General features: G+C 70.9%; 51 protein-coding genes (2 of these 51 only partly in view). 36 read left to right on the plus strand and 15 right to left on the minus strand.

Features of this window, described 5'->3' with window-relative positions; all coding sequences use genetic code 11:
- Positions 1-469 carry the 5' portion of a cysteine dioxygenase gene (locus ACFUPX_RS05810; RefSeq protein WP_383316591.1) on the minus strand. The gene continues 101 nt to the left of window position 1, outside the view, so the window shows 469 of its 570 coding nt (coding positions 1-469); the start codon lies at positions 467-469; its stop codon lies beyond the left edge, outside the window.
- Between the two features lie 103 nt (positions 470-572).
- Positions 573-1,478, minus strand: a complete 906-nt coding sequence (locus ACFUPX_RS05815; RefSeq protein WP_383316594.1) for a LysR family transcriptional regulator — start codon at positions 1,476-1,478, stop codon at positions 573-575.
- 131 nt (positions 1,479-1,609) lie between these two features.
- Between ACFUPX_RS05815 and ACFUPX_RS05820 the strand changes: the two genes are divergently transcribed.
- Entirely contained in the window at positions 1,610-2,599 is a 990-nt protein-coding gene (locus tag ACFUPX_RS05820; RefSeq protein WP_383316597.1) for a helix-turn-helix transcriptional regulator, read from the plus strand.
- On the opposite strand, the gene ACFUPX_RS05825 is transcribed toward ACFUPX_RS05820, so the two are convergent.
- Together ACFUPX_RS05825 and ACFUPX_RS05830 are read right to left on the minus strand one after the other, a co-directional pair.
- Positions 2,559-3,401 (minus strand): alpha/beta fold hydrolase, encoded by an 843-nt coding sequence (locus ACFUPX_RS05825; RefSeq protein WP_383316599.1) that lies wholly within the window; start codon positions 3,399-3,401, stop codon positions 2,559-2,561. The two genes, ACFUPX_RS05820 and ACFUPX_RS05825, sit on opposite strands and share 41 nt — an antisense overlap.
- A 98-nt stretch (positions 3,402-3,499) precedes the next feature.
- Positions 3,500-4,123, minus strand: coding sequence for a TetR family transcriptional regulator (locus ACFUPX_RS05830; protein ID WP_383316602.1), 624 nt, complete (start codon positions 4,121-4,123; stop codon positions 3,500-3,502).
- A 117-nt stretch (positions 4,124-4,240) separates the two neighbouring features.
- Between ACFUPX_RS05830 and ACFUPX_RS05835 the strand changes: the two genes are divergently transcribed.
- The 4 genes from ACFUPX_RS05835 (at position 4,241) to ACFUPX_RS05850 (ending at position 7,507) form a co-directional block, all read left to right on the plus strand.
- Positions 4,241-4,396 (plus strand): hypothetical protein, encoded by a 156-nt coding sequence (locus ACFUPX_RS05835; protein WP_383316605.1) that lies wholly within the window; start codon positions 4,241-4,243, stop codon positions 4,394-4,396.
- Positions 4,397-4,457: 61 nt separating this feature from the next.
- Positions 4,458-4,799 (plus strand): DUF4190 domain-containing protein, encoded by a 342-nt coding sequence (locus ACFUPX_RS05840; protein ID WP_383316608.1) that lies wholly within the window; start codon positions 4,458-4,460, stop codon positions 4,797-4,799.
- 48 nt (positions 4,800-4,847) lie between these two features.
- A complete protein-coding gene (locus ACFUPX_RS05845) occupies positions 4,848-6,011 on the plus strand; it encodes a cysteine desulfurase family protein (protein WP_383316611.1) in 1,164 nt (387 codons plus the stop codon).
- A gap of 206 nt (positions 6,012-6,217) precedes the next feature.
- A complete protein-coding gene (locus ACFUPX_RS05850; RefSeq protein WP_383316615.1) occupies positions 6,218-7,507 on the plus strand; it encodes a cytochrome P450 in 1,290 nt (429 codons plus the stop codon).
- A gap of 12 nt (positions 7,508-7,519) precedes the next feature.
- Here ACFUPX_RS05850 and ACFUPX_RS05855 read toward each other — a convergent pair whose 3' ends face one another.
- Positions 7,520-8,197, minus strand: a complete 678-nt coding sequence (locus tag ACFUPX_RS05855) for an N-acetylmuramoyl-L-alanine amidase (protein ID WP_383316618.1) — start codon at positions 8,195-8,197, stop codon at positions 7,520-7,522.
- A gap of 61 nt (positions 8,198-8,258) precedes the next feature.
- On the opposite strand from ACFUPX_RS05855, the gene mnmA reads away from it, so the two are divergent.
- A complete protein-coding gene (gene mnmA / locus ACFUPX_RS05860) occupies positions 8,259-9,395 on the plus strand; it encodes a tRNA 2-thiouridine(34) synthase MnmA (RefSeq protein WP_383316621.1) in 1,137 nt (378 codons plus the stop codon).
- A 16-nt stretch (positions 9,396-9,411) separates the two neighbouring features.
- Here the strand turns inward: mnmA and ACFUPX_RS05865 are convergent, their stop codons facing one another.
- On the minus strand, positions 9,412-9,744 hold the full coding sequence (locus ACFUPX_RS05865; RefSeq protein WP_383316624.1) for a DUF427 domain-containing protein: 333 nt from the start codon (positions 9,742-9,744) through the stop codon (positions 9,412-9,414).
- A 63-nt stretch (positions 9,745-9,807) separates the two neighbouring features.
- Between ACFUPX_RS05865 and ACFUPX_RS05870 the strand changes: the two genes are divergently transcribed.
- The 17 genes from ACFUPX_RS05870 (at position 9,808) to ACFUPX_RS05950 (ending at position 31,991) form a co-directional block, all read left to right on the plus strand.
- Positions 9,808-10,353: a TIGR00730 family Rossman fold protein gene (locus ACFUPX_RS05870; protein WP_383316627.1), complete on the plus strand. Its 546-nt coding sequence runs from the start codon at positions 9,808-9,810 to the stop codon at positions 10,351-10,353.
- A 31-nt stretch (positions 10,354-10,384) separates the two neighbouring features.
- A complete protein-coding gene (locus tag ACFUPX_RS05875) occupies positions 10,385-11,074 on the plus strand; it encodes an SDR family oxidoreductase (RefSeq protein WP_383316630.1) in 690 nt (229 codons plus the stop codon).
- The gene (locus ACFUPX_RS05880; RefSeq protein WP_383316633.1) at positions 11,071-12,066 is read left to right on the plus strand and encodes a methionine synthase; all 996 of its coding nucleotides are present in this window, start codon (positions 11,071-11,073) and stop codon (positions 12,064-12,066) included. The genes ACFUPX_RS05875 and ACFUPX_RS05880 overlap by 4 nt, the downstream gene beginning before the upstream one ends.
- 30 nt (positions 12,067-12,096) lie before the next feature.
- Positions 12,097-14,280: an NAD-dependent DNA ligase LigA gene (gene ligA, locus ACFUPX_RS05885; RefSeq protein WP_383316636.1), complete on the plus strand. Its 2,184-nt coding sequence runs from the start codon at positions 12,097-12,099 to the stop codon at positions 14,278-14,280.
- A gap of 249 nt (positions 14,281-14,529) precedes the next feature.
- Positions 14,530-16,926 carry a putative bifunctional diguanylate cyclase/phosphodiesterase gene (locus tag ACFUPX_RS05890; RefSeq protein ID WP_383316640.1) on the plus strand — a complete coding sequence of 799 codons (2,397 nt, stop codon included), beginning with the start codon at positions 14,530-14,532 and terminating at the stop codon, positions 16,924-16,926.
- Between the two features lie 120 nt (positions 16,927-17,046).
- Complete coding sequence (gene gatC, locus ACFUPX_RS05895; RefSeq protein ID WP_016642027.1) at positions 17,047-17,343, plus strand: Asp-tRNA(Asn)/Glu-tRNA(Gln) amidotransferase subunit GatC; 297 nt, start codon at positions 17,047-17,049, stop codon at positions 17,341-17,343.
- Between the two features lie 6 nt (positions 17,344-17,349).
- Positions 17,350-18,855, plus strand: coding sequence for an Asp-tRNA(Asn)/Glu-tRNA(Gln) amidotransferase subunit GatA (gene gatA / locus ACFUPX_RS05900; protein ID WP_383316644.1), 1,506 nt, complete (start codon positions 17,350-17,352; stop codon positions 18,853-18,855).
- Positions 18,856-18,860: 5 nt separating this feature from the next.
- The gene (locus tag ACFUPX_RS05905; protein ID WP_383316648.1) at positions 18,861-19,094 is read left to right on the plus strand and encodes a hypothetical protein; all 234 of its coding nucleotides are present in this window, start codon (positions 18,861-18,863) and stop codon (positions 19,092-19,094) included.
- 16 nt (positions 19,095-19,110) lie between these two features.
- The gene (gatB, locus tag ACFUPX_RS05910) at positions 19,111-20,622 is read left to right on the plus strand and encodes an Asp-tRNA(Asn)/Glu-tRNA(Gln) amidotransferase subunit GatB (RefSeq protein ID WP_383316651.1); all 1,512 of its coding nucleotides are present in this window, start codon (positions 19,111-19,113) and stop codon (positions 20,620-20,622) included.
- 243 nt (positions 20,623-20,865) lie between these two features.
- Complete coding sequence (locus ACFUPX_RS05915; protein WP_383317001.1) at positions 20,866-22,098, plus strand: SLC13 family permease; 1,233 nt, start codon at positions 20,866-20,868, stop codon at positions 22,096-22,098.
- Between the two features lie 156 nt (positions 22,099-22,254).
- Entirely contained in the window at positions 22,255-24,348 is a 2,094-nt protein-coding gene (locus ACFUPX_RS05920; RefSeq protein ID WP_383317004.1) for a phosphocholine-specific phospholipase C, read from the plus strand.
- 213 nt (positions 24,349-24,561) lie between these two features.
- Positions 24,562-26,817, plus strand: a complete 2,256-nt coding sequence (locus ACFUPX_RS05925; protein ID WP_383316654.1) for an MMPL family transporter — start codon at positions 24,562-24,564, stop codon at positions 26,815-26,817.
- Positions 26,786-27,367 carry a GNAT family N-acetyltransferase gene (locus ACFUPX_RS05930; protein WP_383316657.1) on the plus strand — a complete coding sequence of 194 codons (582 nt, stop codon included), beginning with the start codon at positions 26,786-26,788 and terminating at the stop codon, positions 27,365-27,367. The genes ACFUPX_RS05925 and ACFUPX_RS05930 overlap by 32 nt, the downstream gene beginning before the upstream one ends.
- A gap of 35 nt (positions 27,368-27,402) precedes the next feature.
- Complete coding sequence (locus ACFUPX_RS05935) at positions 27,403-28,023, plus strand: hypothetical protein (protein WP_383316660.1); 621 nt, start codon at positions 27,403-27,405, stop codon at positions 28,021-28,023.
- A 209-nt stretch (positions 28,024-28,232) separates the two neighbouring features.
- Positions 28,233-28,418, plus strand: coding sequence for a hypothetical protein (locus ACFUPX_RS05940; protein WP_383316663.1), 186 nt, complete (start codon positions 28,233-28,235; stop codon positions 28,416-28,418).
- Positions 28,419-28,519: 101 nt separating this feature from the next.
- On the plus strand, positions 28,520-31,645 hold the full coding sequence (locus ACFUPX_RS05945) for an AAA family ATPase (RefSeq protein ID WP_383316666.1): 3,126 nt from the start codon (positions 28,520-28,522) through the stop codon (positions 31,643-31,645).
- A gap of 79 nt (positions 31,646-31,724) precedes the next feature.
- The gene (locus tag ACFUPX_RS05950) at positions 31,725-31,991 is read left to right on the plus strand and encodes a DUF6191 domain-containing protein (protein ID WP_383316668.1); all 267 of its coding nucleotides are present in this window, start codon (positions 31,725-31,727) and stop codon (positions 31,989-31,991) included.
- 10 nt (positions 31,992-32,001) lie between these two features.
- Here ACFUPX_RS05950 and ACFUPX_RS05955 read toward each other — a convergent pair whose 3' ends face one another.
- The gene (locus ACFUPX_RS05955) at positions 32,002-33,171 is read right to left on the minus strand and encodes a PQQ-dependent sugar dehydrogenase (protein WP_383317007.1); all 1,170 of its coding nucleotides are present in this window, start codon (positions 33,169-33,171) and stop codon (positions 32,002-32,004) included.
- 84 nt (positions 33,172-33,255) lie between these two features.
- Positions 33,256-34,248: an aldo/keto reductase gene (locus ACFUPX_RS05960; protein ID WP_383316671.1), complete on the minus strand. Its 993-nt coding sequence runs from the start codon at positions 34,246-34,248 to the stop codon at positions 33,256-33,258.
- Between the two features lie 97 nt (positions 34,249-34,345).
- Between ACFUPX_RS05960 and ACFUPX_RS05965 the strand changes: the two genes are divergently transcribed.
- The 6 genes from ACFUPX_RS05965 (at position 34,346) to serA (ending at position 44,197) form a co-directional block, all read left to right on the plus strand.
- Positions 34,346-35,296 carry a 2-hydroxyacid dehydrogenase gene (locus tag ACFUPX_RS05965; protein ID WP_383316674.1) on the plus strand — a complete coding sequence of 317 codons (951 nt, stop codon included), beginning with the start codon at positions 34,346-34,348 and terminating at the stop codon, positions 35,294-35,296.
- 433 nt (positions 35,297-35,729) lie between these two features.
- Complete coding sequence (locus ACFUPX_RS05970) at positions 35,730-38,606, plus strand: putative bifunctional diguanylate cyclase/phosphodiesterase (protein ID WP_383317010.1); 2,877 nt, start codon at positions 35,730-35,732, stop codon at positions 38,604-38,606.
- A gap of 234 nt (positions 38,607-38,840) precedes the next feature.
- On the plus strand, positions 38,841-40,688 hold the full coding sequence (locus ACFUPX_RS05975; protein WP_383316677.1) for an acetolactate synthase large subunit: 1,848 nt from the start codon (positions 38,841-38,843) through the stop codon (positions 40,686-40,688).
- 29 nt (positions 40,689-40,717) lie between these two features.
- Positions 40,718-41,245 (plus strand): acetolactate synthase small subunit, encoded by a 528-nt coding sequence (ilvN, locus tag ACFUPX_RS05980; protein WP_383316680.1) that lies wholly within the window; start codon positions 40,718-40,720, stop codon positions 41,243-41,245.
- Between the two features lie 119 nt (positions 41,246-41,364).
- Complete coding sequence (gene ilvC / locus ACFUPX_RS05985) at positions 41,365-42,363, plus strand: ketol-acid reductoisomerase (protein WP_383316684.1); 999 nt, start codon at positions 41,365-41,367, stop codon at positions 42,361-42,363.
- Between the two features lie 229 nt (positions 42,364-42,592).
- Positions 42,593-44,197, plus strand: coding sequence for a phosphoglycerate dehydrogenase (serA, locus tag ACFUPX_RS05990; RefSeq protein ID WP_383316686.1), 1,605 nt, complete (start codon positions 42,593-42,595; stop codon positions 44,195-44,197).
- 102 nt (positions 44,198-44,299) lie between these two features.
- Here serA and ACFUPX_RS05995 read toward each other — a convergent pair whose 3' ends face one another.
- The gene (locus ACFUPX_RS05995; protein ID WP_383316689.1) at positions 44,300-45,856 is read right to left on the minus strand and encodes an MFS transporter; all 1,557 of its coding nucleotides are present in this window, start codon (positions 45,854-45,856) and stop codon (positions 44,300-44,302) included.
- A gap of 97 nt (positions 45,857-45,953) precedes the next feature.
- Here ACFUPX_RS05995 and ACFUPX_RS06000 point away from each other — a divergent pair, with 97 nt between their 5' ends.
- The gene (locus ACFUPX_RS06000) at positions 45,954-46,538 is read left to right on the plus strand and encodes a TetR/AcrR family transcriptional regulator (RefSeq protein WP_383316692.1); all 585 of its coding nucleotides are present in this window, start codon (positions 45,954-45,956) and stop codon (positions 46,536-46,538) included.
- A 72-nt stretch (positions 46,539-46,610) separates the two neighbouring features.
- Here ACFUPX_RS06000 and ACFUPX_RS06005 read toward each other — a convergent pair whose 3' ends face one another.
- Positions 46,611-46,979: a hypothetical protein gene (locus tag ACFUPX_RS06005; protein WP_383316695.1), complete on the minus strand. Its 369-nt coding sequence runs from the start codon at positions 46,977-46,979 to the stop codon at positions 46,611-46,613.
- A gap of 104 nt (positions 46,980-47,083) precedes the next feature.
- Positions 47,084-48,253 carry a PucR family transcriptional regulator gene (locus tag ACFUPX_RS06010; RefSeq protein ID WP_383316698.1) on the minus strand — a complete coding sequence of 390 codons (1,170 nt, stop codon included), beginning with the start codon at positions 48,251-48,253 and terminating at the stop codon, positions 47,084-47,086.
- 179 nt (positions 48,254-48,432) lie between these two features.
- On the opposite strand from ACFUPX_RS06010, the gene ACFUPX_RS06015 reads away from it, so the two are divergent.
- Complete coding sequence (locus ACFUPX_RS06015; RefSeq protein ID WP_383316701.1) at positions 48,433-49,359, plus strand: proline dehydrogenase family protein; 927 nt, start codon at positions 48,433-48,435, stop codon at positions 49,357-49,359.
- A gap of 41 nt (positions 49,360-49,400) precedes the next feature.
- Positions 49,401-51,032, plus strand: coding sequence for an L-glutamate gamma-semialdehyde dehydrogenase (pruA, locus tag ACFUPX_RS06020; protein ID WP_383316704.1), 1,632 nt, complete (start codon positions 49,401-49,403; stop codon positions 51,030-51,032).
- A 142-nt stretch (positions 51,033-51,174) separates the two neighbouring features.
- On the opposite strand, the gene ACFUPX_RS06025 is transcribed toward pruA, so the two are convergent.
- Positions 51,175-51,531, minus strand: coding sequence for a MerR family transcriptional regulator (locus tag ACFUPX_RS06025; protein ID WP_383316707.1), 357 nt, complete (start codon positions 51,529-51,531; stop codon positions 51,175-51,177).
- A gap of 57 nt (positions 51,532-51,588) precedes the next feature.
- Here ACFUPX_RS06025 and ACFUPX_RS06030 point away from each other — a divergent pair, with 57 nt between their 5' ends.
- Complete coding sequence (locus ACFUPX_RS06030) at positions 51,589-52,710, plus strand: alkene reductase (RefSeq protein WP_383316710.1); 1,122 nt, start codon at positions 51,589-51,591, stop codon at positions 52,708-52,710.
- Here the strand turns inward: ACFUPX_RS06030 and ACFUPX_RS06035 are convergent.
- Positions 52,689-53,396 carry a nitroreductase family protein gene (locus ACFUPX_RS06035; RefSeq protein ID WP_383316713.1) on the minus strand — a complete coding sequence of 236 codons (708 nt, stop codon included), beginning with the start codon at positions 53,394-53,396 and terminating at the stop codon, positions 52,689-52,691. The two genes, ACFUPX_RS06030 and ACFUPX_RS06035, sit on opposite strands and share 22 nt — an antisense overlap.
- 82 nt (positions 53,397-53,478) lie before the next feature.
- Between ACFUPX_RS06035 and ACFUPX_RS06040 the strand changes: the two genes are divergently transcribed.
- On the plus strand, positions 53,479-54,006 hold the full coding sequence (locus ACFUPX_RS06040; RefSeq protein ID WP_383316716.1) for a GNAT family N-acetyltransferase: 528 nt from the start codon (positions 53,479-53,481) through the stop codon (positions 54,004-54,006).
- On the opposite strand, the gene ACFUPX_RS06045 is transcribed toward ACFUPX_RS06040, so the two are convergent.
- Positions 54,003-55,019, minus strand: a complete 1,017-nt coding sequence (locus ACFUPX_RS06045; RefSeq protein WP_383316719.1) for an NADP-dependent oxidoreductase — start codon at positions 55,017-55,019, stop codon at positions 54,003-54,005. The two genes, ACFUPX_RS06040 and ACFUPX_RS06045, sit on opposite strands and share 4 nt — an antisense overlap.
- Positions 55,020-55,121: 102 nt before the next feature.
- On the opposite strand from ACFUPX_RS06045, the gene ACFUPX_RS06050 reads away from it, so the two are divergent.
- Positions 55,122-56,042 carry a LysR family transcriptional regulator gene (locus tag ACFUPX_RS06050; RefSeq protein ID WP_383316722.1) on the plus strand — a complete coding sequence of 307 codons (921 nt, stop codon included), beginning with the start codon at positions 55,122-55,124 and terminating at the stop codon, positions 56,040-56,042.
- 189 nt (positions 56,043-56,231) lie between these two features.
- On the plus strand, positions 56,232-56,360 hold the full coding sequence (locus ACFUPX_RS06055; protein WP_361181394.1) for a hypothetical protein: 129 nt from the start codon (positions 56,232-56,234) through the stop codon (positions 56,358-56,360).
- Here ACFUPX_RS06055 and ACFUPX_RS06060 read toward each other — a convergent pair.
- A protein-coding gene (locus tag ACFUPX_RS06060) for a purple acid phosphatase family protein (protein WP_383316725.1) crosses the window boundary here: on the minus strand, positions 56,354-57,019 show its final stretch. The gene runs 957 nt beyond the window's last position; only the last 666 of its 1,623 coding nucleotides appear in the window; its start codon lies beyond the right edge, outside the window; its stop codon occupies positions 56,354-56,356. The two genes, ACFUPX_RS06055 and ACFUPX_RS06060, sit on opposite strands and share 7 nt — an antisense overlap.

The raw sequence follows: 57,019 nt of genomic DNA on the forward strand, positions 1-57,019 counted from the left end.
CGTTCCGGACCCGGTGGATGTCGCCGGGCGGCGCGAAACCGCACACCGAGCCCCGCGGGTTGACCCGGTCCTCCGTGGCGACGAGCCGGGCAGGGACGCCGGACGCGGCCGGGACGAGCCGGTAGCGCCGCTCGTGCTCCGCGCCCTCGTGGACCCCGGTGACGCACCAGGAGACGTGGTCGTGGACCGGCGTGCACTGACCCGGCAGCCAGACGAGGCCGACCACCGAGAAGCTGCCGTCGTGTTCGGCGTGCAGCAGATGCTGACGGTAGCGCCCGGGATCGCCCTCGCACTGCTCGTCGGCGAGCAGATCGGCCGCGCCCATATGCGGCGCGAGCCGCTCGCCGACCACGTACGCGGTCAGATTGGGCGGCAGCCCCCGGCCGACGGCCTCGCGGACGCCGGCGACGAGGGCGTCCAGGCGCCCGGTGGTACGGGCCGCTCGGTACGCGGTGGTGGAGGCACTCATAGGGGCAGCGTCCTGCCGCCCCTCCATCACGTCCAACGACAGTTTCTAAGCCCTGCCCCAACTTCTGCTTATGGATGGCGGCGTCCGGCCGGGGCGGAGCGCCTCAGCAGCCCACCCGGTTCGCCGCGACCGCCTTCAGCTCCTCCAGCACCAGCGCCGTCGCGGGAATGTGCAGGTGCTCCCGGAGCGCGTACGCCGAGACCTGCCGCCGTGACGCCGGATCCAGGGCCCGTCCCGTCACCTCGCGGTGGCGCAGGAAGTTGAGGACGAGCCCCGGCATCATCGCGATGCCCAGACCCTCGGCGACCAGGCTCTGGATGACGAGGTTGTCGTCCGTGGTGAAGGCGATGTCCGGCGCGAAGCCCTGCTCGGCGCACTCGTGCAGGAAGTTGGCGCGACAGCGCAGGCAGCCCGCGATCCAGCGCTCGCCCGCCAGGTCGACGAGGCGCACGGAGCGCCGCCGGGCGAGCGGGTGGCGGGCCGGCATCAGGACCGTCAGCTGGTCCTCCATCAGCGGGATCTCCACCACCTCGTCCGGCACGTCCTCGTGCAGGCCGGGATAGTGGAAGGCCAGCGTGATGTCGCAGTCGCCGTCCACCAGGCGCTGGAGCGACTCCGGCGGTTCGTTCTCCTGGAGTTCGACGCGCACGCCTGGGTGGCTTCGCGCGAGTCGGGCCAGCGCCTCGGGGATGAGGGTGGCGTTGGCGCTGGGGAAGGCGCAGATGCGGACGCGGCCGGTGCGCAGGCCCGTGATGGCGTTCATCTGCTGCTGGGCGGCGTCGATGTTCCCGAGGATGATCCCCGCGTGCCGGGAGAGCGCCTCGCCCGCCTCGGTGAGGCGCATCTTGCGGCCGACGCGGGTGAACAGGACCGTGCCGACGGACCGTTCGAGCGCCTTCATCTGCTGGGTGATCGCAGGTTGCGTATAGCCCAGCGAGCGGGCGGCGGCGGAGTAGGAGCCGGTGCGGACCACTTCATGGAATGACCTGATGTGCCGGGAATCGAACACGCTTGAATCATATGCGGGGCCCGGAAAGAGCCGACAGGTCCCCCTTCCCCGTGCAGCCCGACGTGCCGCCCGACACCCTTCGCGGTCTCACCTGACACCGGATGTCAGCCTTTTCCGCCATCCTTGGCCACGTGAAATCCGACCGGCTGCTCTCGATCCTGCTGCTGCTCCAGACCCGCGGGCAGGTCCCCGCCCATGAACTCGCCGACCGCCTCGAAGTCTCCGTACGCACCATCTACCGCGACATCGAGGCGCTCTCCACCTCCGGTGTCCCGGTGTACGCCGAGCGCGGGCGGCACGGGGGCATCGCGCTGCTGCCCGGGTTCCGTACGGACGTCACGGGGCTCACGGCGGACGAGTCGCGGGCCCTGTTCGTCCTGGCCGCCCAGGGCGCGCACGCCGCGCTCGGGCTCGGTGACGCGATCGGCTCCGCGCTGCGCAAGGTCATGGCGGCGCTGCCCGAACCGCACCGGCCCGCCGCCGAGTTGGCGAGCCGGCGCATCCTCGTCGACTCGGCGCGCTGGATGCCGGGGCCGCGCGGAACGGATCCGGTCGCCGTCGACCTCGACGTACTGCAGGACGCCGTCTTCTCCGACCGGCGGCTGAGCCTGCGCTACCGGCACAGCGGCGACGCGGAGCCGAGCACGTACACGGTGGATCCCTACGGCCTCGTCTCCAAGGCGGGCGTCTGGTATCTGGTCGCCGACCAGCGTGGCGCCCCGCGGCTCTTCCGCGCCGACCGCGTACAGGGGGCGACCCTCACGGAGCTGGCCGTGCGGCGCAGGCCCGGTGTCGAACTCGCCGACGTCTGGGGCGTCCTGAAGCGTCAGGTCGAGGACCGTCCGGTCGGCGTCGACGTGACGGCCCGGGTCTCGCGCGACCGGTTCGCCCAGTTCCTGCGCCTCAAGGGGCAGTTCCTGAGCGGGCCTCCCGAAGACGACGGGGAGAGCGAGTGGATCACCGTCCGCCTCGGGTTCGGTGTCGTCGGCGACGCCCGCACGCTGCTCCCGTTCGCGGCGAGCGTGGAGGTGCTCTCGCCGCCCGAGGTCCGCGCCGAGCTGGCGTACGCCGCCGCAGCGGTCACCGGTCTGTACGCAGGAAGCGGCTCAGCTCCCCGGTGAGCTCGGCGGGCGCGTCCTCCTGTACGAGATGTCCCGCGCCCTCGATCAGACGCAGCTCGGCGCCGGGGATCAGCCCGGCGAGCTCGTGGCCGCGCTCCACCGGGATCCAGGTGTCGTCCGTGCCCCAGCAGATGAGGACGGGGAGGTCCAACTCGCCGTACCTGCCCTGGATCTCGTCCGTGTACCGCTGGTCGTTCTGCTCGATCTGCCGGTAGAACGCCGGCCTGCCCTCCTGCGTGCACCAGGGCTCGACCAGGCGGTCGAGCACCGCCGGGTGCAGGCCGCGGTGGCTCGCCGAACCGACGTACTCGCGCACCAGTGCCTCGTGCAGCGCGGGCGGCAGCTGGGCGAAGACGTCGGCGTGCGCGCCCAGCAGGCGGTAGGTGGGGGAGCCCCAGGGGGCGAGGGCCACCGGGTCGACGAGGGCGAGGCGTGCGTAGCGGGCGCCGTGCAGGAGATGGGCGCGCAGGGCGACGCAGCCGCCGAAGTCGTGGGCCACGACGGCGGGTTCGTCCAGGCCCCAGTGCGCGAGCAGCTCGGTGAGGACGCGGGCCTGCGCGGCCAGGCTCACGTCCTGCCCGGGGCGCATCTCCGACGTCCCGTAGCCGGGGAGGTCCCCTACGTGGACACGGTGCTCGCGGGAGAGCGCGCTGGCCACGCCCCGCCAGACGTACGAGGAGAAAGGCGTGCCGTGGACGAGTACGACGGGGGGTGCGTCCTTGGGGCCGATGGCGGTCCAGCGGACGGTGCCGGTCGGCCCCGCGAAGGTCTGGTCGAGGATCCAGTCGCGATCGGTCGTCATGACCGTAAGGCTAATAGCTCCTTACGGTCGGCGTCGAGACCCGCAGCCGACGGCGCGTGCCGCCTCCCGGGTCATTGCCGTCTTCACCCCCCCCCGGGTCACTGCTCGTCCAGCCAGTGGCGCCGCCCGAGCGACACCAGGCGCAGCTGCCTGCGCGCACTGGCCGCCACCCGCTCCTCGGTGCCGGGCGCCGCCTCCAGGAGCGCGGACGCGGTCATCACCATGTGGTCGACGTACATCCTGGCCAGCATCAGGAGATCGTCCTCGTCCCAGCCCGCCGACTCCGGCTCCTGGGCGAACTGGTCTTTCACCTCCTGCGCGAACAGGCCGAGTTGATCGCCTATCGCGGACCGCACGGCCTGTACGCCGCCGTGCTGCTCGCGGGCGATGAAGCGGACGTGGGCGGGGTGCGTCCGTACATAGGCGACGATCAACTCGACCGTGGCCGCGATGCGTTCCTCGCCGTCGCCGGTCTCCGCGAGGAGGGCGGCGAGCGTGGTGTGCAGGCTGCTCAGCGCCGCCTCGACCAGGGTCACGCCCAGGTCGGCCATGTCGCGGAAGTGCCGGTAGAAGGCGGTGGGGGCCACGCCCACGGCGCGGGTGACCTCGCGCAGGCCCAGGCTGTTCAGGCTCTGCTCCTCGAGCAGCTGGAGGGCCGCGTCGAGAAGTGCCTGCCGGGTTTTCTGCTTCTGTGCCTGCCGGACGCCGAGAGTGTGACTCATGCCATGCAGTTAACAACTGTTCTCCGAGATTGAAAAGCCGGAGAGGCGGTACTCTCTAAGTCAGTGAACAGGTGTTACCACAAGCGTTCACCGAAACCCTCACACGAGAGGTGTCCCATGCTGTTTCTCGTCGCCGCACTTCTGCTGCTCGGTGTCGCCCTGGGCTCCGTGGCCCACGCGCCGATCTCCGTCTCCCTCGTCGCCGCCGCCGTCATCGGCGTCTGGCTCGTGGTGTTCACGATCCGCGAGCGGCACGGGCGCCGTCACTCCTGAGCCTGAGCGCGCCACCGTCCTTCCGTGATCGATCCGTACGGCCTCTGAAAGGAGTCGCACCATGGGACTCAGCACCCTCGCCCCGAAGTCCAGGACCACCACTTCCTCCACCGCCTCTGCCGGCGCGTCTTCCAGCGCTTCTTCCGCCGCCCCCGTCCCCACCGGCCGGCGTGACACCGACGGCATGGCCGTCGCCTCGTTCGTCCTCGGCCTGCTCGGGCTGCTCGTCCTGAACCTCTTCCTCGGCCCGATCGCGATCGTCCTCGCGGGCATCGCGCTCCTGCGCGGGACCGGCCGGAAGGGTCGCGCGATGCTCGGCCTCGGGCTCGGTGTGGCCGATCTCGTCGTCCTCGCCGTACTGATGTCCATGGACAACACCGTGTCGTGGGGTCTCGCGGGCTGACACCGCTTGGACGCGGGGCCCGCCGAGGCTCGTAGAATCGTGTCCACCATGGCCTACCTCGACCACGCAGCGACCACTCCGATGCTCCCGGAGGCGATCGCGGCGATGACCGCCCAGCTCGCCGTCACCGGCAACGCCTCCTCACTGCACGCCGCGGGACGCAGGGCGCGACGCACCGTCGAGGAGGCCCGCGAGACGCTCGCCGAGTCGCTCGGCGCGCGCCCCAGCGAGACCGTCTTCACCGCGGGCGGCACGGAGGCCGACAACCTCGCCGTGAAGGGCTTGTACTGGGCGCGGCGCGACGCCGACCCCGTGCGGACCAGAGTCCTCTCCAGCCCCGTCGAGCACCACGCCGTCCTCGACGCCGTGCACTGGCTCGGCGAGCACGAAGGCGCCACCGTCGAGTACCTCCCCGTCGACTCCTACGGCCGCGTGCACCCCGAAGCGCTGCGCGAGGCGATCGAGCGCAACCCCGACGACGTCGCCCTCGCCACCGTCATGTGGGCCAACAACGAGATCGGCACCCTCCAGCCGATCCGTGAACTGGCCGACGTCGCGGGGGAGTTCGACATCCCGCTGCACGCCGACGCGGTGCAGGCCTTCGGTCAGGTGCCCGTCGACTTCGGCGCTTCCGGGCTCGCCGCGATGACCTTGTCCGGCCACAAGATCGGCGGTCCGTACGGCATCGGGGCGCTGCTCCTGGGCCGTGAGTACAGCCCCGTGCCCGTCCTGCACGGCGGCGGGCAGGAGCGTCATGTGCGCTCCGGGACGCTCGACGTGCCCGCGATCGCCGCGTTCGCCGTGGCGGGGAAGCATGCCGCCGGGCAGCGCGAGTGGTTCGCCCGTGAGATCGGGGCGCTGCGGGACGATCTGGTCTCCGCCGTGCGCGAGGCGGTTCCCGGCGCGATCCTGGGGGGAGACCCGGTCGACCGGTTGCCCGCGAACGCCCACTTCACCTTCCCGGGGTGCGAGGGGGACTCCCTTCTGCTGCTGCTCGACGCCCAGGGCATCGAGTGCTCCACCGGTTCGGCCTGTACGGCGGGCGTGGCCCAGCCGAGCCACGTCCTGCTCGCCACCGGGACCGACCCTGACCTGGCCCGCGGCACCCTGCGCTTCTCCTTCGGGCACACCTCGACCAAGGCGGACGTGGCGGCGGTGGCGCAGGCGATCGGCCCGGCGGTGGAACGGGCGCGGTCGGCGGGGCTGAGCTGAGCCGGGCCCCACGTTGGTCCCGGTTTGCTCCGGTAAGTGACGTAGGTAACGCCGGACTGGGTTGATCGCGACCGGAGTTGGTGCCGGTTTCGGCCGCTATCGGGCGGACAGGCGCGGCAGCGGGTCACGAGGCCCACAGCCCGCCGATCTATGCTTGCCGCTCGCGAGTCCGCTCCGCGCGTTCGGGGCTGCACGACAACCCCCTCATGGAGTTCACATTGAAGGCGAACCTCCGCTCTCGCATCGCCGCGCGGCTCGGGCGCATATATCTCTCCAGGATCCAGAAGAACGGGATCAGCGCCTCCGCCATCTCGCGGCTTCCCGAGCCCCTGCTCGCGCCGATGCGCCGCGACGGGCTCGACCCCGTGGCCCGGCTCACCGAGCACCAGGCGGAGCAGCCGATCTCCAAGGTGCCGCTGCCGTTCGGCATGGACGCCTGGGTGGTCACCGGCTACGACGAGGTGAAGGCCGTCCTCGGCGCCACCGGAGGCTTCAGCAACGACTTCACGAACCTCGCGGGCAACGCCGGAGTGGTCGAGGACCACAACCCCGGTGGCCTCGGCTTCAGCGACCCCCCGGTCCACACGCATCTGCGCCGCATCCTCACGCCCGAGTTCACGATGCGCAGGCTGCGCCGCCTCACGCCCCGCATCGAGGCCATCGTCGAGGACCGGCTCGACGCGATGGAGGCCACCGAAGGGCCCGTCGACCTCGTCCAGGCCTTCGCGCTCCCCATACCCTCGCTGACGATCTGCGAGCTCCTCGGCGTGCCGTACGAGGACCGCCACGACTTCCAGCAGCTGGCCATGGAGCGCTTCGACCTCTTCGCCGGAGCCACCGCTCCCTTCGGGGCCATATCCGCCTCGCTCTCCTACTTCCGGGACGTCGTCAAGAAGCAGCGCGAGAACCCGGGCGACGGACTGCTCGGCATGATCGTGAAGGAACACGGTGACACCGTCGACGACGAGGAGCTCGCCGGTCTCGCCGACGGCATCCTCACCGGCGGCTTCGAGACGACCGCGAGCATGGTGGCCCTCGGCTCCCTGCTGCTCCTCCAGGACCCCGAGACCGCCGCGCGGCTGCGCGAGGACGACGCGGCGGCCGCCCTCTTCGTCGAGGAAGCCCTGCGCTACCTCACCGTCGTGCAGGTGGCCTTCCCGCGGTTCGCCCGCGAGGACATCGAGATAGCCGGGGTGCTCATCCCCAAGGGCGACCTGGTCCTCTGCTCCCTGAGCGGCGGCAACCGCGACGCCAAGTACACCCCCGACGGCGGCGGCTTCGACCCCCACCGCAAGGCCTCGGGCCACCTCGCCTTCGGCTACGGCATCCACCGCTGCATCGGCGCCGAACTGGCCCGCATGGAGCTGCGCGCCGCCTATCCCGCCCTCGTGAAGCGCTTCCCCGACATGCGGCTCGCGGTCGCCCCCGAGGAGCTCGCCTTCCGCAAGCTGTCCATCGTGTACGGGGTGGAGTCGCTGCCGGTGCATCTGCGCTAGCGGCGGCGGGGCTCAGCGGAGGGCGGCGCGGGCCTTGCGCACCAGCCGTATGTACCGGTCCCAGTCCCAGTGCGGCCCGGGATCGGTGTGATCCGTGCCCGGCACCTCCACGTGCCCGATGATGTGCTTGCGGTCCACCGGGATGTCGTACCGCTCACATATGCCCGCGGTGAGCCGCGCCGACGACTTGTACATGGCATCGGTGAACGAGGACTTCTGGTCCACGAAGCCCTCGTGCTCGATGCCGATGCTCCGCTCGTTGTAGCTCTTGTTCCCCGCGTGGAACGCCACGTCGAGCTCGCGGATCATCTGGGCGACGTGCCCGTCCTTGCGCACCACGTAGTGCGCCGCCGCGCCGTGCGCGGGGTCCTTGAACACCCGCAGCGCCGTCGCGTACCCGCCCTGCACGACGTGGATGACGACCATGTCGATCCCGTAGTCGTCGGGGCGGTCGGCGCGGCGCCAGTTGTAGTCCGACGCGGCGACCCACTGCGCGCCCCGGGCGTCGACCTCGCCCTCCTTGCGCTTCTTGACGACGCCGGGCAGCCGCCACCACAGGCGGCCCAGCTGGTCGGAGGCGAGCGCGGCCGTGCCGACGGCCGCCGCCGCGCCGCCGACCAGGAGAGTCCGCCGGTTGACGCCTCGGCGCCCCCGATCCTGCCCCGCCGTCGTGTCCTGTTCTTCCCCCATGTGATCGTCAACGCTTACTCACGGGCGGCTGGTTCCCGCGGGCCCGTACCCTGTTAGAGCTATGACTGAGAACCGGACCCCGCAGCGCCCCCGCCCCCTTCGCGTCCTCGCCGCCATGTCGGGCGGCGTGGACTCCGCCGTCGCCGCCGCGCGCGCCGCCGCAGCAGGGCACGACGTGACCGGAGTGCACCTGGCACTCTCGGCGAACCCGCAATCGTTCCGCACGGGCGCGCGAGGCTGTTGCACCATCGAGGACTCCCGCGACGCGCGCCGCGCCGCGGACGTCATCGGCATCCCCTTCTACGTCTGGGACCTGGCCGAGCGCTTCCGCGAGGACGTGGTCGAGGACTTCATCGCCGAGTACGAGGCGGGGCGCACCCCGAACCCGTGCCTCCGCTGCAACGAGAAGATCAAGTTCGCGGCGCTCCTGGACAAGGCGCTCGCGCTGGGCTTCGACGCGGTCGTCACCGGTCACTACGCCACGGTCGTGGTGAACGACGACGGCACGCGTGAGCTGCACCGCGCCTCGGACATGGCCAAGGACCAGAGCTACGTCCTGGGGGTCCTGGACGACCGCCAGCTCGCCCACGCGATGTTCCCCCTCGGTGACACGCTCACCACCAAGGAGGAGATCCGCGCGGAGGCCGAGGAGCGCGGCCTGGCCGTCGCCAAGAAGCCCGACAGCCACGACATCTGCTTCATCGCGGACGGCGACACCCAGGGCTTCCTGGCGGACCGCCTCGGCAAGGCGGAGGGCGACATCGTCGACGCCGAGGGCAACAAGCTGGGCACCCACGAGGGCGCCTTCGGCTACACCATCGGCCAGCGCAAGGGCCTGCGGATCGGCACCCCGGCCCCCGACGGCAAGCCGCGCTACGTCCTGGACATCTCCCCGGTGAACAACACCGTGACGGTCGGCCCGGTGGCCGACCTCGACGTCTCGGGCCTGACGGCGATCAAGCCCCGCTGGTGCGGAGCGGCCCCCTCGGGCCCCGGCACGTACACCGCGCAGCTGCGGGCGCACGGCGGCGAGACGACGGTGCGCGCGGAGCTGGTCGACGGCTCGGAGCTGCGGGTCTCCTTCGACGAGCCCGTACGCGGCGTGGCCCCCGGCCAGGCGATCGTGCTCTACGACGGCACGCGCGTGGTCGGCTCGGCGACGATCGCGACGACGGAGAGGGCCACGGCGGCGGTCTAACCCCTCGCGCCCGGCCTCACACCGCTTCCACTTCGTAGAAGCAGAAGTGGTCCTTGATCTGCGCCACCCCGTCCTTGGGCTCCGGGTACGCCCACACCCCGTCCTTGCCGTTCTCGGCGCCGGGCAGCGACCAGTAGGACGCCGTTCCCTTGAACGGGCAGTACGTGGTCGTGTCCGAGGGGGTCAGGAGATCGGTGCGTACGTCCTGCGGGGGGAGGTAGTAGCGCACCGGGCAGCCCGTCTCGCGCAGGAGCAGCGGGCGGCTGCTCTCGGCCACGGTCTGCCCTTCGCGCACCACCCGTACGTGCTCCGTGCCCTGTTCGATGGTGATCTTGTGTCCTGCTGTCACCGTGGTCTCCTTCGGTCGGCGGTCGCGTTCCCACCAGTCTGGGCCGGATCGTACGGTGAGGCCATGAACATCTGTGTCTTCCTCTCCGCCGCCGACCTTCCCGAGCGCTACACCCGCCCCGCGCGCGAGTTCGCCGAGCTGCTCGGCAAGGGCGGTCACACGCTGGTGTGGGGCGGTTCGGAGAGCGGTCTGATGAAGGTCGTCGCCGATGGGGTGCACGCGGCGGGCGGGGGGCTCGTCGGGGTCTCCGTGGACTTCCTCGCCGCCAAGGCCAGGGAGGTCTCCGCGCCCGACGAGATGGTGATCGCGCGCGACCTCGCCGAGCGCAAGGCGCTGCTCCTGGAGAAGTCCGACGCGATCGTGATCATGGTGGGCGGGACGGGCACCCTGGACGAGGCCACCGAGATCCTCGAGCTGAAGAAGCACGGCAAGCACACCAAGCCGGTGGTCCTGCTCAACTCGGCGGGCTTCTACGACGGGTTGAAGGAGCAGTTCCAGCGCATGGACGACGAAGGATTCCTGCCGGTGCCGCTGACCGGTCTCGTCTTCTTCGCCGAGGAGCCGGTCGGCGCCCTCGCCTACCTGGAGGAGAGCATGGGCGCGCGCTGAGGCGTACCCGCCGGGGTGCGACGATGGGCGCATGGCAACACATGTGATCACCGGGGCCGGCTCCGGCATCGGCGCGGCCGTCGCGCGCCGTCTCCACGCACGCGGCGACGCCCTCGTACTGCACGCGCGGGACGCGGGCCGGGCGAAGGAACTGGCCGCGCAGTTCCCCGGGGCGGACACGCTCGTGGGCGACCTCTCCGACCCGGACAAGCTCTCCTGGGCGTTCGGCCACCAGTCGCTGCCCGACCGGGTGGACTCCCTGCTCCACATCGCGGGCGTCGTCGACCTGGGCCGCGTCGGTGACCTCACCCCGAAGTCCTGGCGCCACCAGCTCAACGTCAACCTCATCGCCCCCGCCGAGCTGACCCGCCACTTCCTGCCCCAATTGCGCGTGGCCCAGGGGCACGTGGTCTTCGTCAACTCGGGCGCCGGCCTGAGCGCGAGCCCCGAGTGGTCCGCCTACGCCGCCTCCAAGCACGGCCTCAAGGCCCTGGCCGACTCCCTGCGGGGCGAGGAGCACGCGAACGGCGTCCGCGTCACCTCCGTCTACCCGGGCCGCACGGCGAGCGCCATGCAGGCCAAGGTGCATCAGCAGGAGGGCAAGGAGTACGACCCCTCCCGCTTCATCGACCCGGAGTCGGTCGCCACGACGATCCTGATGGCCGTCGACCTGCCGCGCGACGCCGAGGTCAACGACCTGACGGTGCGGCCCGGACGGTGAGCGCGTTTCGTTGGGGCCCGGCCACCGGCATCGGGTCCATGCCGGGCGGCGACGCCCGGGAGACCGCCAAGACCGTCACCGGCAGCGTCGAGGAGTTCCCGTACCTGGCGGAGCTTCCCGCGCGCGGACCCGGCGCCGACATGATCGGCCGGACCGCCGGAATGCTGGTCGAGCTCTACGCGCGCGTGGAGCCCAGCGGCTGGCGGATCGGCGACCGGCCGGGACGCGACACGCGCCGCGCCAAGGCGTGGCTCGGCGAGGACCTGGACGCCCTGGAGGAGTTCACCCAGGGGTACGAAGGCCCCGTCAAGGTCCAGGCCGTCGGGCCCTGGACCCTCGCGGCAGCCCTGGAGCTGAGGAACGGCGAGTCCGTGCTGTCCGACCCCGGCGCCTGCCGTGACCTGGCCGGATCCCTCGCCGAAGGCCTGCGCGACCACCTCGCGGACGTACGCCGCCGGATCCCCGGCGCCCAGATCGTGCTCCAGCTCGACGAGCCCTCGCTCGTCGCCGTGCTGCGCGGGCACATCAAGACAGCCAGCGAGTACCGCACCCACCGCGCCGTGGACCGCCAGCTCGTGGAGAGCACCCTGCGGGACGTCCTGGGCGTCCACGACGGGCAGGGCGTCGTGCACTCGTGCGCGCCCGACGTGCCGTTCGCGCTCCTGCGCCGAGCGGGAGCGGACGCGATCTCCTTCGACTTCTCGCTGCTCACCGAGCGTGACGACGAGGCGATCGGCGAGGCGGTCGAGGGAGGCACGAAGCTCTTCGTCGGTGTCGTACCGGGCGTGGACGGCCCATTGTCAGACCCTGCCGGTAGCGTCATGGGTGTCAGGACGCTGTGGCGCAGGCTGGGGCTGAATCCGGGTTCTCTCGCGGAGTCGGTCGTGGTCACTCCGTCGTGCGGGCTCGCGGGGGCTTCCCCCGCGTACGCACGCGCGGTGCTCGCCCACTGCGTCCGGGCAGCGAGATCACTCGCGGACAACCCTGAGTAATTGGGTATGACGTAACGGGAGGACGAAACGGTGGCTGTCGAACAGCAAGGCTCTGTGCCCGCCGAGGCACGGGATCAGCACGCCCAGCTGGCCGAACAGATCGAGGAGCACCGCTTCCGGTACTACGTGAACGACCAACCGGTCGTCAGCGACGCCGAGTTCGACAAGCTCCTTCGCTCGCTCGAGGCCCTGGAAGACCAGTATTCCGAGCTGCGCACGCCCGACTCGCCCACCCAGAAGGTCTCCGGGGCGTACGAGACCGAGTTCACCTCGGTCCAGCACCGCGAGCGCATGCTCTCCCTGGACAACGCCTTCGACGACGAGGAGCTGGCCGCCTGGGCCGACCGCGTCGGCAAGGAGGTCGGCACCACCGACCACCACTTCCTGTGCGAGCTGAAGATCGACGGCCTCGCGGTGAACCTCACGTACGAGGACGGCAAGCTCACCCGCGCGGCCACTCGTGGCGACGGCCGCACCGGTGAGGACATCACTCCGAACGTCCGCACCATCGGCGACATCCCGGACCGGCTCAAGGGCGACAACATCCCCGCCCTCGTCGAGATCCGCGGCGAGGTCTTCTTCCCCATGGAGAAGTTCGAGGAGCTGAACGCCCGTCTGGTGGAGGCGGGCGACAAGCCCTTCGCCAACCCGCGCAACGCGGCGGCGGGTTCACTGCGCCAGAAGGACCCGCGCGTCACCGCCACGCGCCCGCTGCACATGGTGGTGCACGGCATCGGCGCCCGCGAGGGCTTCGACATCGACTGCCTGAGCCACGCCTATCAGCTGCTGCACGACTGGGGCCTGCCCACCGCCCAGCACAACAAGGTGGTCCAAGGGCTCGACGGCGTACGGGAGTTCATCACGTACTTCGGCGAGAACCGTCACTCCGTGGCGCACGAGATCGACGGCGTCGTCGTGAAGCTGGACGAGATCCCGCTCCAGGGCCGCCTCGGCTCGACCTCCCGGGCCCCGCGCTGGGCGATCGCCTGGAAGTACGCGCCCGAGGAGGTCAACACCAAGCTGGTCAACATCCGGGTGGGCGTCGGCCGCACCGGCCGCGTCACTCCGTACGCCCAGGTGGAGCCCGTGACCGTCGCGGGATCCGAGGTCGAGTTCGCCACCCTGCACAACCAGGACGTGGTGAAGAAGAAGGGCGTCTTCATCGGGGACACGGTCGTCCTGCGCAAGGCGGGCGACGTCATCCCGGAGATCCTCGGCCCCGTCGTCGACCTGCGCGACGGCACCGAGCGTGAGTTCGTGATGCCCTCCGAGTGCCCCGAGTGCGGGACGGCGCTGCGGGCGATGAAGGAGGCCGACATCGACCTCCGCTGCCCCAACGCCCAGTTGTGCCCCGCCCAGTTGCGCGAGCGCCTCTTCTACCTCGCGGGCCGCAAGAGCCTGGACATCGAGAACTTCGGGTATGTGGCGGCCGCCGCGCTCACCAAGCCCCTTGAGCCGTCCGAGCCGCCGATCCTGGACGAGGGCGACATCTTCGACCTCACCATCGAGCGCCTCCTGCCGATCAAGGCGTACGTACTGGATCAGGACAGCGGCCTGCCCAAGCGGGACCCGAATACCGGCGAGGAGAAGATCGCCACGGTCTTCGCCAACCAGCAGGGCGAGGCGAAGAAGAACGCCCTGTCCATGCTGGAGAACATCGCGGCGGCCAAGGAGCGCCCGCTCGCGCGCATCATCACGGGCCTCTCCATCCGCCACGTCGGCCCGGTCGCCGCGGAGGCGCTCGCCCGCGAGTTCCGGTCCGTCGAGCGCATCGAGCAGGCCACGGAGAAGGAGCTGGCCGCCGTAGAGGGCGTGGGCCCGACCATCGCCGCCTCCCTGAAGCAGTGGTTCGAGGAGGAGTGGCACCGGGAGATCCTGCGCAAGTGGCGCGCGGCCGGGGTCCGCATGGAGGAAGAAGGCGGGGGAGAGGACGAGGGGCCGCGACCGCTCGAAGGCCTCACCATCGTCGTGACAGGAACGCTCGAGAACCACACGAGGGATGGCGCAAAAGATGCGCTGCAGAGCCGGGGAGCAAAGGTCACCGGTTCCGTTTCCAAGAAGACGGCCTTCGTGGTCGTGGGCGACAATCCGGGGTCCAAGTACGACAAGGCGATGCAGCTGAAGGTTCCGGTTCTCAACGAGGAAGGCTTCGCCGTCCTGTTGGAACAGGGACCGGACGCGGCGACGGAATTCGCGCTTCCGACCGAGGAGTAGCGGTTGAAGGCCACCCGTTCAGCGCATACCAGAGGCATACGGGTGGCCGGGTCGCATTCGGGCAACCGTAGTGGACCGCTGCCCGTAGAAGCCTCCTGCGGCCTACTGTTGAGGTGTGCGCCTGCCGTGCTCCGGTGCGATTGGGGTACCCCCTGCTCACCGGGAGCAAGGGGAAGGAGTTTCAGACGCGGCTGACTGCTGGACCGAGCCCGCGTGGCGTGGGCACCGCCGGCTGTGAGAGGGACGGGAATGGAACCGACCGAGAGCGCCGCACCGGAATCCCGGCTGCGCGCGCGCCTGCGGCGCGGACCGTGCGCGTGGCTCAGCGAAGGCAGAGCGGCACGGGAGGCACGCGAAGCCGAGAGCGCGCGCCCAGCCGCCCCGAGCACGGCAGTTGAGCGCCGCGAACGCGCATGGAGCACCGTCGGCGGGTACGGCACGCAGGAACTGGGCGTGGGCGAGGCCTCGGGCGGCAGGGACGCGGGTCCCTGCTCCCTCACGACCGGGACCGAAGGCCGCCGCAGGCCGCTGTGGCGCGGCGCCGAGGCGCACGGCCCGGACGATGCCGCCGGCGAGCGCGACCCCTGGCCGGTGCTTCCGGTTGCCGTCGTGGCGGTCGCCGCCGTGGTGCTCGCCACGGGCTTCTTCTACGCGTTCACCGGACGCAGCACGCTGTTTCCCTCCGGCACGGTCGGCTGGTGCCTCGCCGTCCTGACGGGCCTCATCGTGGGCCACCTCGTCGCGCTCGGCCGTGACCGCTGGTGGGGCGGCACCGGATCGGGCGGCGCCCTCACCGTCGCCGTCCTCCTGCTGTACGGCTGGGTGCCCGCCGGGATGGTCAGCCTCACCGTCGTCGTCCTGGTCGGCATCGCGCGCCGCCACCGCTGGCGCCAGGGCGTCCTGCACGGCGCGGTCGACATCCTCGGCATCGGCACGGGCGCGCTCGCCATGGCCGCGTTCGGCACGGCGCCCTCGCCGCAGTCGCCCTGGCTGCCCGAGACCTGGGACCTGTACTCGGCCCCCGAAGTGGTGCTCGCCGCCCTCGCCTACCTCGTCGTCACCCGCGTCCTGCTCTGGTACGTGCACGCGCCGCGCACCGGCGCCCTCCCCACGGTCACCCGAACGGCCCTGGTCCGCCAGGGTCTCGTCGGCGTCGCGCTGCTCGGCATCGCCCCGCTGATCTGTGTGGTCGCGGCCTCGACGCCCATCCTCCTGCCGCTCTTCGCCATCCCCCTCGTCGCGCTCGACTCGACGCTGTGGATAGCGCGCGCCAGGGCCGAGGAGCAGCTGCGCGACCCGCTCACCGGCCTGCCCAACCGCCAGTGGCTCCTCGAACGGACCTGGACGGCACTGGACGACGCCGAGCGGATCGGGGCCCGGTCCGCCTTAATGCTGATCGACATGGACCGTTTTCGATCGGTGAACGACACCCTTGGACATCTCGCCGGTGACCGTCTGCTCCTGCAGATCGCCGACCGGCTGAGGCTCGCCCTGCCGCGCGGTGCGGAGGCCGCACGGCTGGGCGGTGACGAGTTCGCCGTCCTGCTGCCGATCGCCGACTCCACGACGTCCGCCACCCGCGTGGCACGGTCGCTGGTGGCCGCCCTCGGCTCACCCCTCGACCTCGACGGCCTCTCGCTGGTCCTGGAGGCCAGCGCCGGGCTCGCCGTCTTCCCCGACCACGCGATGGACGCGGAAGGCCTGCTGCGGCGGGCCGACGTCGCGATGTACCAGGCCAAGCGGGACCGCACGGGCGTCGAGGTGTACGAGTCCAAGCGCGACTCCAACACCCCCGACCGCCTGGGCCTGCTGGGCGATCTGCGCCGGGCGCTCGACGCGGGCGACGTCGAGCTCCACTACCAGCCGAAGGTCCAGTTCGACGGCCACGTCGCGGGCCTCGAGGCGCTGGTCCGGTGGGTGCATCCCGAGCGCGGCAAGGTGCCGCCGGACGAGTTCATCGCCATAGCCGAGTCCTCCGGCCTCATGCCGCACCTGACGGAGTACGTCCTGGAGACGGCGCTCGCCCAGGTGGCCAAGTGGCAGGCGATGGGCCTCACGGTCCCCGTCGCGGTGAACGTGTCGCCGCGTGACGTGCACACCCCCGGCTTCGCGGGTGCGGTCGCGGCGCGCCTCGCACGGCACGGGGTCCCGCCGGGGGCACTGCAGCTGGAGATAACGGAGCACGTGCTCCTGGAGGATCCGCAGCGGGCCGCCGACACCCTGGCGAGTCTGACCGGCCACGGGGTCAAGATGTCGCTCGACGACTTCGGCACGGGGTACTCCTCGCTCGTGCACCTGCGGCGGCTCCCGGTGAGCGAGCTGAAGATCGACCGGTCGTTCGTGGCGAGGCTGGCCATCGACAACGAGGACGCGGAGATCGTCCGCTGCACGGTCGACCTCGCCCACTCCCTGGGGCTTCTCGTCGTCGCGGAGGGCGTCGAGGACGACGAGACGTGGGAGCGGCTGCGCGACCTGGGGTGCGACGCCGTACAGGGATGGCTCGTCGCGGCGGCGATGCCGCCGGACGAGGCGACCGCCTGGCTGCGGGCGCGTGGGCCCCGCGGGTGGCGCAGGCCGGTCGATGTGGCCGCCGAGGAGGCGGCCGCCGCGGCGGAAGCCGACGCCGGGGCCGACATCGCGAAGTAGCGGCCCAGGCCCGCGGGGAGCGGGCCGGGCCCCCGCCGAGGCAATCCGTTTCACGTGCACGGGGTGCGGCCCCATAGGATTGGGCCACAAACCACACACTCACCCCCAGAGGATCGCCGCATGCCTGGCATTACGCGCGAGGAGGTCGCCCACCTCGCCCGCCTAGCACGTCTTGAGCTGAAGGACGAAGAGCTCGACCACTTCGCCGGACAGCTCGACGACATCATCGGCGCGGTCGCCCGCGTCTCCGAGGTCGCCGACCAAGACGTACCGCCGACCTCCCACCCGCTGCCGCTGACGAACGTCATGCGCGCGGACGAGGTCCGTCCGTCGCTCACCCCCGAGCAGGCGCTCTCCGGAGCCCCGGCACAAGAGCAGCAGCGTTTCAAGGTGCCGCAGATCCTGGGGGAGGACTAACCCACCATGACGGACAGCAAGATCGACATCATCAGGCTCACCGCCGCCGAGATCGCCTCCAAGATCGCCTCCGGCGAGCTCACGGCCGTCGAGGTCACCGAGGCCCACCTCGCCCGCATCGAGGCCGTCGACGAGAAGGTGCACGCCTTCCTGCACGTCGACCGTGAGGGCGCGCTCGCGCAGGCCCGCGCCGTCGACGCCAAGCGGGAGAAGGGCGAGAAGCTCGGCCCGCTGGCCGGCGTGCCCCTCGCGCTCAAGGACATCTTCACCACCGAGGGCATCCCGACCACGGTCGGCTCCAAGATCCTCGAGGGTTGGATCCCGCCGTACGACGCGACCGTCACGCGCAAGCTGAAGGAAGCCGACGTCGTCATCCTCGGCAAGACCAACATGGACGAGTTCGCCATGGGGTCCTCCACCGAGAACAGCGCGTACGGCCCCACCGGCAACCCGTGGGACCTCACCCGCATCCCCGGCGGCTCGGGCGGCGGCTCCAGCGCCGCGCTCGCCTCGTACGAGGCGCCCCTCGCCATCGGCACCGACACCGGCGGCTCCATCCGCCAGCCCGCGGCCGTCACCGGCACGGTCGGCGTCAAGCCCACCTACGGCGGCGTCTCCCGCTACGGCATGGTGGCGTTCTCGTCCTCCCTCGACCAGGGCGGCCCCTGCGCCCGCACGGTCCTGGACGCCGCGCTCCTGCACGAGGTCATCGGCGGCCACGACGAGCTCGACTCGACGTCCATCGACGCCCCGGTCCCCTCGGTCGTCGAGGCGGCCCGCAACGGCTCCGTACAGGGCATGCGCGTCGGCGTCGTCAAGCAGTTCGCGGGCGAGGGCTACCAGGCGGGTGTCGTCCAGCGCTTCCAGGAGTCGGTCGCCCTGCTCAAGGAGCTCGGTGCCGAGATCGTCGAGCTGGACTGCCCGTCCTTCGACCTGGCGCTCTCCGCGTACTACCTGATCGCGCCCTCCGAGTGCTCGTCGAACCTCGCGCGCTTCGACGCCATGCGTTACGGCCTGCGGGTCGGCGACGACGGCACGAAGTCCGCCGAGGACGTCACCGCGCTGACCCGCGAGGCCGGCTTCGGCGACGAGGTCAAGCGCCGCGTCATCCTGGGCACGTACGCGCTGAGCTCCGGCTACTACGACGCGTACTACGGAAGCGCCCAGAAGGTCCGCACCCTGATCACGAAGGACTTCGAGAAGGCCTTCGAGCAGGTCGACGTGATCGTCTCGCCCGCGACGCCCACCACCGCCTTCCCGATCGGCGAGCGCGCCGACGACCCGATGGCGATGTACCTCGCGGACGTGTGCACCATCCCGTCGAACATGGCGGGCAACGCCGCCATGTCGCTGCCCTGCGGCCTCGCGCCGGAGGACGGCCTGCCCGTCGGGCTGCAGATCATCGCCCCGGCCATGAAGGACGACCGCCTTTACAAGGTCGGCGCTGCCGTAGAGGCCGCCTTCGTGGAAAGGTGGGGTCACCCGCTGCTAGAGGAGGCACCGTCACTGTGAGTCCCATGACTGCCAAGGCCAAGGGCTTCAAGAAGTCCAAGCCCGGCGCGTACCTGTCGATCGCCTCGACCGCCTTCGGCGCGGTCTCCGTCGTCAAGCAGGCCCGCACGGCCCGCAAGGACAACGACACGCTCCGGCTCATCGACGCCGCTGTCTCCGCCGCCGCCATCGTCACCGGTCTTGCTCTGCTCTATCGCGAGCTGAAGAAGCTCGGCGACGACGACGTCCTGCTGGGTTGAGAGGGAAAGTTTCACCGTGACTGTCACGACTGACCTGGTGTCGTACGAGGATGCCCTCGCGACGTACGACCCCGTCATGGGCCTTGAGGTCCATGTCGAGCTGGGCACCAAGACGAAGATGTTCTGCGGCTGCTCCACCGAGCTCAAGCAGGACGCCAACAGCCAGACCTGCCCGACCTGTCTCGGACTGCCCGGCGCGCTGCCGGTGGTCAACGAGATCGGCGTCGAGTCCGCCATCAAGATCGGTCTCGCGCTGAACTGCGAGATCGCCGAGTGGTGCCGCTTCGCCCGGAAGAACTACTTCTATCCGGACATGCCGAAGAACTTCCAGACCTCTCAGTACGACGAGCCGATCGCCTTCAACGGCTATCTGGACGTCCAGCTGGAGGACGGCGAGGTCTTCCGCGTGGAGATCGAGCGCGCCCACATGGAGGAGGACACCGGCAAGTCCACGCACGTGGGCGGCGCGACGGGCCGTATCCACGGCGCTTCGCACTCGCTCCTGGACTACAACCGCGCCGGTATCCCGCTCATCGAGATCGTCACCAAGCCGATCGAGGGCGCGGGCGAGCGGGCTCCCGAGGTCGCCAAGGCGTACGTCGCCGAGCTGCGCGAGGTCATCAAGGCCCTGGACGTGTCCGAGGCCCGGATGGACAAGGGCCAGATGCGCTGCGACGTGAACCTCTCGCTGCGCCCGCACGGGCGCGAGGAGTTCGGTACGCGCTCGGAGACGAAGAACGTCAACTCGCTCCGTTCCGTGGAGCGTGCGGCGCGCTTCGAGATCCAGCGCCACGCGGCCGTCCTGAACGGCGGCGGCACGATCCTCCAGGAGACCCGTCACTTCCACGAGGAGGACGGCTCCACGACGTCGGGCCGCATCAAGGACAACGCCGAGGACTACCGGTACTTCCCGGAGCCCGACCTCGTCCCCGTCGCCCCGGCCCGTACGTGGGTCGAGGAGCTGCGTGCCGGTCTCCCCGAGATGCCGCGCGTGCGCCGCAACCGCCTCCGCGAGGAGTGGGGCGTCTCGGAGCACGACATGCAGTCGATGCTGAACGCGGGCGCCGTCGACCCGATCGTCGCCACCATCGAGGCGGGCGCCGACCCGGCTGCCGCGCGCAAGTGGTGGATGGGTGAACTGGCCCGCGGGGCCAACGAGTCGGGCAAGGCCCTCGACGAGCTCCCGGTCACGCCGGTGCAGGTCGCGCGGGTCGCCGAGCTCGTCGCCAAGGGTGACCTGAACGACAAGCTGGCCCGCCAGGTCTTCGTCGGCGTCCTGGCCGGCGAAGGCACGCCGGACGAGGTCGTCGAGAAGCGCGGCCTGAAGGTCGTCTCGGACGAGGGCGCCCTGACGACCGCCGTGGACGAGGCGATCGCGGGCAACCCCGCCATCGCCGACAAGATCCGCAGCGGCAAGGTCGCCGCGGCGGGCGCGCTGGTCGGCGCGGTCATGAAGGCCACCCGGGGCCAGGCCGACGCGGCCCGCGTCAAGGAACTGATCCTGGAGAAGCTGGGCGTGGAGGGCTAGCCGCCGCGCTGGCCTGGAGCAGTGTCCCGGCTGTAGCCGGGGTGCTTACCGAACCGCCCGCTCCGCGGCGGATTTTTCCCGCCCACCCACCTGATTGCCCCGAGTCGTCGGGCGGGTGGGCGGGGAAGAACCGCGTGCCGCGTGCCGCACCGCGCTCCGTCCCACGCTGGGCGCATCCGTCCCGTCGAGCCACCGCCCCACCCGGGCCACGGAGCGTCCCCCCTGAACACCGTCACCGCCGAGATCCTCTCCGTCGGTCTGCTGCTCGCCGTGCTCGCGTTCGCCGTCGCACGGCCCAAGAAGTGGCCGGAGGCCGCCGCCGCGTTGCCCGCCGCCGGGCTCGTCGTGGCGCTCGGGGCCGTCTCGCCGGACCACGCGCTCGCCGAGGTCCAGAGCCTGCTGCCCGTGGTCGGGTTCCTCGCCGCCGTGCTCGTGCTCGCTCAACTCTGCGCCGACGACGGGCTTTTCGCCGCCGCGGGGGATCTCGTCGCCCGGCTCTGCGGGGGCCGGACCAAGGCACTGCTCGGCGGGGTCTTCGGCGTGGCTGCCGCGATCACCGCCGTGCTGAGTCTGGACGCCACGGTCGTCCTGCTCACCCCGGTGGTCTTCGCCACCGCGGCCCGCGTCGGGGCACGGCCAAGGCCGCACGTCTACGCCACCGCCCACCTGGCCAACTCGGCGTCGCTCCTGCTGCCTGTCTCCAACCTCACCAACCTCCTCGCCCTCACCGCCAGCGGTCTCACCTTCACGCGGTTCGCGCTGCTCATGGCGGTGCCGTGGCTGGTCGCCATCGGGATCGAGTACGTGGCCTTCCGGCGGTACTTCGCCGCCGATCTGGCCGCGGGCGCCCTGGAGCCCAAGGAGACCGAGCCGACCCCCGTCCCGGTGTTCACGCTGGCCGTCCTCGGCCTCACGCTCGCCGGGTTCGTCGTGACCTCGTTCGCGGGCCTGGAGCCCCTGTGGGCCGCCCTCGCCGGGGCTGCGGTGCTCGCGGGCCGTGCGCTGCTGCGAAAGCGTACGACCGCCCCCAGACTCGTCCGCTCCGCGAGCCCGCTGTTCTGCCTGTTCGTGCTCGCGCTCGGCGTCGTCGTCAAGGCGGTCGTCGACAACGGCCTCGGCTCCGGCATCGAGTGGCTCCTGCCGGACGGCGCCTCGCTGCCCGCGCTGCTCGCCGTGGCGGCCGTCGCCGCCGTACTCGCCAACCTGATCAACAACCTGCCCGCGATCCTCGCGCTGCTTCCCGCCGTCGCGCCCGCGGGCCCCGGCCCCGTCCTCGCCGCGCTGATCGGCGTCAACATCGGCCCGAACCTGACCTACGTCGGCTCGCTCGCCACGCTCCTGTGGCGCCGCATCCTGCACGACCACGGCACGGACGCCGACCTGCGGACCTTCACCGTGCTCGGCGTCCTGACCGTTCCGGCCACGCTCGCGGCATCGACCGTGGCCCTCTGGGCAGGGCTGCTGATCGGCTCCTGAGCCGCGGCCGTGCACGCCCGGCCCATGCGTTCACTTCGACTTCGTCCCCAAGTCTTCACAGGGAAACCAGACTTCACTACCGTCCCGGCCGAGCGGGCCAATGGATCAGCGGAGAACCATTGACCGTCGACTGGAGGTCGTTACGTGTCCCAGGAGATATCGCGCAGGCGGCTGATGGCGGTCGGCGGTGGCGCACTCGGCGCCGCCGCCGTCGGATCGTTCCTGCCGCCTTCGTTGCAGCAGGCACTGGCACAGGACCGGCACAAACCGGGCAGCGGCGGGCTCGACTCGATCGAGCACGTCGTCATCCTCATGCAGGAGAACAGGTCCTTCGACCACTACTTCGGCGCCCTGCGCGGCGTACGCGGCTTCGGCGACCGCAACGCCATCCGGCTCCCGGGCGGCAGTTCCGTCTTCGAGCAGCCGGGCGTACTGCGCACCGTCATGCCCTTCCCCGTCCGCGAGGCAGCCGCGGCGCAGAAGAAGGACCTGCAGTACATCGGCGCCCTCGACCACTCCTGGAGCGGCGGCGCCAAGGCCTGGCACGACGGCTGGATGGACGGCTGGATCACCGCCAAGACCGCCGCCACGATGGCGTATTACACGCGCGCCGACATCCCCCTGCACTACGAACTCGCCGACACCTTCACCATCTGCGACGCCTACCACTCCTCCATCCACACCTCCACGAGCCCCAACCGCAACCACCTGTGGAGCGGCAAGACGGGCTACGAGGCCAACGGCAAGCGGGCCGTCGAGAACGACGCGTACGCCGAGGGCACCCACCCCGGGTACGGCTGGGGGACGTACCCCGAGCGCCTGGAGAAGGCGGGCGTGAGCTGGCAGACGTACACGGAGTGGGAGAACTTCACCGACAACCAGATCGAGTTCTTCACCACCTTCAAGGCCATCGCCCGCAAGGTCCTCGCCACGACCGGCCTGACCTACATGGAGGCCTTCTACGCCAAGGTCCGCGACGCCAAGGACGAAGCCGAGCGCGCGAAGCTGCTCGCCACCCTGGAGGAGGGTGTCGCCACCCTCACCAAGGCGGAGAAGTCCCTTTTCGAGCGCGCCCTGCGCCGCGTGCCCACCGGCAAGCTCGCGGAGGAGTTCGCCAAGGACGTCGCGGGCGGCAAGCTGGCCAAGGTCAGCTATCTGGTGCCGTCCGCCCTGGACTCCGAGCACCCCAGCGTCTCCTCGCCGGTCCACAGCGCCACCATCGTCTACAAGGTCCTGGACGCCCTCGCCTCGCACCCCGAGGTCTGGCGGCGCACCGCCGTCTTCATCAACTACGACGAGAACGACGGCTTCTTCGACCACGTCCCGCCGCCCGTGCCGGGCACCGACTCCGCCCACGACAAGGAAGAGCGCTGGGAGGGCAAGCCCACCGGCCTCGGCGCGCGCGTGCCCATGCTCGTCGTCTCGCCCTGGACCGTCGGCGGCTACGTCACCTCCGAAGTCTTCGACCACACCTCCGTCGTGCGCTTCCTGGAGAAGTGGACCGGCGTGAAGGAACCCAACATCAGCGCCTGGCGCCGCAAGGTCACCGGCGACCTCACCGGCGCCTTCGACTTCAAGCGAGGCCACCGGCAGCCCGAGGTCGAAAAGCCCGGTGCCATACCGGCGTTCAGTGGCCGCTGGTCCCCGCAGCCGCCCCTGGAGCAGTCCATGCCGGTCCAGGAGCCCGGCACCCGCCGCGCCCGCCCGCTGCCCTACCAGCCCGACGCGTACCTGAAGCCGGGCAAGGGCGGCGCCCTCTCGGTGCGGCTGCGCAACGGAGGCCGCTCCAGCGCGCACTTCGCGCTCTATCCGTACGCCGGTGAGTTCGCGGTCCCGCAGCACCAGGACGTCGTGCGCGAGGGCTCCTGGACGCTCCCGGCCGCCAAGGAGGCGTACGCCTTCACGATCACGGGTCCAGGCGGCTTCCGGCGCGAGTTCGCGGGCGCCAGGGACGGCAGCGCGCAGCTCGCCTCCGCGATCACCCGCCGCGAGATCCACGTGACACTGGCCAATCGCGGACGGAGGGAGCTCGTCTTCACGGTCAAGCCGATCGGGTACGTGGACGCCGACGACGTCAGGAAGCGTACGAGGGTCGTCCGCGTGAAGGCGGGCAGCAGCCGCACGGTCGCCTGGCACACGGACGACGAGCACGGCTGGTACGACGTTCAGGTGACGGCGGCGGGGGAGCCTGCTTTCCGTCGTCGCCTGATGGGGCACATAGAGAACGGACGCGCGAGCGTATCGGGCTGACGCACCGGTTCAGAGGGGGTGCGAGGTCCCGGTGGGGCCTCGCACAGCCTTTGTGCCCTTGTGAGGAAGCCCACGAACCGGACCAACGATCTCCAGCTCCTGCCAAAGTACCTCTGGCGCTTATGTCATCGCTTCAGCGTTCTTTGCGGGCCGTACAGGTCATTCAAGACTGTTCCCGATAAAGATCCACGAACCACATCAGGGAGCCGGTCTGTGGCAGCACTCGCACGGTGGTGTGTGACCCACCGTCTCCTGGTGATTCTGCTCTGGCTGGCCGCCCTCGGCGGCGCCGCTAGCGCCGCGGCCCTCACCGGATCCGCGTACTCGAACGACTACGAAGTGCCCGGCACCGAGTCCGGCCGCGCGACCCAGCTCCTGAACGAGGGCTTCGAAGGACTCGGCGGCGACAGCGACACCGTCGTCTGGCGGACCGAAGCGGGCACGACGGTGCGCGCCGCCGACGTCGAGCAGACGATGACCGGCGCCCTCGACAGAATCGAGGCGATGCCCGCGGTCGCCTCCGTCAGCAGTCCCTACGGGGAGCGCGGGTCCGCCCAGATCAGCGACGACGCCCGCATCGCGTACGCGACCGTCACCTTCCACGAGCAGGCCGACGCCATCGACAAGGCGGACGCACAGGCCCTCGTGGACACCGCGAAGGCCGCCGATTCGGACAGCCTGGACGTCGAGCTCGGCGGCAGCGCCGTCGGCCTCACCGAGTCCAAGAGCGCGCAGACCGCCGAGATCGTCGGGGTCGCCGTCGCCGCCGTCGTGCTCTTCCTCGCCTTCGGCTCGCTCGCCGCCTCCGCACTGCCCATCGCCACGGCCCTCGTGTCGGTCGGCACGGCGTACGCGGGCATCGTGCTCCTCGGTCACGTCATGACCGTGGCGGACTTCGCGCCGATGCTGGGCACCCTGATCGGGCTCGGCGTCGGCATCGACTACGCCCTGTTCATCGTGACCAGACACCGCAAGGGCCTCAAGCAGGGCCTGCCGGTGACCGTCGCCGCGGAACGCGCGGTCGCCACCACCGGACGCGCGGTCGTCTTCGCCGGCGCCACCGTGTGCATCGCCCTGCTCGGCATGCTTGTCCTGCGGCTCAACTTCCTGGGCGGCGTCGCGATCGCGGGCTCGCTGACCGTGCTCCTGACGGTCGCCGCCTCGGTGACGCTGCTGCCCGCCCTCCTGTCCTGGATCGGACCGCGCGCGCTCAGCCGCCGCGAACGGCGCGGCCTCGCCGAGCACGGGCCCGCCCCCGAGGTGCCCACCGGTCTGGCCGCCCGCTGGTCCGCCTTCGTCGAGCGGCACCCCAAGCTGCTCGGCGGTGTCGCCGTCGCCGTGATGGCGCTCCTTGCCCTGCCCACGTTCTCCCTGCACCTGGGCACGTCCGACCAGGGCAACAACCCGGCGTCGTCCACCACACGCCAGGCCTACGACCTGCTTGCGGACGGCTTCGGGCCCGGCGTGAACGGACCGCTCACCCTCGTCACGGACGTCGAAGGCGCGGGCGACCGGCTCGCCCTCGCCAACCTGGGGCCCGCGCTCGAAGCGACCAAGGGCGTGGCCTCCGTCGGCCCCGTCACGTACGACGCCGACGGCACCGCCGCCTACGTCACCGTCGTACCGGACTCGTCCCCCCAGTCCCAGCGGACCAGCGAACTCGTCGACCGGCTGCGCGACGACGTGCTCCCCAGGGCCGAGGCCGACACCTCCCTGGACCTCCAGGTCGGCGGAGTCACCGCGAGCTACGACGACTTCGCGGAGATCATCGTCGGCAAACTGCCGCTCTTCGTGGGCGTGGTCATCGGCCTCGGCTGCGTCCTGCTCCTTCTCGCCTTCCGGTCCATCGGCATCCCGCTGAAGGCCGCCGCGATGAACGTGGCGGCGGTGGCATCCGCCTTCGGGGTCGTCGTCGCGATCTTCCAGTGGGGCTGGGGGAGCGAGCTGCTCGGCCTCGGTTCGGCCGGACCGATCGAGCCCTTCCTGCCCGTGATCATGGTGTCCGTCCTCTTCGGGCTCTCCATGGACTACCAGGTCTTCCTGGTCAGCCGGATGTACGAGGAGTGGCTGGAGACCGGCGACAACCGGCGGGCCGTCCGCGTCGGCCTCGCCGAGACGAGCCGCGTGATCAACTCCGCGGCCGTGATCATGATTTCGGTCTTCCTCGCCTTCGTCCTGAGCGGCGACCGGGTCATCGCGATGTTCGGCATCGGCCTCGCGGCGGCGGTCGCGCTCGACGCGTTCGTCCTGCGTACGTTGCTGGTGCCCGCCCTGATGCACATGCTGGGCGGCGCCAACTGGTGGCTGCCGCGCCGCGTCGACCGCTGGCTGCCGCGCATCAGCATCGAGCCGCCGGAATGTCGTTCGAATCCCGCCGTCGTGGGTGCGAGGATCCCCGTGATGCAGGACGGAACACACGACGGACCCAAGGAGCGGGATGTTCGCGATATCGCTGGGCGAGGGCGCTGAGCTGAGGCCCATCGAGCCGTGGCAGGCGCAGGAGTTCCTCACGCACGTCGACCGGGCGCGGGAGTACGCGGGCCCGTGGGTGCCCCTGACCGCGCTGACGACGGACCTCGAATCGGCCCGGGAGAGGCTCCAGTCGTTCGCCGACCGGCAGGCGGCGGACACCGGGCGGCTGTACGGCATCTGGCTGGACGGCACGCTCGTCGGCGGAGTGCTCTTCCGGATCTTCGACACGGCCAACGAGAGCTGCGAGGTCGGCGTCTGGCTCGAACCCTCGGCCGCCGGGCGCGGACTGATCACCAAGGCGAGCCGGGTCGTCATCGACTGGGCGGTCGACACGCGCGGCATGCACCGCGTGGAATGGCTGGCCTCCTCGGCGAACGACCGCAGTATCGCGGTGGCCGAGCGGCTCGGAATGACCAGGGACGGAGTGCTGCGGGAGAGCTTCGTCTGGCAGGGCGTGCGGCACGACATGGAGGTGTGGTCGGTGCTCGCGCCCCAGTGGCGAAAGACGCGGGACGCGGACCGCGCGGAGGGCTCGGCGGCTCGTTAAGAAAGCTCTCAGACTCCGTCCGTACGGTGCGGAGCATGGGAACTAAGACACAGGACGAGATCGCGGCCGAGGCGGCCGCAAAGCCCGCCGAGCCGGAGGCCGCGGACACCAAGGACGCGACCAAGGCCGACGTGACCAAGGCGGACGCCGTCAAGGTCGACAAGACCGCGACGACCGATGACGCCGCCGAGGTCGATGACGTCGACGACGACGCCGACATCGATGACCTCGTCGTGGTCGAAGAGGTCGCTCCGGCCAGGTCCGCCGGCGTCTTCCAGGGCGCCGCGGCCGTCGTCTCCGCCGCTCTCGGTGTGATCGGCCTGTCCGGCGGCTGGCTCGGCACGGTCGCCGCGGCACGCTCGAACATCGTCGGGCAGCTCGAGACCAAGCAGTCGGCGAGCGTCGCCGACCAGATCCAGGCCCTGTACGGCGACTCCTGGCAGGTCACGGCGCTGATCGCCGGAGCCTTCGCGGTCGCCGCGCTGGTCGTCGGGATCGTCGTCCTGGTGCGGCCCGCGTTCGGCTCGCCCGACCAGGTGCAGGCCCCGTGGATCAAGTCGGTGGCCTGGGCGGGTGTCGCCCTGGGCGTCATCGGCCTGCTGCTCGCCATCGCCAAGTACTCGGACCTGATCTACGGACTGCCGTCGACGAGCTGATGGCAGCGGAGCGGTGCCTCAGGGCGCCTTAGGACGCGCAGAGCGTCCTAAGGCGCCCTCTCGCTCTCCTAAGGCCCCCCACCCCCTCAAGATGCGGCACTCTCCCGATGTGCCGAACCCCCCTGGCAGACGAAAGTAAAGGCATCGCAGGACGCGGACCGCGAACTGCGAAACAGCCGGAAACCGAAGTCAGAAGCCAGGGAGTTCTCATGTTCGAGTACGAAATGCACCAGCTGCGCGCCGCCGACCTCACCCGCGAGGCCGACCACCGCCGCCTCCTGCGCGAGGCCCGTGCGGCCAAGGCGGCCCGCGCCGAGCGCCGCTCGCCCCGCCACGACACCGAGGGGCGGGTGAGTACGACCCTGCGGAAGGTCCGCTTCACACGGGCCGCGTGATGATCGCGGGGACACCCTCAGGAGCGTCCGCCGCGGCGGCCTCCGGAGCCCCTGCCGGACCGCGCAAGATATCCGCTGCCACGACGCCCGCACCCTGTGCGATGCTCACCGCTGTGGAGACCAGGTCCGTAAGCCCCGTGTTCGTCGGCCGCGCCGATGAGCTGGGCGTTCTGAACGACGCGCTCGCCCGTGCCAAGGGGACGACCCCCGGCACGGGCGAGCCGCAGGCATTGCTGCTCGGCGGTGAGGCGGGCGTCGGCAAGACCCGCCTCATCGAGGAGTTCACCGCGGCGGCCCGTGCCGAAGGCGCCGTCGTCGCGCTCGGCGGCTGCGTCGAGATCGGCGCGGACGGCCTCCCCTTCGCCCCCTTCTCCAGCGCCCTGCGCTCCCTGCGCCGCCAGCTCCCGGCCGAGGTGGACGCCGCTGCCGCCGACCAGGAGGGCGAGCTCGCCCGGCTCCTGCCCGAACTGGGCGAGGCCCCGCAGCGCCGCCGGGGCACCGACGCCCAGCACGACGAAGAAGGCATGGCACGCCTCTTCGAGCTGACGGCCCGCCTCCTGGAGCGGCTCGCCACCGACCGCCCGGTGGTCATCGCCCTGGAGGACCTGCACTGGGCCGACGCCTCGACCAGGCACCTCCTCGCCTACCTCTTCCGCACGCTGCGCAGCGGCAGCCTCGTCGTCATCGCCACCTACCGCGCCGACGACATCCACCGCCGCCACCCGCTGCGCCCGCTCCTGGCCGAACTGGACCGGCTGCGCACGGTGCGGCGCATCGAGCTCGCCCGCTTCAGCAAGGTCGAGGTCGCCCGGCAGATGGCGGGCATCCTCAGCGCCGAGCCCGCGCAGACCCTGGTGGACGACATCTTCGACCGCTCGGACGGCAACGCCTTCTTCGTCGAGGAACTCGCCGTCGCCACGCACGGCGGCAGCTGCGCGAGCCTCACCGACTCCCTGCGCGATCTCCTTCTCGTACGCGTCGAGGAACTGCCCGAGGACACCCAGCGGGTGGCCAGGATCGTCGCCGAGGGCGGCTCGACCGTCGAGTACCCGCTGCTCGCCGCGGTCGCCGGGCTCGCGGAGGACGACCTGATCGAGGCGCTGCGGGCCGCCGTCGGCGCCAACATCCTGCTGCCGTCGCCCGACGGCGACGGCTACCGCTTCCGGCACTCCCTGGTGCGCGAGGCCGTCGGCGACGATCTGCTGCCCGGTGAGCGCTCCCGGATCAGCCGCCGATTCGCCACCGCCCTCGAAGCCGACCCCTCACTCGTCGCAGCCGACCAGCGCGCCACCCGCCTCGCCAGCTACTGGTACCACGCGCACGACGCGGCGAAGGCCCTGCCCGCCGTCCTGTGGGCCTCCGTCGAAGCCCGCCGCCGCTACGCCTACTCCGAGCAACTGCGCCTCCTCGAACGCGCGATGGAGCTGTGGGACGACGCTCCCGAGGACATCCGCCTCGGGCTGCGCCCCGTCGACCACGCCGAGGTCTATCCGCCCTGCGGCTGCGACCCCGAGACCACCCCCCTGCGCTACCTCGACCTCATGGCGGAGGCCGCCGTCGCCGGACGCCTCTGCGGGGAACGGGAACGCGCCCTGAAGATCACCAAGCGCGCCCTGCGGCTCCTGGAGGACGAGCAGGACCCCGTGCGCGCCGCCTGGTTCTGGATCCAGCGCTCCCGGCTCACCTCGACGCTCGGCCGCGGCGACGGCTGGGCGGAGATCGCCACCGCGCAGGAACTGGTCCGCGGCCTCCCGCCGTCCGAGGTGCACGCCGAGGTGCTCACCAACGTCGCCTCCTGGGGCATGCTGCACAACCCGGGCGAGGAAACCCTGGCGGCGGCCCAACGGGCCGTCGAGTACGCCCGGATGGTCAAGGCCGAGGAGACCGAACTCAACGCGCGGCTCATCCTCGGCGGCCTCCTGGTCGACGCGGGCGACGTCGAGCAGGGGTTCGCGGAGATGTACGCGGTCAGGGACCGGTGCGTCGCGCCGCCCGGCCTGGTCTCCCGCATCCCGCACATCCACGTCAATCTGCCGTCCGTCCTGGAAGGCGTGGGCCGCTCCCTGGAATCCCTGGAGGTCGGCGACCAGGGCCTCGCGCTCTGCCGGAAGTACGGCCTCACGGACACCGAGAGCTGGGTCCAGGTCAACAAGGCGGAGACCCTCGACTCGCTCGGCCGCTGGGACGAGGCGGTCGCCGCGTCGGAGGCGGCCCGCCGCGGCGCGCTCAGCGTCAAACCGCGGGGCGGCGCGGCCCTGCGGCTCGCCTGCATAGCCGTCGGCCGCGGCGACATCACCGAAGCCGCCGCCCAACTGGCCCTGGCCCGCGGCCACTACGGCGCGCACCACGCCCTCATGCCGCAGTACTCCCTCCCCATGGTCACCGCCGCCCTCGGCATCGCGGCGGGCGACCCCGACCGCGCGGCCGGTGTCGCCGCGGCGCGCGCCGAACTCGAACAGGCCCTGGCCAAGGGCTTCCCGCCCGGCACCCAGCGCTACACCTGGCCCCTGCTGCTCGCCGCCGCCACCTCGGAGGCCGATACGCGCGGCCTGCCCGCCGCCGAGCCGGGGCGGACCGAAGCCATCGACACCATTCGGCGGGCCGCCAGGAATCTCCCCTCGCCCGTGCCGGTCTGGGCCGCCCACGAGCAGTGGGTACGCGCCGAACTCCTGCGCGCCGAGGACCGCGACACCCCCGCCGACTGGTCCGCCACGGTCACCGCGTTCGAACCCCTCGACCGCCCCTACGACCTCGCCCGCACCCGCCTGCGCCTGGCCGAGTCCCTCCTCGCCTCCGCGACCTCCGCCGGGGCGAGCACCGAGGCGGACCGCGAGCGAGCCGCCGTACTGCTGCGCCAGGCCCGCGAGGTCGCCGAGCGCCTGGGGGCCCGGCCGCTCGCCGAGTCCGTCTCGGGGCTCGCCCAGCGGGCCCGCCTCACCCTGAACGGCCACGATCACGGCCACGGAACCGCTGTCGGCCACCTCACCCCGGTCGACCCCGCCGAGGCGCTCGGCCTGACCAGCCGGGAGCGGGACGTGCTCCGCCGCGTCGCTGCCGGCCTCAGCAACCGCCAGATCGCCGAGGAGCTCTTCATCTCCCCGAAGACGGCGAGCGTCCACGTCTCCAACATCCTCGCCAAGCTGGGCGTCGCGGGCCGTGGCGAGGCTGCGGCCCTGGCCCACCGCCTGCGCCTGTTCCCCGCGGAACGGGCACAATCCGCTGGCTGACCTGCGCTTTCCCGGCCCCGATGGGTTCCGGGGCGGCTCGCTTACGCTGGTAGGAGGAACCCGGCCGCCAGGAGGCGCAGTGTTCAACCCGATCGAGCTTTTCCAGCCCGGCCGCAAGCACACGGACGACGAGCAGAAGCGGCTGGAGCTGAGCCGGACCGACGTGGCCGACGGTGACCCGGGCCGCGGCCCGATAGACCTGACCTCCGGCAAGGTGGTGGTGAGGGTGCCGCAGCAGGCGGATCCGGATCCAGGGCCGGACTCCGCGGTGGACGCTGCTACCGACGCCGAGGCTGAGCCGGACCCCGAGCCCGAGCCCGACCCCTCGCCCTCGCTCGAGAAGTAGCCCTCTGGCCCTACTTCACCGTCACCTCCAGGATCTTGTCGTCCCCCTTCTCCGGGGTGCCCCGGGAATCCGTCTCGTTCGTCACCAGCCACAGCTTGTCGCCGCCCGCCGCGACCACCGTGCGCAAGCGGCCGTGCTCGCCCTCCAGGAAAGACTGGGGCTCCACGGTGCCCTCCACGCCGCGGACCGGAATGCGCCACAGCCGCTCACCGCGCAGGCCCGCCATCCAGACCGAGCCCTCCGCATAGGCGATACCGCTGGGAGAGGCCTCAGAGGTCTTCCACTGGGCCACCGGGTCGTGGAAGCCGTCCTCGTCGCCCTTGCCCTCCACCTCCGGCCAGCCGTAGTTGTCGCCGGCCTTGATCTCGTTCAGTTCGTCCCAGGTGTCCTGGCCGAACTCCGCCGCCCAGAGCCGCTTCTCCTCGTCCCAGGCAAGGCCCTGCACATTGCGGTGGCCGAGCGAATAGACGGGGGAGTCGTCGAAGGGGTTGCCGGGGGCCGGGTCGCCGTCCGCGGTCAGCCGCAGGATCTTGCCGCCGAGCGACTTCTTGTCCTGGGCCAGGCCCGTGTCGCCCGTCTCGCCCGTGCCCGCGTACAGCATCTTGTCCGGGCCGAAGGCGATCCGGCCGCCGTTGTGGACGACGCCCTTGGGGATGCCCTTGAAGACCGTGTCGGGCGCGCCGAGCTGCTGGCCGGAGGGCTTCTTCTCGTCGTACAGCAACCGGGCGATGCGGTTGTCCGACTCGGTGGTGAAGTACGCGTAGATCATGTGGTCCGACGCGTACGAAGGAGAGAGCGCCAAGCCCATCAGGCCGCCCTCGCCCGCGGGGGAGACGCCGGGGACCGAGCCGAGGTCGGTCTTCTTGCCCGTCTCCCCGTCGACACGGGTGATGGTCCCCTCGTCGCGGGAGGACACCAGCAGATCCCCGCCGGGGAGCGGAGCCAGGCCCCACGGTGACTTCAGGTTCTCGGTGAGTGTCTTGGTGACCGTCGCCGACCCCTTTTCGGGCGGGGCGGCGCCGGCGCGCGGCTTTCCCGTCGACGTCCTGTCCGACGCGGGGCTCGACTCGGCGCTCTTTCCGTTGTCCGGCGCGTCTGAGCCCCCGGACGAACAACCGGCCGTGAGCACCAGGGCAGCGGCAGCCAATGCGGCTGTGACAGCAGGTCGTTGCACGATCAGGTTCCCTTCGACGCAGCGCTTCTACTGTTCATACACCGCTCGGTCCCCACAGGTTCCCAACCCGGCTCCGCCGACCCGCGGACGTCAGTCCCACGAGCCCATCGCCGAAGGCAGCGCCGCGATCTCCGCCAGGTCCGCACCGCTGAGCCGCAGCGCCGCCGCCCCGGCGTTCTGCACCGCCCAGCGCTCCCGCTTGGCCCCCGGGATCGGCACCACGTCGCGGCCCTGCGCGAGCACCCACGCCAGCGCCACCTGCGCCGCGGTCGCCCCGTGCCGCTCGGCCACCCGGCGCAGGCCCACCACGAGCGGCTGGTTGGCGGCCATCATCTCGGCGGTGAAGCGGGGATGCCGGGCCCGCACGTCGTCCGGCTCGAAGCCCTGCCCCGGCGTCAGCGTCCCGGTGAGGAAACCGTTCCCCAGCGGCATCGCCGCCAGAAAGCCCACCCCACGCGCCGCGCACCACGGCAGCAGCGTCTCCAGCGCCTCGCGCGACCACACCGAGAGCTCGGCCTCCACCGCGCCGACCGGGAAGACCTGCTGGACCCGCTCGAGCTGCCGGATCGTTCCCTCGTGCAGCCCCCTGCCCTCGCGCCGCGAGGCACGCGCCCCCACCGCGCACAGCCCGAGGGCCCGCACCTTCCCCGCGGCGACGAGCTCGGCCATCGCGCCCCAGGTCTCCTCCACGGGCACCTCGGGATCGGGGCGGTGCAGTTGGTACAGGTCGATCGTCTCGGTCTGCAGCCGCCGCAGCGACGCGTCGCAGGCCCGCTTCACATAGCCGGGGCGGCCGTTGGCGACGATGTGCTGCTCGCCCACCAAGAGCCCGCACTTCGTGGACACGAAGGCCTCGGCCCGCCGCTCCTTGAGCGCCCGCCCCACGAGGAGCTCATTGGTGAACGGCCCGTACATGTCCGCCGTGTCCAGCAGGGTCGAGCCCCGGTCGAGCGCGGCGTGCACGGTGCGCAGCGAATCCTCGCCCCGCTGCCGCGAGCCGGTGTACGCCCAGCTCATCGGCATGCAGCCGAGCCCGACCGCACCCACCTCGAGCGCTGTCGCGCCGATCGTCCTGCGGTCCACCTGGCCGTGCCCTCCCACCTCATGTCCGAGCGGCCCCCAACGTAACGCCTGCCTCCCCCCACGTGGCGTGCGGCCTGCGCGCATTAGCCTCCTGACCATGACGACCGATGTGTGGCTCCCCTTTGCCGCGGACGAGATCGAAGGCCTGCCCGGAGCGGCCGACGCCGGGATCAACTACCGCTTCTGGGACGGCGGCCCGGACTTCCCCGCTGACCCGGCCGACTGCGCGTTCTACGTGGTGCCCTACCTGAAGGGGCCGGAGATCGCCGTACGGCCGCTGCCCGAGATGACATCCGTACGCGCCGTGCAGACACTCTCCGCGGGCGTCGACCAGATGCGGTCCGGGCTCAAGTCCCTCTCGCCCGGCGTGCAGTTGTGCAACGCCAAGGGGGTGCACGAGGCCAGCACCGCCGAGCTGACGCTCGCCCTGATCCTGGCCTCCTTGCGCGGCATCCCCCGGTTCGTCGAAGGGCAGCGGCAGGAGGACTGGCGCTCCGGGTTCTATCCGGCGCTCGCCGACAAGTCCGTCCTGATCGTGGGCTACGGATCGATCGGTTCCGCCATCGAGGACCGGCTCGCCCCCTTCGAGTGCGCGCGGGTGGCGCGCGTCGCGCGCTCTGCGCGTGCCACGGAGCGCGGCCCCGTGCACCCGCTCACCGAACTGCCCGCACTGCTGCCCGATTTTGACGTGGTCATCCTCTCCACGCCCCTCACCGACACCTCCCGTGGCCTGGTGAGCGCCGACTTCCTGGCCCGCATGAAGGACGGCGCCCTGCTGGTGAATGTCGCCCGCGGCCCCGTCGTCGACACCAAGGCACTCCTGGCCGAACTGGAGAGCGGCCGGATCACCGCCGCCCTGGACGTGACCGATCCGGAACCGCTGCCCGCGGGTCATCCCCTGTGGCAGGCTCCTGGAGTGCTCATCAGCCCGCACGTGGGCGGATCGACGTCCGCCTTCCTGCCCCGGGCCAAGCGCCTGCTCGCCGCGCAACTGACCCGATTCGTCGCCGGGGACCCCCTCGGCAACGTCGTCCTGACGACCCCGTAGCGCATCAAGCGGCAGTCGCCCAGGGCTCGTTCGAGCACGCTCCGCACTCGCGTGTGTGCGGCCAGTGTCCGTCACCCTCCCGGCCGTTACGCAGAGTAGAGAGACTATGTCCCTGAGTGACGAGACTGGTGTATCGTCCCGACAGGGGCTGCGCCGTGGAACGTTCGGCGCCGGGGACGAGACATCAGACGCGAGGGGGGCGACGGGCGATGTACGGCCAATGGGCGAACGATCCGACGCGACGAGGCCGCCGGCGGCGACTCTCTCGCGCACCGGCTCGCAGTCGGCGCGACGGTCACGCACCCGAAGTACCGGGGTCGATCAGTCACGGGAGGCGGACGGACACGGGAGCGGCACGGACCAGGGCGGCCCGGTGAGCACCCGTCCGTCTACCGCCACCGCCCTGGACGGCGGCGGAGGTCTGACGGCGTCGATGCCGACCGGAACACCACTGACCCGGCGCCCCGTCTCCGGCGGCGGCGCGGGCCTGGCCTCGCAGATCGCGCTCCTCGTGGTCTGCGGCGGCTATGCCACCGGGTCCGCCCTCGGCTGGGGTTCGACCCGCGCCGCCCTGATCATGGGTGACTTCGGCCTGAGCATCGCGGCGGCGACCGCCGCGGTCTCCTGTTTCCGCTACTCACGAACCCGCCGAAGCCGCTTTCGACCCGCGTGGCTGCTGTTCGCACTCTCCTCCGCGATGGCGGCCCTGGGCAACGGCGTATGGGGCTGGTACGAGGTCGTTCTCGAGCAGCCGGTGCCGAGTCCGGGCCTCGCCGACCTGTTCTTCCTCTGCTTCGCGCCACCCGCCATCATCGGTCTGCTCGTGCTGGCCAAGCGCCCGGTGACCAAGGCCGGCTGGGTCTGCCTCTCGCTCGACGCCTGGCTCATCGGCGGCTCGCTGCTCACGCTCTCCTGGAGCCTGGCGCTCGCGCACACGGCGCAGTTCGAGGGCCAGAGCGTCGCGCACGCAGCGCTCTCGCTCGCCTATCCGCTGCTCGACATCGCGTTGGTCAGCATGGTCCTCGCGCTGCACTTCAGACGGTCCTCCGCCAACCGCACCGCGGTGAACACGGCGATCGGCGCCCTCGCGCTCACCGTCATGTGCGACGCGATGTTCACCTCGCCCCTGCTGCACGCCAGTTACCGCTCCGGGCAGATGCTGGACGCGGGCTGGTTCGCGGGGTCGCTGCTCCTCGCGTACGCACCCTGGGCGGCCCCCTGGCAGAAGCAGGCGGACGACGCGCAGCACGCACGCGTGGAGCAAGAGGACGCCCCCAAGGGCGCGCGGGCCGCCGCCACCCGCCCGATCGCCGGATCGCTGGCCGCGCTCACGCCGTATCTGGCCGCCGCCGTCTGCACGTTGGGGATTCTCTACAACGTGCTCAGTGGCCGCAGCGTCGACGAGGTGGTGCTCTTCACCGCGGGCACGGTCGTGCTCGCCCTGGTCGTGCGCCAGGGCATCATGCTCCTGGACAACATCACGCTCACCCAGGAACTGGCCCAGAAGGAGAACCACTTCCGCTCCCTGGTCCAGGGTTCGAGCGACGTCATCATGATCGCCGCTCCGAACGGCATACTCCACTACGTCAGCCCGGCCGCCTCCGGGGTCTACGGCCGAGACGCCGAAGAGCTCATGGGCTCCGAACTCGCCTCGCTCATGCACCCCGAGGACCTGGGGCGGGTGGTCCACGAAGTCCGCCGGTTCCTCACCGCCAACCCCGTCGAAGAGCCCACGACCCGCATCGAGTGCCGCTTCAAATCCGGCCGCGGCGACTGGCTGAACGTGGAGTCCACGGTCAACCGCCACCAGGGCGGCCTCATCTTCAACTGCCGGGACGTCACCGAACGGGTCCGCCTCCAGGCGCAGTTGCAGCACAACGCCGAACACGACCCGCTCACCGACCTGCCCAACCGCGCCCTGTTCACCCGCCGGGTCGGCCAGGCGCTCACCGGCCGCAGAGTCACCGACCGGGGCACGGCCGTGCTCTTCATCGACCTGGACGGCTTCAAGGCGGTCAACGACACCATCGGCCATCAAGCAGGGGACGAGCTCCTGATCCAGGCGGCCCGCCGCCTTCAGGAGGCCGTCAGGTCCGGGGACTGCGCGGCCCGGCTTGGCGGCGACGAATTCGCCGCGCTCATCGTGGGCGACGGCACCCGCGACCAGGCCGCACGCGAGCAGCACATCTACGAACTCGCCGACCGTCTCAGAATCACCCTCTCCCAGCCCTACGCGATCGACGGCAACGACGTGCGCGTGGCGGCTTCCATCGGCGTGGCCTTCGCCGAACCAGGCATCGGAGCGGGAGAGCTGCTGCGCAACGCGGACCTGGCGATGTACCGGGCCAAAGCCGCGGGCAAGGGCCGCGTCGAGCTGTACGCCCCCCAGATGCAGGCCGACGTCGTCCGCAAGGCGGAGCTGGCCACGCGGCTGCGCACCGCCCTGCACGAAGGCGAGTTCGCGCTGCTGCACCAGCCGGTGGTCTCCCTGGACGACGGCCGGGTCACGTCCGTCGCCGCCCAGGCGCGCTGGCGCTCGGCGCAGGGCATCCTCTTCACGCCCGCCGAGTTCCTGCGCGTGGCCGACAGCTCGGACGCCCAGGAGAGCGCCCGCACCGCCGAGCTGGGCCGCTGGATGCTGGAGGAAGCCGTCCAGCAGGCCGCTGAGCGCGGTCGCACGGGCCATGCGACGCCCGTCGCCGTCCGTATCAGCGCGCGCCGCCTCCTGGACCGCTCCATGCCGCTGGGCTCCATCGAGGCGCTCCTGACCCGGCACGGGCTGCCCTCCGGGGCGCTCATCATCGAGCTGGCCGACAGCGACCCCCGGGTCCCGCTGGACGACCTGGAGCGCCGGCTGACCTCCCTGCGCAGGCTCGGCGTCCGTATCGCCCTGGACGGCTTCGGGAGCGGCTATGCCGCCATCACCGCACTGCGGCGGCTCCCCGTCGACGTACTGAAACTGGACCGCAGTCTCGTCGAGGGCGTCGTGGAGTCCGCGCGCCTGCACAAGATCACGGCCGGTCTGCTGCGCATCGCCACCGATCTGGGGCTGCGCTCCGTGGCCGACGGCGTCGATCTCCCGGAGCAGGTCATCGCCCTGCGCGCGATGGGCTGCACGCACGGACAGGGCATGGCGTTCTCCGGGCCGCTCGACGAGTACCGCCTGCGCCGTGCGCTGTCGCTCGGGCAGTATCCGGTGCCGCACGGGCCGGTGGAGCCGGTCTTCGTGGGCGCCCCTTCGCTGGCGTTCGGGGGAGGTGTCGAGGCCTTCGTCCGCTCACATAATGAGACCCCCGTCCCACCTACTTGACAGGCACAGTGCGCCGGGGAGAGGGTCAATGCCATGCGCACCCGAATTCTCGTACTTGGAAAGCGCGTCGGCTGAAGCTGGGAGTCACCGGTCCGAACACCGGAAATCCCCGTACCCGCTCCGACGCGCTCCCCTCGCTTGCCTCACGGCACGAGGGGTTTTTTGTTGCACCGGCACCTGCCAAATCCCCGCAAACACCCCGCAAAAACCCTCAGCTTCGAGAAGAGAATGCCGATGACCGAGCAGGCCACCGGGGCCCACCATCCGCAGCCGCGGCCCCGATCCTCAGGACAGCAGTCCGCACCCGTCGAGCACGTCACGGGTGCGAAGTCCCTCATTCGTTCTCTCGAGGAAGTCGGGGCCGACACGGTATTCGGCATCCCCGGCGGCGCCATCCTTCCCGCGTACGACCCGATGATGGACTCCACCCGCGTCCGTCACGTCCTGGTCCGTCACGAGCAGGGCGCAGGACACGCCGCCACCGGATACGCGCAGGCCACCGGCAAGGTCGGGGTGTGCATGGCGACGAGCGGCCCCGGTGCCACCAACCTCGTCACGCCGATCGCCGACGCCCACATGGACTCCGTCCCGCTGGTCGCGATCACCGGCCAGGTGGCCTCCAAGGCCATCGGTACCGACGCCTTCCAGGAGGCGGACATCGTCGGCATCACGATGCCGATCACCAAGCACAACTTCCTGGTCACCAAGGCGGAGGACATCCCGGCGACGATCGCGGAGGCCTTCCACATCGCCTCCACCGGCCGCCCCGGACCGGTCCTCGTCGACATCGCCAAGGACGCCCTGCAGGCGCAGACCACCTTCCAGTGGCCGCCCACCCAGGACCTGCCCGGCTACCGCCCGGTGACCAAGCCGCACGCCAAGCAGATCCGCGAGGCCGCGAAGCTGATCACCGGCGCCAAGCGGCCCGTCCTCTACGTCGGCGGCGGCGTCATCAAGGCCCACGCCACCGCCGAGCTGAAGGTCCTCGCAGAACTCACCGGAGCGCCCGTCACCACCACACTGATGGCGCTCGGCGCATTCCCCGACAGTCACGAGCTGCACGTGGGAATGCCGGGCATGCACGGAGCGGTCACCGCCGTCACCGCGCTGCAGAAGGCCGACCTGATCGTCGCCCTCGGAGCCCGCTTCGACGACCGCGTCACCGGCAAGCTGGACAGCTTCGCGCCCTTCGCGAAGATCGTCCACGCCGACATCGACCCGGCCGAGATCGGCAAGAACCGCGCCGCCGACGTGCCGATCGTCGGTGACGCCCGCGAGGTCATCGCCGACCTGATCCAGGCCGTGCAGGCCGAGCACACCGCCGGGGCCAAGGGCGACTACTCCGCCTGGTGGGCCGACCTCAGCCGCTGGCGCGACACCTACCCCCTCGGCTACACCCAGCCCGAGGACGGTTCGCTCTCCCCGCAGCACGTCATCGAGCGCGTCGGGCAGCTCGCCCCCGATGACACGATCTTCGCCGCGGGCGTCGGCCAGCACCAGATGTGGGCCGCCCACTTCATCCAGTACGAGAAGCCCGCCACCTGGCTCAACTCCGGCGGCGCCGGAACGATGGGGTACGCGGTCCCGGCCGCGATGGGCGCCAAGGCCGGACAGCCCGACCGCACGGTCTGGGCGATCGACGGCGACGGCTGCTTCCAGATGACCAATCAGGAACTCACCACCTGCGCCCTGAACAACATCCCGATCAAGGTCGCCATCATCAACAACGGCGCCCTCGGCATGGTCCGCCAGTGGCAGACGCTGTTCTACAACCAGCGCTACTCCAACACCGTCCTGCACAGCGGCCCCGAGGACATCGGCCCCAACAAGGGCACCCGCGTCCCGGACTTCGTGAAGCTGTCGGAGGCCATGGGCTGCGTGGCGCTGCGCTGTGAGCGCCCCGAGGACCTCGACAAGGTCATCGCCGAGGCCAACGCCATCAACGACCGCCCCGTCGTGGTCGACTTCATCGTCCACGAGGACGCCCAGGTCTGGCCGATGGTCGCCGCCGGCACCTCGAACGACGAGGTCATGGCCGCCCGCGGGGTCCGCCCCGACTTCGGCGACAACGAAGACGACTGAGACCGAGAGCGAAAGAGAGACCACGAGTCATGTCCACCAAGCACACGCTCTCCGTCCTGGTCGAGAACAAGCCCGGTGTCCTCGCACGGATCACCGCCCTGTTCTCCCGCCGCGGCTTCAACATCGACTCCCTGGCCGTGGGCGTCACCGAGCACCCCGACATCTCACGCATCACCATCGTCGTGAACGTCGAGGAACTGCCGCTCGAACAGGTCACCAAGCAGCTCAACAAGCTCGTGAACGTCCTGAAGATCGTCGAGCTCGAGCCGGCCGGCGCCGTGGCGCGCGAACTGGTCCTGGCCAAGGTCCGCGCCGACAACGAGACCCGCTCGCAGATCGTCGAGATCGTCCAGCTGTTCCGCGCCAAGACCGTGGACGTCTCGCCCGAGGCGGTCACCATCGAGGCCACCGGCTCCAGCGACAAGCTGGAGGCGATGCTCAAGATGCTGGAACCCTTCGGCATCAAGGAGCTCGTCCAGTCCGGCACGATCGCCATCGGCCGCGGCTCCCGCTCCATCACGGACCGCAGCCTGCGGGCGCTCGACCGCTCGGCGTGAAGCAGCCCGGACCGGCCTGATCCGGCCGCCGGGCCCGCCCGCATACCGAGACCGTAAAACTTCCCTCACCCGCCCGCCGTACGGTGGGTCGCAACACCAGCACACATAGGAGATTTCCAGTGGCCGAGCTGTTCTACGACGACGACGCCGACCTGTCCATCATCCAGGGCCGCAAGGTCGCGGTCATCGGATACGGCAGCCAGGGCCACGCCCACGCGCTGTCGCTCCGTGACTCGGGTGTCGACGTCCGTGTCGGTCTGCACGAGGGCTCCAAGTCCAAGGCCAAGGCCGAGGAGCAGGGCCTGCGCGTGGTGACGCCCGCCGAGGCCACCGCCGAGGCCGACGTCATCATGATCCTGGTCCCGGACCCCATCCAGGCCCAGGTCTACGAGGAGTCCATCAAGGACAACCTCAAGGACGGCGACGCGCTGTTCTTCGGCCACGGCCTGAACATCCGCTTCGGCTTCATCAAGGCCCCCGAGGGCGTCGACGTCTGCATGGTCGCCCCCAAGGGCCCGGGCCACCTCGTCCGCCGTCAGTACGAGGAAGGCCGCGGCGTCCCGTGCATCGCGGCCGTCGAGCAGGACGCGACCGGCAACGGCTTCGCGCTGGCCCTCTCGTACGCCAAGGGCATCGGCGGCACGCGTGCGGGCGTCATCAAGACGACCTTCACCGAGGAGACCGAGACCGACCTCTTCGGCGAGCAGGCCGTGCTCTGCGGTGGCACCGCGGCGCTGGTCAAGGCGGGCTTCGAGACGCTGACCGAGGCCGGCTACCAGCCGGAGATCGCGTACTTCGAGTGCCTCCACGAGCTGAAGCTCATCGTCGACCTCATGTACGAGGGCGGCCTGGAGAAGATGCGCTGGTCGGTCTCCGAGACCGCCGAGTGGGGCGACTACGTCACCGGCCCGCGGATCATCACGGACGCCACCAAGGCCGAGATGAAGAAGGTCCTGACCGAGATCCAGGACGGCACCTTCGCCAAGCAGTGGATGGACGAGTACCACGGCGGTCTGAAGAAGTACAACGAGTACAAGACCCAGGACGAGAACAGCCTCCTGGCGACCACCGGCAAGGAGCTGCGCAAGCTCATGTCGTGGGTGAACGACGAGGCGTAAGCCTTGCGGCAACGGGGCCGGGACCGCAGTCCCGGCCCCGTTGTCCACCTCGTCCAGCCACGGACGGGTGATCCTTCCACCGAGGCGTAAGACACCCGTCGGTACGCCACTACACTGCTGTCAACATTCGCGTCAGGCCCACAGCGTCGTGCGTCTTCCACGCGGCTAGCACCCTCCACCGCATGCGGCCGTCGGGACGGCCGTCCGCATTGGACTTGTGAGGACTCACGTGAGCACTGCTGCCAACGGCAAACCGGTCGTACTCATCGCTGAAGAGCTGTCGCCCGCCACTGTCGACGCCTTGGGCCCGGACTTCGAGATCCGTCAGTGCAACGGCGCGGACCGCGCCGAACTGCTGCCCGCCATCGCCGACGTCGACGCGATTCTGGTCCGCTCCGCGACCAAGGTCGACGCCGAGGCCATCGCGGCCGCCAAGAAGCTGAAGGTCGTCGCCCGCGCGGGCGTCGGTCTGGACAACGTGGACGTGTCCGCCGCCACCAAGGCCGGCGTCATGGTGGTGAACGCACCCACCTCGAACATCGTCACCGCAGCCGAGCTCGCCTGTGGCCTGCTCATCGCCACCGCGCGCAACATCCCCCAGGGCAGCCAGGCCCTGAAGGCCGGCGAGTGGAAGCGCTCCAAGTACACGGGCGTCGAGCTCGCCGAGAAGACCCTCGGTGTCGTCGGCCTCGGCCGCATCGGCGCCCTGGTCGCCCAGCGCATGAGCGCCTTCGGCATGAAGGTCGTCGCGTACGACCCCTACGTACAGCCCGCGCGTGCCGCGCAGATGGGCGTCAAGGTCCTCACGCTCGACGAGCTGCTCGAGGTCTCGGACTTCATCACCGTGCACCTGCCCAAGACCCCCGAGACGGTCGGTCTGATCGGCGACGACGCGCTGCACAAGGTCAAGCCCGCCGTCCGCATCGTGAACGCCGCGCGCGGCGGGATCGTCGACGAGGAGGCGCTGTACTCGGCGCTGAAGGAAGGCCGCGTCGCCGGCGCCGGTCTGGACGTGTACGCGAAGGAGCCCTGCACGGACTCCCCGCTCTTCCAGTTCGACCAGGTCGTCTGCACGCCGCACCTCGGTGCCTCGACGGACGAGGCGCAGGAGAAGGCGGGTGTCTCCGTCGCCAAGTCGGTGCGCCTGGCCCTCGCCGGTGAGCTCGTCCCGGACGCCGTGAACGTCCAGGGCGGCGTCATCGCCGAGGACGTGCGCCCCGGTCTGCCGCTCGCCGAGAAGCTCGGCCGGATCTTCACCGCGCTGGCGGGCGAGGTCGCGGCCCGGCTCGACGTCGAGGTGTACGGCGAGATCACCCAGCACGACGTGAAGGTGCTCGAACTCTCCGCGCTCAAGGGCGTGTTCGAGGACGTCGTCGACGAGACCGTGAGCTACGTGAACGCGCCGCTCTTCGCCCAGGAGCGTGGCGTCGAGGTCCGCCTCACCACGAGCTCGGAGTCCCCGGACCACCGCAACGTGGTCACGGTGCGCGGCACGCTGACCGGCGGCGAGGAGATCTCGGTCTCCGGCACGCTGGCCGGTCCCAAGCACCTCCAGAAGATCGTCGCCATCGGCGAGTACGACGTGGACCTCGCCCTCGCCGAGCACATGGTCGTCCTGCGGTACGCGGACCGCCCCGGTGTCGTCGGCACGGTCGGCCGCGTCCTCGGCGAGTCGGGCATCAACATCGGTGGCATGCAGGTCGCCCGCGCGGACGTGGGCGGCGAGGCGCTCGCCGTGCTCACCGTCGACGACTCGGTGCCGCAGTCGGTGCTCAACGAGCTGGCCGAGGAGATCGGTGCGGAGTCCGCGCGTGCGGTGAACCTCACGGACTAGGGCTCCAGAGCCTCGGGCGCCGATCACCGGCTTCGCCGAGTTCGTCCTCAAACGCCGGACGGGCTGGAATTCTCCAGCCCGTCCGGCGTTTGTCTTGCGGCATTAAGCGAGTGCCTTCGCGGGCTCTGGCTCTGTGGGGGCCTCTGCCGGAGTGATCCGGCGCAGCGTCACCGCAGCCACCGCCGCCGCGAGCAGCAGCACCGCCGCCCCCGTGAACGCCGCGACGTGCATGCCGCTGGTGAACGCCTCGCGGGCCGCCTCGGTCAGTGCGGAGGCAGCCTTGTCCGGCAGGTGCTGGGCCACCGCGAGCGCGCCGCCGAGCGTCTCGTGGGCCTCGGCCGGGGCCGCGTCCGGGATCTCGCTCCGGTAGACCGCGTTGCCGATGGTGCCCAGGAGCGCCATGCCGAGCGCGCCGCCGAACTCCTGGCCCGTCTCCAGGAGCGAGGACGCGGAGCCCGCCTTCTCCGCCGGGGCCGAGCTCAGGGCCAGGTCGGTGAGCTGGGAACCGACGACCACGGCGCCGCAGGCCAGGAGCCCGGCGCCGGTGAGGACCGTCCACATCGAGTCCGTGCCGATCAGGGTCAGCAGGCCGTACCCGAACGCCGAGACGACGAAGCCGGTGGAGACGACGTAGGCGCGGTTCATCCCCCGCTGGACCAGGGCCGTGGCGACCGGTGCGGCGAAGCCGATGAGGACCGAGGGGAGCAGCGCCCACAGGGCGGCCTCCATGGCGCTCTTGCCGAGGACGGACTGCAGATACTGCGTGGTGAAGTAGGCCGAACCCATCATCGACAGCGAGGAGATGAGGTTCAGCAGGACGGCGGGGGCGAAGCCCCGGCCGCGGAACAGCGCGGGGGAGATCAGCGGGGACTCCGTGGTGCGCTGCCGGTGGACGAAGAGGGCGGCGAAGACGAGGCCGACGGCGAGCGAAGCGACGTACGCGGGCTCAAGACCCTCGGCGGCGATCTCCTTGACGCCGTAGACGACGGGCAGCACGGCGGCCATCGACAGCGGCACGCTCAGCAGGTCGAAGCGGCCCGGCTTCGGGTCCTTGAACTCGGGGATGAGGACCGGCGCGAGGACCAGGAGCAGCACCATCGCGGGCAGGTTGACCAGGAAGACCGAGCCCCACCAGAAGTGCTCGACGAGGATGCCGCTCATCACCGAACCGAGCGCGATACCGGCCACCATCACGCCCGACCAGATGCCGATCGCCTTCGCGCGCTGTCCGGCGTCGCGGAACATCGTGCGTACGAGGGCCATCGTGGACGGCATCAGGGTCGCGCCGCCGATGCCGAGGACCGCGCGGGCGGCGATGAGCAGCTCGGCGCTGTTGGCGTAGGCGGCGGTCAGGGAGGCCGCGCCGAAGGCCGCGGCGCCGAAGACGAGCAGCTTGCGGCGGCCGATGCGGTCGCCGAGCGAGCCCATCGTCATCAGCAGCCCGGCGAGCACGAACGCGTAGATGTCGAAGATCCACAGCTGCTGGGTGCCGCTCGGCTCCAGGTCGGCGCTGATCGCGGGGACCGCGAAGTAGAGGACGGAGACGTCCATCGAGACCAGGAGCAGCGGCAGCATCAGAACGGCGAGGGCGGTCCACTCCTTGCGGCCCGCGCGCTCCGGGACCGCCGAATTCGCTTGTTCGTGCGTCGAGTTCGTCATGCCGAGAACTGTACGAGCGTCTTAAACGGTTGTCTAGTACGGGTGTGTAAGACGCCGGTCTGGGACGTGTGTATGGATCGGGCGTAGGCTGGTCGGCATGGGACACCGTGAGGATCTGCTCGAAGGCGCCAAGCGCTGCCTGCTGGAGAAGGGATTCGTGCGCACGACGGCGCGCGACATCGTGAAGGAGTCCGGGACCAATCTCGCGTCCATCGGCTATCACTACGGTTCGAAGGACGCGCTGCTCGTCGAGGCGTACGTCGCGCTCATCGAGCCGATGGGCGACGGCTTCGAGGGCGCGGTCGGCGCGGCGCGTGCCGTGGAGGGCAACGGCCTGGAGCGGTTCCGGCAGAGGTGGGCCGACGTCATCCGTTCGATCCCCGAGTCACGGGCGATCTGGATGCTGAGCCTGGAGGTCGTCACGCAGGGGGAGCGGCTCGCGGGCATTCGCGAGCTGCTGGCCAAGGCGCAGGTGGAGGGGCGGCGCGGGCTCGCGGCGATGTTCACCGGGATCGCGGAGGGCGACTTGACCGACGACGTGGTGGAGAGCGAGGGGCGCTTCTACACGACGCTGCTCAACGGCCTGATGGTGCAGTGGCTGTTCGACGAGGAGTCGGCCACCGACGCCGAGCAGCTGACCGAGGGGCTGCGGCGGGTGATGGAGCGGGTGTCGGGGGAGTGAAACGCCGGTGGTGCGGGCGGCGTCGCGCCACCCGCACCACTGTGGGTCATGTTTCTTCAGGGGCCTTGTCGGCTACCAGTTGATGCAGGCCCTGGGGACGTAGCCCTTCACGTTCGTGCCGTTCGTGATGCCGTAGAGCCACTCGGTGCTCGTCTTGCCGCAGAGCGTGTACTTCTGGCCCGTGATCGACTTGCCGTCGTTGCAGACGAAGCCCTTCTTGCCCTTGTTCCACTGGCCGACGGCGGTGCCGTTCAGCTTCGCGGTCTTGCGGACCTTCACGGTCTCCTTGGCGGGAACGTTCGTGAGGCCGTTGAGGCAGCTGGGTGCCGCGGCGGCGGCGAGCGGCGCGGAGGGCGTCTGTGCCACGGCGATGCCGCCGGTGAGAGTGGTGCCGACGAGGGCGGCAGCGGCGACGGCGGGTCCCAACAACTTGAATTTCATCGGGTGTTCGGTCTCCCCTGTGGAGTGTCTTCGATCAACGTGCGTGATCAGGGCGAGACGCTACCGGGTCATGGTCACGTCAGGCGCCACCTGTAGCCGTGCCCTTACAGTCGTGACGCTTTCAGGATCATGTGCAGCAGCAGCCGGTCCTCGCCGTCGTCCAGGTCCAGGCCCGTGAGCTGCTCCACGCGGGAGAGGCGGTAGTAGAGCGTCTGGCGGTGGATGCCCAACTCCGCGGCCGTGCGCCCCGCCTGGCCCGCGCAGTCCAGGTACACCTCGGCGGTGCGGGCGAGTTCGCGGTGGGCGGGGGAGAGGAGCGCGCGGGCCACCGGGTCCTGGGAGGCCTCGGCGGGCAGGGACGTGAGCAGGCGGTAGGGGCCCACGTCCGACCACTGGGCGACGGGGGCGAAGCGGGGTTCGGCGCGGGCCGCGCGGGCCGCCGTGGACGCCTCCCACCAGGCGGCGCCCAGCTCGTCCAGGCCGTGCCGGGCGTTCGCGATGCCCGCCGCCGCGTCCTTGGCCGTCTCCAGGAGCCGCGTGGCCGCCGACACCGCGGGGGTGAGCACGTCCGCCGAGCGCAGCCTGACCAGGACCGCGAGGCTCTGGCCCGCCGTGCCCCACGGCACCGTGCACAGGGCGGTCGCCCCCTGCACCGTACGGACCGAAGGGGCGGAGTCCGGGTCGGCGGAGGGCCAGGGGGCCACGCAGAGCACCGCGTGCAGGCCCTCGCCGCGCGGGCCGAGCGCCGTGCGCAGGTCGGCCACCGCCATGTCCCGCTGCCAGCCCCGCTCGGCGGTCAGGACGGCCCGGAACTCCCGGGTCAGGTCGGCGCCCGCCTGCGCCTCGTCGGCAAGGAGCGCGCCGATGCGGGCCGCGACCTCCATGGCGGCGGTCAGCTGCGCGTCCGTGGGCCCCGGATCGTCGTCAAGGAGCCATACGTAGCCAAGGGCGAACCCCCGATGCCGTACGGGAACGCAGATCCGCCCGCGGTGGACGCCCGCCTCCGGGGTGGGCGGAATGCGGATCGGGGCCGTCGCCCGGGTGATGCCGAAGCTCTCGAACCAGGTGCGGACCCCGGCCGTGGAGCGGCGCGTGAGGATCGAGCGGGTGCGCACCGGGTCCAGCGCCGTCGCGTCGAAGTCGGTGTCGCCGCCGCTGTCGTGCGCGCCGAAGGCGATCAGCTCGAAATCGCGGTTCTCCAGCGTCGCGGGGGCTCCCAGCAGGGCTGAGATCTCGTCGACCAGTTCCTGGTAATCGCCTTTCACGCTGTCCATTCTGACGTAGTTCGCCCCGGCGTTCAGACAGATGTCTGAGATCCAGGGCACGGATGCGTGACAGCTGTCGATGGCACCGGATCGGAGGGATCCTTAAGTTTCACGGTGGTTCTCCGTGCCGTACCGGCCTGTTCCGCATATCCAGGTACGGCCCCGTTCTACTCTCCGTGGAGGTGCCCGTGCTGGGTCCCGTGATCCTCGCCGCGTCGCGCAGCGACCAGATGCGCCGTTTCGTCTCCGCGGCCCCGGGCACCAAGCAGGTCGTCGGCCGCTTCATCGCCGGTGAGACCGTGGACCAGGTCGTGCCGATCATCACGGACGCCGCCGACAAGGGCCTCGAGGTCACCCTCGACGTCGTCGGCGAGGACATCACCACGCCCGAGCAGGCCGCCGCCGCGCGCGACGCCTACCTGGAGCTCGTCGAGCGCCTCAAGGACCTGGGCCTTGGCACCAAGGCCGAGATGTCCATCAAGCTCTCCATGTTCGGCCAGGCGCTGGAGGGCGGCCACGAGCTGGCCCTCGCCAACGTCCGCCCGGTCGTCGTCGCCGCAGCCGCGATCGGCACCACGGTCACCCTGGACGCCGAGGACCACACCACCCTCGACTCGATGTTCGCCATCCACGAGGAGCTGCGGAAGGACTTCCCGCAGACCGGCTGCGTCATCCAGTCCTACCTCTTCCGCACCGAGGACGACGCCCGCCGCCTGGCCGCCGCCGGCAGCCGCGTACGCATCGTGAAGGGCGCCTACAAGGAGCCCGCCGAGGTCGCGTACCAGGACAAGGCGGAGATCGACAAGGCGTACGTACGCATCATGCGCATCCTCATGGAGGGCGCCGGGTACCCGATGATCGGGTCCCACGACCCGCGCCTGATCTCCATCGCCCAGGAGCTCGGACGCCGTGCCGGGCGCAAACTGGACGAGTACGAGTTCCAGATGCTGTACGGCATCCGCAGCGACGAGCACCTGCGGCTCGCGGCCGAGGGCCACCGGATGCGCGTGTACACCGCCTACGGCACCGACTGGTACGGATACTTCATGCGCCGCCTCGCGGAGAAGCCGGCCAACCTGCTCTTCTTCGCCCGCTCCATCCTCACCAAGGGCTGAGCTCCCTTTCCCCCGACCCCCTCCAAGGAGATAGAGAACTCATGGACGCCGTCACCCAGGTCCCCGCGCCGGTCAACGAGCCGGTGCACGGTTACGCACCCGGTTCCCCGGAGCGTGCCCGTCTCGAGACCAAGCTCAAGGAGCTCTCCGAGAACCCCATCGAGCTGCCGATGACCATCGGCGGCGTCAAGCGCCTCGGTGGCGGCGAGCCCTTCAAGGTCGTGCAGCCGCACAACCACCAGGCCGTCATCGGCAACGGCCGCGGCGCCACCTCGCAGGACGCCCAGGACGCGATCGACGCCGCGCTCGCCGCCGCCCCGGCCTGGCGCGCGATGTCCTTCGACGACCGCGCCGCGATCATCCTGCGCGCCGCCGAGCTGCTCTCCACGACGTGGCGCGAGACGCTCGCCGCGTCCACGATGCTCGGCCAGTCCAAGACCGCCCAGCAGGCCGAGATCGACACCCCCTGTGAGCTCGTCGACTTCTGGCGCTTCAACGTCAAGTACGCCCGTGACCTGCTCGCCGAGCAGCCCCCGGCGAACTCGACCGGCGTCTGGAACCGCCTGGACCACCGCCCGCTCGAGGGCTTCGTCTACGCGATCACCCCCTTCAACTTCACCGCGATCGCGGGCAACCTGCCCACCGCCCCGGCCCTCATGGGCAACGTGGTCGTGTGGAAGCCGTCCCCGACGCAGACGCACGCCGCCGTGCTGCTCATGCAGCTCCTTGAGGAGGCCGGTCTTCCCAAGGGCGTCATCAACCTCGTCACCGGTGACGGCATCGCCGTCTCCGAGGTGGCCCTGACCCACCGCGACCTGGCGGGCATCCACTTCACGGGCTCGACCCCGACCTTCCAGCACCTGTGGAAGACGGTCGGCGAGAACATCGCCAACTACCGCACGTACCCGCGCCTGGTCGGCGAGACCGGCGGCAAGGACTTCGTCGTCGCCCACCCGAGCGCCGACCGCGCCGTCCTCAAGACGGCCCTGACCCGTGGCTCCTTCGAGTTCCAGGGCCAGAAGTGCAGCGCCTCGTCGCGTGCGTACGTCCCCGCCTCGATCTGGAACTCCGGTTTCAAGGAGGAGTTCGCGGCCGAGGTCGACGGCATCAAGATGGGTGACGTCACCGACCTGTCGAACTTCATCGGCGCCGTCATCGACGAGCGCGCGTTCGCCAAGAACAAGGCGGCGATCGACCGTGCGGCGAGCGACCCGACCTGCACGATCGTCGCGGGCGGCACGTACGACGACTCGGTCGGCTACTTCGTCCGTCCGACCGTCGTCGAGTGCACCGACCCGGCCAACGAGGTCTTCACGACCGAGTACTTCGGCCCGTTCCTGGCGATCCACGTCTACGAGGACGACACGTACGAGGAGATGCTGACCCAGATGGAGTCGGCGTCGGACTACGCGCTGACCGGCTCGGTCATCGCGGGCGACCGCGCGGCCGCCGCCGCCACGATGGAGAAGCTCCGCTACGCGGCGGGCAACTTCTACATCAACGACAAGTCGACCGGTGCGGTCGTCGGGCAGCAGCCCTTCGGCGGCGGGCGTGCCTCGGGTACGAACGACAAGGCCGGCGCCCCGCAGAACCTTCAGCGGTGGACGCTGACCCGTGCCATCAAGGAGACGCTGGTGTCTCCGACGGAGTACGGCTACCCGCACATGGGCTAGCCCCTCCCGGGGCCTCGCGGCCCCCTCTTCACTCCGCCTCCGACCTGGGCCTCACCCCGGTCGGGGGCGGTGTCGTGTTCCCGCGTCCGACACTGCCCGAACGGGCCTCTCCCGCCCACCCGCCCGTTCACCGCCCCGCCCCTCAGCCGCCAGCCGCGGAGATCACCTCGTCCAGTACGTCCCGCGCCCGCAGCAACTCCTCCACCATGCCGTCGATGCGGGCCCGCTCCACCGACAGCTCCTCCACCAGCCACGGCGTCGCCGTTTCCGAAGGGCCGCCGTCCTGGTCGCGCATGCACGGGAGCAGCTGCACGATCTTCGCGCTGCACAGACCCGCCGCGAACAGCTCCTGGATGTGGACGACGCGGTCGACCGCGGCTTCGGAGTAGTCGCGGTGGCCGCCCGGTGTGCGCTCCGCGTGCAGGAGGCCCTGCTTCTCGTAGTAGCGAAGGGACCGCTCACTCACCGCGGTACGCTCCGCCAGCTCGCCGATCCTCATGTCACGCGTCCCTCCGCACTTGAATCTGACACTGGTGTCAACTTCTACCGTTCCGGCATGACGAACACTTCGCTTCTCGCCCCCTATTCCGCAAGCCCCATCGGCCACCTCCCCAACCGCATCGTGATGGCGCCCATGTCCCGCCACCGTGCGACGCAGGACGGCACCCCGCTGCCGGTGGTCGCCGACCACTACGCCCAGCGCGCGAGCGCGGGACTCATCGTCACCGAGGGCATCTGGCCCAGCAGCCGGGGCCAGAGCGGCTGGCGGTTCCCGGGTCTTGAGACCGCCGCGCACGTCGAGGGCTGGCAGCGGGTCACCGACGCCGTGCACGCCGCCGGTGGCCGGATCTACGCGCAGCTGATGCACGGCGGCCGGCACGGGCACCCGCTGTCCCGGATCGACGAGGACGTACCCGCGGCCCCGTCCGCCGTGCTCGTCGACCCGAGCCGCGTCCACGTGCGCGACGGCGCCAAGGCCGACCCGGTCACCCCGCGCGAGATGAGCCCCGAGGACATCCGCACCGCGATCCAGGACTTCGCGGACGCCGCCCGCAACGCCATCGCCGCGGGCTTCGACGGAGTCGAACTGCACGGCGCCAACAGCTACTTGATCCACCAGTTCCTCGCGGACAACTCCAACCTCCGCACCGACGCCTACGGCCGCGGCTCGATCGCCGACCGCATCCGCTTCGCCGTCGAGGTGGTCCGCGCCGTCGCCGACGCCATCGGCGCCGAGCGGCTCGGCCTGCGCCTCTCGCCGGGCAACCCGCAGTTCGGCATGGCGGAGGCCGACCCCGGCCCCGTCTACCGCGCGCTGCTCGACGAGATCGACGGCCTCGGCCTCGCCTACCTCCACCTCACCGACAACGACGGCTACCCGGCCCTCACCGACCTGCGGCCCCACTGGCACGGCACCCTCATCGGCAACGTCGGAGAGAACGGCGACCCCACGACGCGCGAGGCGGGCGAGGCGGTCCTCGCCGAAGGCCTCGCGGACCTCGTCTCGTACGGAAGGGCCTTCATCTCCAACCCCGACCTGCCGGAGCGGTTCGCGCTGGGCGCGCCGCTCCAGGAGATCGACGCGGCGCACCTCTACACCCACGGGGCCCAGGGATACACCGACTACCCTTCCCTGGAGCGGGAGTTGGTGTCCGCTCAGACCTCGACCAGCACCTGATCCAGCGATTTGCGTACGAGGTCGGGGACCTGGCAGTCCGGCGCCGGATAGCCCACGGGGATCACGGCGAACGCCTTCTCGTTCTCGGGGCGGCCGAGCACCTGCGACAGGAACCGCATCGGGCTCGGCGTGTGGATCAGCGCGGCCAGGCCCGACAGATGCAGCGCGGACAGCAGCATCCCCACCGCGATGCCGACCGACTCGTCGACGTAGTAGTGCTTGTGCTTGGTGCCGTCGTCGCCCAGCCAGTAGCGCTGCTGGAAGACGACGACGAGCGCGGGCGCGTCCGTCAGATGCGGCTTCACCTCGTCCGTGCCGAGCGGGCGAAGTGCCGCGAGCCACTCCTCGCCGAGACGCCCCTCGTACGAGACGCGCTCCTCCTGCTCGGCGGCCTCACGGATGCGGCGGCGCACCTCGGGGTCCTGGACGAGGACGAACGTCCACGGCTGCTGGTGCGCGCCGGACGGCGCCGTCGCCGCGCACGCTATGGCGTCCCGCACGACCTGCGGGGGTACGGGGTCCGGCGCGAACTGCCGTACCGTACGCCGCTCCCGCATCCGGGTGCGCAACTCGGCGGCGTGCGCCAGGGATTGGGCTTCGGACATGCGCTCGGGGCGATAGGGGACGGAGCGGTAGGGCTCGCCGTGGATGGGGGTCCAGGGTTGTTCTGCGATCTCGTCGGCCATGCTCACGAGTGTGCCCGTGCGGGCGCCCGGACGGGGGCGAATCGGCGTGCGTACTGGGCCGGAGCCTGAGTACGGTGGAGGGGTGACCACGCTGCGCACGGCCCCTACCCACGCTCTCGACCCCGCGGAACTGCGCGCCGCCCGCGCCCTGATGGACGAGGCGTTCGACGGGGACTTCAGTGATCAGGACTGGGACCACGGCCTCGGCGGGGTGCACGCCCTCGTGCACGACGCCTCCGGCCTCCTCCTCGCGCACGGCTCCGTGGTCCAGCGCCGGATCCTGCACGACGGCCGCTCGCTGCGCGTCGGCTACGTCGAGGCGGTCGCCGTCCGCCCCGACCGGCAGCGCCAGGGACTCGGCGGCCGGGTGATGGGCGCGCTGGAGCACGTGATCGACCGGGCGTACGCGCTGGGCGCGCTCTCCGCGTCCGACCAGGGGCAGCGGCTCTACCTCGCGCGCGGCTGGCAGGAGTGGAAGGGCACGGTCGGCACCCTGGGCCCGCGGGGCGTGGTCCACATGCCGGAGGAGGAACCCCCGCTCCTCTGGGGCGCCGACCTCGACCCGGCGCACGAACTCCTCGTCGACTGGCGCGACGGGGACATCTTCTAGGCACCGGGCGCGTCCGCGGCCTCCGCCGCCCGCACGATGATCTTTCCCTGGTTCTCGCCCCGCAGCATTCCGAGGAACGCGTCCACGATCCCGCCGAAGCCGTCGACCACGGTCTCGTCGAGCCCGACGCGCCCGCTCTGCAGGTGCGGCACCACGAACTCGTACAACTCCTCCTGCACGTGGCGGTGGTTGCGGACGTGGAAGCCCTCGATGCGCAGGCTCTTCTCGACGATGTCGGGGAGGTTGCGCAGGGTGTACGGCGCGCCGGTGCTGTTGTACTGGGCCATCGTGCCGATGCGTACGATCCGCCCGTACTCGCGCAGCGAGGAGATCGCGGCTTCGAGTGGCTCGCCGCCGACGTTGTCCACGTAGAGGTCGATCCCGTCGGGCGCCGCCTTCGCGAGCAGGTCGGCCGTCGGGCCCGTGTGATAGTCGAAGGCCGCGTCGTAGCCGACGTGTTCCGTCAGGTACGCCGCCTTCGCCGCCGTGCCCGCGCTGCCGACGAGCCGCCCCGCGCCCATCAGCCGGGCCAGCCGCCCGGTGGCCGTGCCCACGCCGCCGGCCGCGGCGGAGACGAACAGGTCCTGGCCCTGGCGGAGTTCGGCGATGCGGGTGAGCCCGACGTAGGCCGTCAGGCCGGTGCCGCCGAGGATGCTCAGATGCGCGGAGAGCGGTACGCCGTCGAAGCGCGGGACGGCGCGCGCCTCATCGGGGGTGACGACGGTGTGCGTGCGCCAGCCCTGCCGGTGGAAGACGATCTGCCCCTCGGGGAGCGCGGGGTCGCGGGACTCCACGACACGGCCCAGGGCGCGACCCTCCAGGGGAGCTTTCAGGGCGAAGTCGCCGTCCATCATTTCGCGGTGGTAGGGGTCCACCGACCAGTACAGGTTCTCCACCAGGGCGGCGCCCGGGGCGGGTTCGGGCAGCGCGGACTCCACGAAGGCGAAGTGGCCGGGGGTAGGGAAGCCGTGGGGGCGGGCGGTCTGGTGCACGGTGAGTGCGGTCTCGGTCATGGCGGTGACCGTACGGAGGAATGCGGGGGCCGGGGAGAGGGTTGCGCTCATGGAACGCCCCGGCCCATGAACAGCCCTCATAGAAGCAGGTGGGACGCCCTGATGGATGCTGCTGCGAAGACCACGGCCGGCGATCTCGCGCCCCACGAGCTGCGCATCCTCGTCGCCGTCGACCGCGAGTGCGGGTTCTCGGCGGCGGCCCAGGCGCTCGGCCTCACGCAGTCCGCGGTCTCGCACTCCATCCGCGGGACGGAGCGCAAGATCGGAGCGGTGCTCTTCGAGCGGGGCCGCAAGGGCGCGACGCCCACCCCGGCCGGCGCCGCCGCCGCTGCCCACGCCCGGCGCGTCCTGCGGCTCCTGGACGCCCTGGCCGCCGAGGCCCGCGGGGCCGAGCGTGGCACGGTCGCGGGGCCGCTGCGCATCGCCGCCTTCCGCAGCGTGGCGCTGTATCTGCTGCCGCCCGTCCTGGAGCGCCTCACCGCCCGCCATCCCGGCATCGAACCGCAGGTGCGCGTCGTGCGTGAGCTGGGCGCGGGCACCGCGGGGGAGGTGGCGCAGGGGCGTGCGGACGTGGGCATCGCGACGATCGGGGCGACCTCGCCCGTGCCCGCAGGGCTCATCGGAGACGTACTCGTCGAGGAGCCCTACTCGCTCGTGCACCCGGCCGGGCATCCCGACCCGCGCTCGCTGCCGCTGGTGGACTGGCACGAGAACTGCGGCTCCTACACGCGGACGTGGTGGGCCGGGCAGGACTGGATCCCGAAGGCGACCGTGCTGACCGAGGACGACGGAGCAGTGCTCTCGATGGTGAGCAGGGGTCTCGGTATGGCGATCATGCCCGCGCTTTCGCTGAACGGAGCACCGCACGGAATCGAGATCACTGATCTTGGTCCGCAGCGCCCGTCACGTTCCGTGGGCTATGTCACCACGCCGGAGCTGGCCTCCACGGTCGCGGTCCGTGCCCTCATCCGCGAGCTCAGAGCGGCCAAAGGAGGGGCTGAGAGTGAAGGCCGTCTCAGATAGTAGGAAGTCCGAGTAATTGTGGAGACAGACGCTCCGTCCTCGCTTAGCTTTGTAGGAGCCGAACGTCTCGCTCGACCAAGCGAATGGCGGTCGTGAGCCGGAGCCCCGTGCAGGCAACCCCTGCGGCTCCACCGCTCCCCGCCCTCCGGCGTCTCGAATACACCCCTTCCCTCAAGGAATGGATCTCTCATGGCCGAGACGACCGCACGCCGAGTCCGTCACACCTCCCGCACCAGCGATTCCGAGCGCAAGAACGCCGCAGCGGCCCTGCAGCGCGCCCTCGACCGCAGGGACAACGGCGGCGAGACGGGTCACTGACCCGACTTGCCGCGCACCACCTCGAAGTGGTCCACGCGCTCTCCGCTCTCGGCGAGCGCGGAGACCGTCAGCTTCGGGTGCGCGCCGGCCGTCACCTCCACCGCGAGGAACGAGAAGCCGGTGTACCGCACCCGTGACCACTCGACCACGTCCGGATCGGACACAGCCGAGTCGTGCTTCCGCGACTTCGTCCAGTGGAACGTCGGGATCGCGTCCCGGTCCCTGACGTTCCCCTCGTAGCTGTCCCGCACGCCCGCCGGAAAGCTGTAGAGGTCCTTGCCCGCTCCGCCCGCGGTGACGTACACGATGCCGTCGCGCGTCGGATCGGTCGACGCGCCGACCGGCACGGGCTTGCCGACCTCGCCGCCCTTGATCGCGTCGGTGCGCTCGTAGACGTGGTTGTGGCCGTTGACGACCAGATCCACCTGGTGCTTGGTGAAGAGCTCCAGCCACGCGTCGCGCACCCCGCCGTCCGAGGCGTGCGTCGACGTCGAGTACATGCAGTGGTGGAAGAAGACCACGACGAAGTCGACGGCCTCGTCCGCCCGCAGCTCGCGCAGGCGCTTGTCCAGCCAGGCGGTCTGCCTGCCGTCCGTGTAGCCCTTGTTGGCGGGGATCTCGTACGAGACGTCGTTCGCGTCCAGGGCGACGACGCCGAC

The sequence above is a fragment of the Streptomyces sp. NPDC057302 genome (assembly GCF_042667685.1).
Taxonomy (GTDB): domain Bacteria; phylum Actinomycetota; class Actinomycetes; order Streptomycetales; family Streptomycetaceae; genus Streptomyces.

Bases quoted from the DNA above. Each gene is read 5' to 3' on its own strand.
- ACFUPX_RS05965 (WP_383316674.1), top strand. From the start codon at position 34,346: ATGACGACCGATGTGTGGCTCCCCTTTGCCGCGGACGAGATCGAAGGC.
- ACFUPX_RS05890 (WP_383316640.1), top strand. From the start codon at position 14,530: ATGGAACCGACCGAGAGCGCCGCACCGGAATCCCGGCTGCGCGCGCGC.
- ACFUPX_RS06055 (WP_361181394.1), top strand. From the start codon at position 56,232: ATGGCCGAGACGACCGCACGCCGAGTCCGTCACACCTCCCGCACCAGC.
- ACFUPX_RS05835 (WP_383316605.1), top strand. From the start codon at position 4,241: ATGCTGTTTCTCGTCGCCGCACTTCTGCTGCTCGGTGTCGCCCTGGGC.
- ACFUPX_RS05870 (WP_383316627.1), top strand. From the start codon at position 9,808: ATGAACATCTGTGTCTTCCTCTCCGCCGCCGACCTTCCCGAGCGCTAC.
- ACFUPX_RS06025 (WP_383316707.1), bottom strand. From the start codon at position 51,531: ATGAGGATCGGCGAGCTGGCGGAGCGTACCGCGGTGAGTGAGCGGTCC.
- ACFUPX_RS06030 (WP_383316710.1), top strand. From the start codon at position 51,589: ATGACGAACACTTCGCTTCTCGCCCCCTATTCCGCAAGCCCCATCGGC.
- ACFUPX_RS05975 (WP_383316677.1), top strand. From the start codon at position 38,841: ATGACCGAGCAGGCCACCGGGGCCCACCATCCGCAGCCGCGGCCCCGA.
- ACFUPX_RS05875 (WP_383316630.1), top strand. From the start codon at position 10,385: ATGGCAACACATGTGATCACCGGGGCCGGCTCCGGCATCGGCGCGGCC.
- ACFUPX_RS05840 (WP_383316608.1), top strand. From the start codon at position 4,458: ATGGGACTCAGCACCCTCGCCCCGAAGTCCAGGACCACCACTTCCTCC.
- mnmA (WP_383316621.1), top strand. From the start codon at position 8,259: ATGACTGAGAACCGGACCCCGCAGCGCCCCCGCCCCCTTCGCGTCCTC.
- ACFUPX_RS05850 (WP_383316615.1), top strand. From the start codon at position 6,218: ATGGAGTTCACATTGAAGGCGAACCTCCGCTCTCGCATCGCCGCGCGG.
- ilvN (WP_383316680.1), top strand. From the start codon at position 40,718: ATGTCCACCAAGCACACGCTCTCCGTCCTGGTCGAGAACAAGCCCGGT.
- ACFUPX_RS05905 (WP_383316648.1), top strand. From the start codon at position 18,861: ATGACTGCCAAGGCCAAGGGCTTCAAGAAGTCCAAGCCCGGCGCGTAC.
- ACFUPX_RS06050 (WP_383316722.1), top strand. From the start codon at position 55,122: ATGGATGCTGCTGCGAAGACCACGGCCGGCGATCTCGCGCCCCACGAG.
- gatC (WP_016642027.1), top strand. From the start codon at position 17,047: ATGCCTGGCATTACGCGCGAGGAGGTCGCCCACCTCGCCCGCCTAGCA.
- ACFUPX_RS06005 (WP_383316695.1), bottom strand. From the start codon at position 46,979: ATGAAATTCAAGTTGTTGGGACCCGCCGTCGCCGCTGCCGCCCTCGTC.
- ACFUPX_RS05830 (WP_383316602.1), bottom strand. From the start codon at position 4,123: ATGAGTCACACTCTCGGCGTCCGGCAGGCACAGAAGCAGAAAACCCGG.
- ACFUPX_RS06035 (WP_383316713.1), bottom strand. From the start codon at position 53,396: ATGGCCGACGAGATCGCAGAACAACCCTGGACCCCCATCCACGGCGAG.
- ACFUPX_RS05945 (WP_383316666.1), top strand. From the start codon at position 28,520: ATGCTCACCGCTGTGGAGACCAGGTCCGTAAGCCCCGTGTTCGTCGGC.
- pruA (WP_383316704.1), top strand. From the start codon at position 49,401: ATGGACGCCGTCACCCAGGTCCCCGCGCCGGTCAACGAGCCGGTGCAC.
- ACFUPX_RS05995 (WP_383316689.1), bottom strand. From the start codon at position 45,856: ATGACGAACTCGACGCACGAACAAGCGAATTCGGCGGTCCCGGAGCGC.
- ACFUPX_RS06045 (WP_383316719.1), bottom strand. From the start codon at position 55,019: ATGACCGAGACCGCACTCACCGTGCACCAGACCGCCCGCCCCCACGGC.
- ACFUPX_RS05825 (WP_383316599.1), bottom strand. From the start codon at position 3,401: ATGACGACCGATCGCGACTGGATCCTCGACCAGACCTTCGCGGGGCCG.
- ACFUPX_RS05935 (WP_383316660.1), top strand. From the start codon at position 27,403: ATGGGAACTAAGACACAGGACGAGATCGCGGCCGAGGCGGCCGCAAAG.
- ACFUPX_RS05855 (WP_383316618.1), bottom strand. From the start codon at position 8,197: ATGGGGGAAGAACAGGACACGACGGCGGGGCAGGATCGGGGGCGCCGA.
- gatA (WP_383316644.1), top strand. From the start codon at position 17,350: ATGACGGACAGCAAGATCGACATCATCAGGCTCACCGCCGCCGAGATC.
- ACFUPX_RS06000 (WP_383316692.1), top strand. From the start codon at position 45,954: ATGGGACACCGTGAGGATCTGCTCGAAGGCGCCAAGCGCTGCCTGCTG.
- ACFUPX_RS05930 (WP_383316657.1), top strand. From the start codon at position 26,786: ATGTTCGCGATATCGCTGGGCGAGGGCGCTGAGCTGAGGCCCATCGAG.
- ACFUPX_RS05940 (WP_383316663.1), top strand. From the start codon at position 28,233: ATGTTCGAGTACGAAATGCACCAGCTGCGCGCCGCCGACCTCACCCGC.
- ACFUPX_RS05970 (WP_383317010.1), top strand. From the start codon at position 35,730: ATGCCGACCGGAACACCACTGACCCGGCGCCCCGTCTCCGGCGGCGGC.
- ACFUPX_RS05845 (WP_383316611.1), top strand. From the start codon at position 4,848: ATGGCCTACCTCGACCACGCAGCGACCACTCCGATGCTCCCGGAGGCG.
- ACFUPX_RS06010 (WP_383316698.1), bottom strand. From the start codon at position 48,253: ATGGACAGCGTGAAAGGCGATTACCAGGAACTGGTCGACGAGATCTCA.